This window comes from Dermatophilaceae bacterium Soc4.6 (assembly GCA_039889245.1).
Classification (GTDB): Bacteria; Actinomycetota; Actinomycetes; order Actinomycetales; family Dermatophilaceae; genus Lapillicoccus.
This window is the reverse complement of the sequence record JAZGVH010000003.1, coordinates 1-57,611: the sequence shown is the minus strand read 5'-3', so window position 1 is coordinate 57,611 and position 57,611 is coordinate 1. Positions and strand designations below refer to the sequence as shown.

The following is a 57,611-nucleotide window of genomic DNA, read 5'->3' as shown; positions in this document are numbered from 1 at the left end:
CCGTCCTCTCGCCTGTCGTCGGCCAGACTCATGGATCAGTGGCGAGGAGACGACCGGGAGGCGACCCGGGAGGCGACCCGGGAGGCGTTTGCTGGGCGCACCCCACGACGGCGACGGAGCGTTGATGGAGCACACGATGGAGCAGGACACCACGACACCACCCCGGTTCGAGCCGGGGAGGCTGCGGCTGGCCCGAGAGTTGCGACAACTCAGCCAGGTCCAGCTGGCAAACGATCTGGGACTCACCGGATCCGCGGTGAGTCAGTTCGAGTCCGGCGCGACGCGGCCATCACCGGAAACCCTGAACGCGATGAGCGTCGTCCTGCAAGTGTCCTCAGCGTTCTGGACCCAACCATTGAACGACACGCATGAAGGGTTCTTCCGGTCGCTGCGCCGCTCCTCTGTGGCACACCGGCGCCGGGCCCGCGCCCTCGGCCACCTAGCGCACGACCTAGCTACCCGCGACACGGGGCGACCCAACAACTTCGTCACCCCCCATGTTCCACATGTGGCCGGTATCGACCTGACGACCGCCGCTCCAGTGATCGAGGCCGCCGCGGCCTACGTCCGCTCCGCCTGGGGCGTGCCCCCTGGCCCGATCCCGAACGTGGTGCGTCTGCTCGAGCAGAACGGGATCATCGTGATCCGCCTTCCCCTAGACACCGCCGACGTCGACGCGTTCTCGCTCCCCTTTGACGACTGCCCCGTCATCGTCCTGGGTTCGGACAAGAACGACCGGGCCCGATCCCGGTTCGACGCGGCTCATGAGCTCGGCCACCTTGTCCTGCACGGTGAGCAGGTCTGGGGCGTCAAGGAAGTCGAACACCAAGCGAACACCTTCGCGGCCGCGTTCCTCATGCCGGAGAACGACATTCGAGCCCAGCTACCCACCCGAGCAGACTGGCCCGCTTTCTTCCGCCTCAAGCAGGAGTGGCAGGTCTCTCTCGCGGCCCTACTCATGCGGGCCCGCACCCTAAAGAGCATCAGCCCAGCTCAGTACATCGGAGCAATGAAGGCCATCTCCGCTCGAGGTTGGCGCCGAAGTGAACCTGTCCCTCTCGGCGCCCCTGAGACGCCCCACCTCCTGCAAGACCTCCTTCTCAACCACGACGCGATAGAAGAAGCCGACCTACCGACCGGCTTGCTCGATGTGCTTGGCCTGACACTCACCACGAAGTGAGCAGGTTCGAGAACATTCGGATGAGCGCAGGTCGCCGCGAGACCACCATGCCACCCACCACGCCAGCCACCCTCCTAAGCACGCCCTCTCGTGACGCCGCCGTCCCGCCGAGACACCGTCGTTGGCACCCGGGAGATGGTGTCCTCTTCACGCCGATCGAAGACGTCCCCCCCGACGTGCTCCTCGAGCAGGAGGTGGGAGTGTTAATGGTCGTAGCCTGCGGTGGTGTTGTTGCCGCGTCGGGCCCGCGAGCAGATGCGGGTGGACTCTGCCCGGTGGGTGGCGGCGCGTCGGGCTGGTCAGACCGTGGCGCAAGTCGCGGCGGCTGCGGGGGCGTCTGCGGCCACGGTCTCGAGGGCGACCTCGGCGCACGGCCCCTTTCCGGTGCTGCACCGGGTCAGCGAACAGGAGCGGGACGACTGGGTCGCGGCCCGTCGGGGCAGATCGACGCCGACGCAGATCGCGGCGCAGGCACCGGTGCGGGTCTCCGCGTGGGCGGTCGCGCAGGCGACCGCACCGTTGGGACCCTTCCCCACGCCGCCAGCGCCTCCGGCCCAGCCGCGGTGGCCCCCGCAAGACGCCGCCCGCTGGGCTGAGATGCGCCGCCGACGCATCCCGATCACCCGGATCGTCGACGACGAGAACAACACGAACAACGCCCGCGACCAGGAGAGTGACGACGGGCAGAGCCACTCCCCCTCCGCCGGGACCGGCCCGACCGGTGGCTCGGCCGGGGGGTGCGCCGCCCGCAGCGTGCTCCACTCCCCCAGGCGTCCCGTCGGATGAGGCTGGTGCGGTGGATCCGCGGGGTCTTCTCGGTCCGGTGGGTTCGGCGGCCGTGCCTGAGACTCCCCAATCGAGGGCCAACCAGTCGAGGGTGGGCCGGGTGACGGTCGGGATGGTCAAGGCCGCCACGAGGCCGGCGGGACCGTTCCCGGCCCCGTTGCTGGGGCCGCCGGGGCTGATCGGGGTGCGGGCGGTTGCGCAGCTGGCGCAGGTGAGCCAGCCGACGATCGCGCATCGTCTCGCGCGGGGCCAGCTGCCGGCGCCGCGGGTGGTGATGTCGTCGGGCCGGGCTGCAGAACCGGCGGCGGGCGGACCCGATGAGGGCACAGAACTGGACCTGGCAGCCCTCGCAGGTGGTGACGCGGCCGGTGCGCTGGCGTGGTCGGGCGGCAGCGAAACGCTGGTTTCGCTCCGCTGCCGCGGCCGGAGACATGGGCAGGCCCTTCTCGACCCGGGCACGGGCGGCCCAGGCGGTGTCCCGGGACGCGGCCAGCGCCCCGCTGGGTTGTCTCGCTGGCGGCGGCGTTCGCGACCTGTTTGGCGCGGATGTCTGCGCTGATCAGCCCGCGGCTGCGGGACAGGCCGTGCTCGAGCCGGTAGACCGCAGCGGTGCCTCCGTGGCCGCGGGCGATGTGCAGACCCAGGCGGGCGAAGGCGGACCCGCAGAGCACGCACAGCAACAGACGGTCGGATGTTTCCTCCAGGATCCCGTACCGGCCGAACCCGTCGACGTCACCGACCTGCATCCCCGCCTCCCGCTGATCGTGCTCACTCCCCGACCCCACTGGCCCGGGCGGGCTGGCCGGGCTGGTCGTGTTGCGGGTCAGCCCCGCTCACGGGCCGCCCTCACGGGCGCTGCTGGGGCCTCGAGTCGTCGCCGACCCAGCAGCCCAGCCGGGGACAGGATCAGTCTCTGCCGCCGTCTCGACGGACCGCCTCGTCTGCTGCGCGGTCTGAGTCCGTCGTGCTGGTGGTGCTGGTGCTGGTGTGGGGCACTGCCCAGCTGTGACGGACGTCGGTTTGTCTAGCTGTCCTCGTCCTTGCTGGCGGGCGGTGTCCTGAACGGCTGCCTCACGCCGCAACCGGTCCGGTCAAGAAGCACAGAAACGTCTAGGGACCGACCCGTTCCGTCCAGGACGCCCATGATGAGCTCCACCGTCATACCCCGAAGTCTGCCGCTCACGAGCACGGCCGGCACCCAAATCCCCGTGGTGCCTGGGGCTCTGCCGGGGTGGTTCGGGGTGTGGTGGGGTGTGGTGTCCCGGGTCAGCGGGGGTCAGCGGGGGTCAGCGGGGGTCAGCGTGGTCGATGCCGGGCGGGTGCCCGGGTCGATCGGGCTGCGGTGCGTGAGGGGCGGGACACGACAGTGGCGGCGGTGATGAAGGGCTCGAGCGCCTGCAGCATCTTCTGCTGGTTCCGGCTCGAGAGGTCGACGGTGTAGACGGTGTCCTTGAAGGAGAACACCACGGTCTGTGCGTCGTCGCTGCCGTCGAGGTCGTCGGTGATCGTGACGATGGTGCGGTGGGCCATGCCCCCATTGTGGCGGAGATGCCCCCCGGCGGGAGGTCCGCCGAGGTACGCCGAGGTACGGCGAGGTACGGCGAGGTACGGCGAGGTACGGCGAGCTACGCCAGGTAGTGGCGGAGGGCGGCAGCGCAGAGTGCGGATCGTGAGGGGGCGTCGTGGGTGGTGACGAGCTGGTCAATGACGTCGACGTTAGACCCCAGCATCCGCATCGAGACGGTGGCCATGGGCTCAGTGGAGGTGCGTGGTGTGGTGCGGCGCAGGAACAGACCGTCCGTGGAGGGTGCGGGGGTGCGGGCGGCGATGAGGTCACCCAGGTGGTCTTGTGTGGCGGCGAGGGCGTCGAGCAGGACCTCCGGCTGGGACAGACGCTCAGCGCGGGCGTGGGTCTTGAGCTGCACGACCAAAGCGGCTGGCAGGGAAAGGGTGATGGGCCGGGGAACATGGCCCCCGGTGTGGGTGGGCCGACGTCCGGGACGTGTCCCCCGATTCGTAGGGTCCACTCCCCCGCTGTGGCCGGCGCCGGCGCCCGCTCGGCCGACAGTGGCACGGGCCGGTGAGGCGGCCGGGACGGCGTCGTGGTGAGGGGGTGCACCGTCGGCATCATCAGGTGTGGGGTGGCTGGCGTTCGGCCTGAGTGCCAGGTTGGGGGCTGGGGCTGGCGATGGGCGGCGTACGGGCGGGCCGGGGAGTCGCGCGGTGCGCGGGGTCGCGGTGGTGGAGTCGACGCGGGCCAGGCCAGGCACGGGCGTCAGTGGTGGTCGGCGAGAGGGCGAGGGCGAAGGCGAGGGGGGTGACGCGGTCCGCGGTGGCTTCCCGCTCGGGTCGTGCGACCTCCCGGGGTGGTCTGGGTTGCTGGCGTGTGGAGGGGTGACAGCTGGTGTCGGGTGAGGAGTGTCGGGGGTGGTCATGCAGAGACCTCGGTGGTCTTCTCGTGCTGGTCGATGCTGGTGAGGATCTCCTGGGTGAGCAGGACGAAGTCTTCGGCGAGGGCAGGGGCGGAGCCGGGGACCCGGTCGGGGCGGCGGCCTTCCTTGAGGGCTTTCCAGTAGGGCTCGGCGTTGTCGACCTGTTCGGCGACCTCGTGGATGAGCAGGCCCTTCTCCTCGGACTCCACCACCGGGGACAGGGCGTGGCGGATGACCTGGCTGAAGACGGGGGCGGCTCCACCGAGGACGGTGGTGATGTCGTCGATGGCGTTGCGGCGGATGACGGTGGCGTTGGTCTCAACGTCGTACAACAGTGCCCCAAGCAGCTCGATGTCGGGATTGGTGCTGCGGACGGCAAGGACTTCGTTGGCGAGGGCACGCAGGCCCTCGATGCTGGTGCGTCCGGGCCGGGTAGGCACGATGATCCAGCGGGTGGCGCCGAGCGCGAGACGCAGCAGGAGCGGCCGCGTCGGCGGGGTGTCGATCACGATGAGGTCGTACTCGACGGCGATGGGTGCCAGGGCCTCGGCGAATAGCTGATGGATGGCGTGGCCGCGTTTGACTCGACCAGCGAGGAGGTCCTCTAGGGTATCTAAGGCCTCTCCCCCAGGCACGACGTCGAGGTTGTCGCGGACACCGGTCAGCAGCGGAGTCAGTGCTGCCCCACTCATCAGGGTGTCGACTAGGTGCTGTCCACCGTCCGACTGACCTTTCCAGCGGTAGCCGAGAATGTGCCCGGCGTTGCCCTGCGGGTCGAAATCGACGAGCAGGACCCGCCAGCCGGCGGTGGCCGCCAGGCCGGCGACGTTGGTCGCCGTCGTGCTCTTGCCCACTCCCCCTTTACCGTTCGCGATGGTAAGGACTCGGGTCAACGCATCATGCAGTGCCATAACGCATATCTTGGCGCATGCACCACCACGGCGCACTGCGACACGCCCTAGTTGTAAGCATTAGAAGCAGCGTTGCTGCATCTCACAAGCACAAAACTAACACGTGCATTAATGCAAGCATTACTGCGATGCGCCCGAGCAGAGTTCTCGGACCACAAGGGTCAGGCAAGTCGCCCGCTTAGAACGGTAGCTCGATCTCGTCGTTGTTGTCATCGAGTTCGAGGTCGTCGGTGAGGTGGGTATAGGGGGTGGGGGTGGGCCAGGCTCCGGGGCGGCAGTGGGTGCAGGGTGTGACGGCTTCGTGGAAGAGGTGCTGGCGGGGTGGGGGGGAGGGGATGAGGTAGGTGATCCAGCCGTGGTCGCAGGCGGGTTGGTGGCAGCGCAGGTGGGTGGGGTCGAGGTGGGCCAGGCGGGGATGGTCGGCGACGGGGTCGAGCTGGCGCAGGAACCCGGCAAGGACCACGGCGGGGCGGGTCCGGATCTGAGTGTCGGTGAGGGGAGTGATCAGGCCGCGGCGGGCGCGCAGGTCGGTGATCGCGTCGGCGAGGTCCTGTGCGGTCCAGACGGGGGTGGCGATGGTGGGGTCGACGAACCGGGTCAGGGCGGGTGCGAGGCGGCCGGGGCGTTCGGTCCGTAGCCAGGGCAGGAGCCCGATGAGCTGATGCGCCGCGTGTCGGGCGTGGGAGTTACCGCCGCCGCGGCGGCGGGCTGGGCTGCGGGCGGGAACCGGTGACGGTCCGGTGGGCTGTTGGGGCCCGGTGAGGGGCTGCTCGTGGCTGGGGGAGTCTCCTGGGGCCGGTGGTGGGGCACCGGGCAGGGTCGGGTCGAACTGGCCTGGTTGCGGCCACGGCGAAGCCGTGTCCGTTTGCTCGCCCATCAGGGCGCTTAGGGGGGTGATGTTGAGGTGAGCTTGGAGGGTGGCTGCCCTACCTCTGGTAGGGGTAACGGAAACTACCGACAAATAGAGAGCGCGTGGGATGGTCAGGGCGCACTCTGTGGATAACCCGCGTTGGCGGGAGCCTCGGCGACGAGCGGCGTAGCACTCGGTGGCGGTGAGCATCCGGCCAAGGAGGACCACGACCTGTAGGCCGAGGAGGCGCGCGATCCGGCGACAGTTGCGTACGGTGTTTGGGGTGCAGCCCATGACCGTCGCGACGGTCGCGGGCCGCACGATGCACCGCCGGCCGGTGCGTTGGTCCTGGGCGTACCCGGACTCGACCCGCGCCCACAGGCTGAACGTGACGGGGGACAGCTCGGCCCGCTTGAGCAAATCCCGGTGGCACGCGATCGCGGTCGGGATCACAAAGGCCAGCCAGTGCTGACGCCCGGACCAGACCTGGATTCCGGCGTAAGCACCATCAGCGGCACGAGAATGCACCCCTCGGTGGGCGTTGCGGTCGCCACGGTCTTCTTGGTGCCACCGGGGCAGTACCCCACGGTCGGACAGGCAGGCGACACGAACGAAGTGGGCGTGCTCGGGTGCGCACGCACGATGGGTGCGCACGGCTCGAGCCGCCTCGATCAGGACATGCGGACCGTCGATCTTCACAGGGCGTCGCCTAGTCGGCGTACCGGTCTCGTGAACGGGTAATTACGGCGGTTGCGGGCGCTGACGGCGACACGCGGGCCGAGTTTGGGCATGGACGCATAACGATGCGTCAGCCCACGGGGTACAGTGGGCACAACGAAGCGCCTCTCTGGCGAGAAGGTGATCGGTCCCGGGTAACCCGGGGAACTAGCTTCGGACGAGGCTCCCGCTGCATACGGGAGCCTTCGTCATGTCAGGGCCCTGCCCTGATCGTGGTCTAGGCGGTCAGGTCAAGCCGCTCTTCCTGGGGCTGGGGTCCGGACTTGCGCCGAGGCTTGGCCGCGCCGAAGACGCGGGCCTCGAGCAGCTGCTGGAGGGAGCTGAATCCCTCGGTCTCGGCCTCGCGCTCGAGGCACGCTCGTTCGGATGGGGTCATCCGGAAGGAGATCCCCACGGAGCGACTCGCACTGCGATAGTCCCTGGCCATGGGCTCCACCCTGTCAGCCACTGAATCCGGATTGGTGGAGGTTGGCTGCCTCGGCGTGTCGGTGAGGGGGTCGGCGCGTGATGTACATCGGCACCTCGGGGCCCCAACGGGTAGTTTGGGGGCGTTGGGACGCCGACGGGCGACCCTGGGAGTCACCTTCCCGCACCAGGCGGTGATCCCTACGATCGGTGCCTTACTTCAGCGAAGGACTTGCTATGCGTCGGTTTCTGGCTCTGCTCTGCATGGTCGTCGCCCTGGCGGCGGCTGCCCCCTCGAGCGCGACGGCTGCGGGGGCCAAGGTGGTGCATCCGATGAAGCACTGCGCCGTCTGCTAACCCCATCTGCTCTTGGTCGTCGTCAGTAGGGTCAGGAACTGTGTCGAGCGAGGACGAGCCATCAGACGAGTTGCGTGCCCTACGACGGTTGAGGGCTGTCGCTGCGGACCCCGTCCGGTTGGACCTCCTGGAGCTCCTGCGCTTGGAGGGTCCGATGACCTACGCCGAGCTCGGACGAAGGATCCCTTCTGCCCGCCGCGGGCTGCGCGCCCACTTGAGGGGCTTGCTCGAGGGGGAGTGGGTGCGTGTCGTCGACGGTGAGGGGCGGGACGCTGTTTGGGCGGCCGATGTGGTCAGCGTCCGGTGGGCCGAGACAGTCGGGGACGATCCCAATGTCGCGCAAGCGGTAGAGGACCTGTGGTGGGGAACGATGCAGCGCGTCATCGAACGGCTACAGGCTTGGTACGTCCAACGTGAGCGCGGTCAGTGGTCCTCCTCATGGGTCGAGGCCTCGATCCAGCGCGATTACTCGTTCTGGCTCACACCGACTGATTTGGACGACCTGGACGATGAGATGGCCGCGGTCTTGGAGCGGGCGCGGGCTCGCTCTGATGTCAACCGGGAGCAGCGGGACCAGATGGCCGGTGGCGACCTCGGCGCTGTCTTCGTGACCGTGGCTGGGTTTCCGTTGTGGCTCGGAGGTGAGCACCGTGGTGACGACGTCAACGGGTGATCCGGTGGTGAGGATCTACCTCGGTCTGATGACCGTTGACGAGGTGGCCGATGCGCTGTTCTATGTCGCATTGGGCTGGGTCGCCGCCAGGGCCGGCTCTCCCGCTCAGGCGGCCGTGATCTTCGCCTCAGGGACCCTGCCTCGTATTGCCTTGCTATTGCTGGGAGGTGTAGTCGGCGATCGACTCGGGGTCGCCAAGGTCGCAGTGTGGTCCTTGGCGGCCCGGCTTCTACTGATGGTCGTGTTCGCGGCACTGCTGATCGGTCAGACGCCAGGGGTTCTTCCCCTGTCGCTGCTGGCCGCCGCCGTGGGTGTGGCGGACGCCGTCCACATGCCAGCGATGCGCGGTGTTGCGGGGCTCTTGGCCGAGGCGGGGGAGCATAGCCGGGTCCAGACCCTGATGTCAGTGGCCTCAAACGGGGCAATCATCGCCGGCACTGTCGGCGGGGGCATCCTGCTGGGCCTCCTCCCGCAGTTAGTCGGCGTCATCGCAGCCGGCCTGCTGGTGAGCGCTCTCGTCTTCCTAGTGCTGCTCCGGCGGCGCGCTGGTGGCCGGCTTGGCGTGACCACGTCAGCAGGACTCTCGGCACGCCAGATGGTCCAGGAGACGGTCAGCACGCTGGTACGTGACCCGGTGAGCCGGTTCGCGCTGCTGTTGTTGTCTCTGTCGAACATGGCTGCTACCGCCCCGCTGTTCTTGGGGATCCCCTTGAAGTCGGTGGCCTACCACTGGTCGCCGATTGTCTACGGCTTGTCGTCGGTGGGCATCTCGGTGGGCTACATCGTGGGTGGCAGCTGGGCTGCCCGCCTGCGCTCTTCCCCAAGTGACGACGCGGCGAGTCCACTACGCCGTCCGGTGTTGCTGATGGTCCCGGCGACGGGAGCTCTGGTGGTGCTCGCCGTCTCGAACTCACCGTGGCTGGTGACTAGCGCCTGCTTCCTCGCGGGGCTGTTTTTCGCTCCCACAGCGGGGATGCTGCGCGGGGCCATTCACGAGCGCACACCGCCGGAGGCCATGGGCCGGGTCAACTCGGCCATTCAGCTCGCTATCTACTCGATGATCCCCGTCGGCGAACTGCTCTACGGAGTGATTGCCGGTGTATCCCTGACGATGGCGGGCCTTGTAATGACGGCCGCCTTGGTTGTTGTCCTCGCGTGGTCTGGCTTGGCCGTGAGGTCCGGAGCGGGCGCCCGAGTCCAGTCGGCTGGCTAGGAGCGCGGTTCGCGGGCAAACACGTCACGCAGCTGGCGCAGCTGAGCGTCGATGGCCAGGTCGACTGCTGCGCGGGTCGCGGGGACCCAGAAGTAGTCCGGCGTAATGGGGACCGGACTGTGCTCGCTGAGCACCCGTCCGATGGCCCACAGGATGCTGCCCCGTGGGTCGGGGTTGACTCCTTGACGGATGCGGTGGATCTGGACGTGTGATGTCGGCGCGCCACGGGCTGCGCTCACCGCGGCCGCCAAGTGGACGTTGTTGTTCCAGTCCCGCCACATTAAGCCCTGCTCGGTCGGCTGGAGCCACCGCAGCCTGCTCAGTAGCCGGTTCAATGCGGCTGGGACGTCGACTGCAACCCGATTGGCGTCGGAGGTCTGGGCGGTGACGCCGGGGGTGGCTGGCATGGCCCCACCCTAGGCTCAACTTTTCATTTCTGAAAAGTTCTTGACCAAGATTTTGCCAAATTTGCTCGCCGCAAACTCACAACGGACCGTCCGCCGGTCCTAACGTTCCTCATAGGTCAGGATCCCGCCATGGGTCCGGACCTAGAAAGGCCGGCCGAGAGCGGTAACTCTCGACCGGCCAGTGAACCCTCACTGCTCCCTAGTCAAGAGCGCGTCAGTCCGGCAAGCCGGATGCTGCACACGGAAGGTCCGTTGGAAATGCTACAGAGTCACCGCTGCCCGCGTGAACGTCTGGCGATACAGCCAGCACGTCATGCCGGTGATGCGTGCAGACGCATGGGGGGTGCCGGTGGCCCGCGGGTCGCCGTCGCTGGGCTGAGCGCCGGTCGGCCGTGTCCTCGTCGTCCCAGGGGATCGGTTGGTCGGGCAGCGCGTGGTGCCGACGGGCGCGCGCGCACCGACTGGGATTGCTGGGCTCTCCGGCGGTCCTGGTCGACGGGCGGGTCGTGTTGTGGAGACGTACGCCGTGAGTGCGTACCTCACCCCCACGGTCCCTCAAGGGTGGCGTCCATCGGGAAGTGCAGTTCTCGACGGACGCCACCTCCTGCCACGGCGCAGGTGGCGTCGGGATGACAGGCGGTGTGGAGGTGTCGGAAGATCTCGACGCCGCTGCGGCCGGCGTGCCCTCTTACCCGGTGGTCCGGTTGACCATCGAGACCATCCCCTCGGTGCTGAAATCTCAGCCACCCGAGGACGAGCCTGACGATGACGGGTGGGTGCAGGGCCTGGTAGATGGCCAGACGGTGTTTGCCGGCACCCGGACCGAGGTCATTGCTCACCTGGTGAGTCGAGCTGCCCACGTGGCGGCCGGGCGTCCCTGCGGTGCGGTACGGGCGATCCTGTCTGGCTTCGAGGACGGTCCGCAGGCTGAGCCGCACGTCGTCGCTGTGACCATCGACGGCGTCTTGCTCCCGTTAGACAAGTCGCCTCAGCGTCAACGAGGGGCGAGAGCGAGTCGTCGACAACTGCTGTCCCTGATGGGCATCGCGGCGCTGTCTGCTGGGGCCGTAGGGGGTCTGTCATGGGCGGCAACCCGCCGTGTTGGCTCAGCTGCGTCGGTAGGTGTGTCAGCACCGCTGCTGGCACGGGCCCGAGTGCAGCTGCCTGTTGCTCCCCCGGCTGGGTATTCCCGAGTGGCTCTGTGGTCGGTTCCGATGCCGCTGGGGTCTGCCCTGGTCGGCTCGAGGACGCCGGGAACTGCAGAGGTAGCGACCGGAGGCGGTCTGGTGTGGGTGCCGTCTGCAGACCGGAAGGTCGTGCAGGCTGTGGACGTCGCCACGGGCCGCGTGCGCTGGTCTCGTGCGGTGGGGGACACATTCACGGGTGGGCCGGTGGTCGTGGTTATCGGGGGACGGCGGCGAATGGTGGTGTGGACCTCATCGCAGGTGGTGGTCCTCGCGGCCTTGACGGGAGAGGTTTGTGCCCGGTGGGCGCTTCCAACGGTGGGGATGCTGGTGGTCGCTGTGGGAGGGGGTGCCGGGTCCGGGGTGGTCGCCATGGGCCCGGGTCAGCATCTGCAGGTCCTAACCGGCTCTGGCTGGATCTCTCGGGTCCTGCCCGCTGGCGCAGCCGTCGTCGGAGTGACGGCCAGCTTGGGGACGACCGGGACGACGTCGACGACGTCGTCGTCCGCTGAGGGGATGGTGCTGGCTGCGGGCGGGGGCCGGGTGTGGGTGGTGTCCTCGGCGTCGGTCGCGGGGGAAGGGACCCCGTTGCCCAGTCCGGCGGGGAGCGTGTGGTCGGGTCCAGTAGCGGTCGTCGACGACGTGCTCGTCGCCGCCTTCACCCCCCAGCGCACCAGAACTCTGGCTGGCGGTGCTGCTGGCCGGGTGGTGTTGCGGGCGTTCCGCGCTGGGGTGGCGTCTGCTGGTGAGGGAAGTGGGTCGGGTTCCTGGGTGCCGGTGTGGACCTCACCGGTGGTGCCGGTGTCGTCCGCGGGTGGGGTTGGTGGGGTGGGGTCACAGGGGTCGGGGGTCGTGACTGGTGCAGTCGCGGTGGCGCCGGACGGGGACTGGGGGATCTACGGGTCGAGCGTCCTTGACCTGCGCACGGGTGGGGTGCACCGGCTCCCGGGCGACTGGGTTACGTCCTGTGTGGGGCCGGGCGGGGCGTTCGGCACGACCGAGGGGTCGGTCGTCACGGTCGGGCCGGACGGTCGTCTTCGGTCCGGCACCCCGCGTGCTGGGGGGACCTTGGCGTCAGCGGTCCCGCCTGTCCCGCCGGTCGCGGTCGTGGCGTGGCCGCCGTCCCATCCGGCAGGTTCTGGACCAGTCCACCCATCGGGTGGGGTCGGGGTGGCGTTGGTGGTGGCACAGGACGGGCCGGCAACGTCGCTGTACGCGGTGCCAGCGCTGGATGTGGTGCCGGCGCTGGCTGCAGATACGGGCGGTGGTGGCGGACGGTGAAGTGGGGTGCGGGGGTGTTTGGTGTGCTGCTGCTGCTCATGCCGGTGCTGGCGGTCACGACCGGCGGGACGTCGCAGGTGGCGACGGCGGCGGCGCGCTCCGGCGGCGGACCTGGACCTGGTGGTGGGGGGCCGGGCGGGGACGAGCTGAACACAGCGGTGGTGCCGCCAGACTATGTGGCGTTGGTAGTGCAGGCGGGGTCGATGTGTGCGGGGGAGTCGGCGCCGTTGATCGCCGCGCAGGTCGAGCAGGAGTCGGGGTGGAACCCGCGCGCGGGCTCTCCGGCCGGTGCCCAGGGGATCGCGCAGTTCATGCCTGGCACGTGGTCGGCGTGGGGTGCGGACTTCACCGGTGACCAGGTCGCCGATGTCTGGAACCCGGGTGACGCGATCCCGTCACAGGGTCGGTTGATGTGCGCCTTGTTCGCCCAGGTGACCGACCTGATGACCGCGGGACGGATCGGTCGGGGGACGGCCGAGCAGAACGCGTTGGCGGCGTACAACGCCGGCCGTCGGCTTGCCGACCGCCACGTCACCGGGTTAGACCGCCCGGCACCCCCCCGCCAGGGCACGACACCAACCCAATCAGCAACAACAGCAACCGAAAGCACCCGGAAGGGGACCACGATGCGCAGTACGCGAGGACGGGCCGGACCGCCCGATGGTGCCGGCGCTGGTGCCGGTGCTGGGGGTGCCGGGTCGCGGGTGTCGCAGCTGGAGGGACGCCGACCAGGGCCCGGCGTAGGTGCACCCCGAAGCCAGACCGCGGGAAGTGCGTCGGTGGAGACTGCGCGGGGGGAGGTCGAAGTCGCGGTGGCGGTGCTGGCGGAGGCGTCCGCGGCCGCCCCGACCGGTGGGGTCCGCGTCGCGGCCGCCGCCGTGGTCGTGGCACGGGAGCGGGCGGAGCAGCTGTCCCGGGCCGTGGCCACCGCTCGCGACGCCGTCGACGACGCCGCGGACGAGCTCGAGGTCCTCACCACTGAGTCCGCAGTCGTCACCACGGCCAAAGCCGAGCCCGACGCGGACTCCGCGCGGCGGGGATCGCGGTCGTGGGCAAGGCGTCGCCGGCAGGAACGGGTCCTGGCCGCGGCCCGCGAGGAGCTGGTCGTCGCGGAGGAGACCCGGGCGGCTGCAGAGGTGGCGTTGGCCGCCGCGGAGGAGGCTCTCGCCGCGGCCAGACAAGCGCCGGCGCTGGAACCATCCATGGTGATCGCGGCCCGGGTGCGGCTGGCCGCAGCCCGGCAGGCCCTGGCCACCGCCGAGGATGACCCCGCGGCCCGGCTCAACGATGGGCAGCCATCCCACCTCGCCGGCGGGCCCGGCCGGTCCGCCGCGCAGGCGACGTCGGCGGGGTCGGCCTCGGCCGAGGCGGGGCCCACGGGCGAGGCGGTGGTGGTGGTGCCGTTCTTCTCCGGGGTGGAGGCGTTCGTCGAGGGGTTCGTGCTGCCGAACTGGCGGCACGGGTCGGGGGCGGGCGTGCGGTGGTGCCGGCAGTGGTGGAAGCACCCCGAAGCGGTCGGCCGACTCGAGGCGCTGTGGGAGGCGTTCGAGGCAATGCGGCTGCAGCCGGCCCCGGCGATCTCGTCGTGGTGGCTGCACCACTTCGACCCCCACCTACGGGCCTTGACCGCCGGCGATGGGGTGTTCGCCGGGTGCACCGCGACGGAGCGGGAGTCGGTGCACTCACCCCGCCCGGACTGGCCCGCGATGCCGCCGATCCCGGGACTGTTCGAGGCCGACCCCGACTCCCCCCGCCAGACCCGGCGCGTCACCCGCGACCTACCCGGGGCGTCTCGTGATCGCGTCACGACCATCCACACCCAGGCTGTTGAGGAAGGAGCACCGGCATGACGTCGGTCCCGCCCACCCCGCACATTCCCTATGAGGAGCTCGAGGTGGGTCACCACCTCGACCAGGCCGTCCGGGCGGCGGTGACCGTGGTCGGGCAGATGCTCGAGCGGGCCGCCCGCTCCACCGCCGACCGCGACCGGCAAGCCGCGCAGGCCCTGCGGGACGCCATGCTGCAGCAGCAGCTTCACACCCCCCAGTCCCGGCCCCAGACTCTTTCGTCGTCGCCCATGTCCGGGCCCGACGATCCCGCTGACCCCACGGACCTGGGGAGAAGTGCCAGTGGCCCAGACGAGTGGGCTGGGCTGGGGGTGCGCGCCAGTGGCTACCTTGACGCGGCCGGCGACTTCTTCGGCGACGCCCCCCATGCTGCCGGCGAGGTCGTGGGCTCTGGGGTTGAAGGGGTGGTGGACGAGGTCACCGGGGGTGTGCGCCCGGGGGCGCCGGCAGGGGAGGGGCAGGTGTCGGCGCGGCGGGTGGCGTGGGCGTGGTCGCTGGCCATGGCCGACATCGCCCGCGACCCCGCCGACGCCGACGCGGCCGCGGCGGCGGCCGAGCTGCACGACTACGCCCGGCTGCGCTTCGACGGGCTCGACCTGGCCGCCGCCGTCTCTCCGCCGACTGAGCGGACGACCCAGAGGACGCCAAAGCAGACGACAGAGCGGACGACCGGGCACCGGGACAACGGCCGCCCCTCACCGATCCACACCCCTACTCCCGCCGCCGCCGCACCAAAGGAAGCCACGGTGACGGGGGAGGTCTCACGGGTTGCGGTGCTGGTGCCGCCCGGTCGGGCCAACCCGGACCGGGGCGTCGCCCCGAGCAAGGCCGGCACCCCCGAGGAGGCGGCCCATCGGCGGCAGGCCTGGGCGCAGGCCCGAAAGGACTGGGAGACCTCCCGCCCCGACCTCGACACCCCGACCGCCCGCGACAGCGGATGGACGGTGCTGTCCATGCCGGACAAGACCCGCCGGTACTGGCAGGCCTACGACACCCCCACCACCCGCACCGTCACCACCACCACCGACCGCGCCGCCGAGCTCGGATGGGCCGCACCGACCTCGAGCACCGCGGCCGAGGCGACCGGGGCGTCGTCGGACTCGTCGGCGAGGACGGCTGGTGCCGGCGAGGGGTCAGACGGGGGCACCCCGCGGGGGGCGGTCGACCGGGGGATCGCGCCGTCGAAGGCGGCGACCCCGGCCGAGGCGGAACGGCGACGGCAGGCCTGGCGGGCTGCGGAGGACAGCTTCACCTCGACCCTGCCCGCCGGCACGGGGCCCACAGATGCTTCTGCCGCATGGGAGGGACTGTCCTGGCAGGACAAGGCCCCCCTCTACTGGAGAGCGTACGAACAGACGCCCACCGCAGCAGAAACTCCCGTCTCGGGGGTTGCCATCACGTCACCACCAGTCGCTGCTCCCGACTCTTCCTCACGTCTGACGGGGACCGCGGACGGCACCGGGCGGTCTACGGTCGCACCGGTTCGGTCTCTCTCGGCGCGTGGCGAGGTGGGCGGAGGAGCCGAGCCGGGTGAGGTATCCGGGGTGTCGCGGGCACGGGTCGTCGAGTTGAACGTTGCCGCGGCGGATTGGTTCGCCGCCCAGGCCGGGCCCGGCAGCCGCGGCCGTACGTACCTTCAGGACCGGGTCGGCGCCGACGTCACCGCGGCCAGCTTGCCCGTCGCTGCCACAGCGCCGCCGGGGATGGCGATCCCGGCAGCAGAACCGCAGTGGCGACTGGGGTACGCCCCGCCGGGATGGACCGGGCTGGTCGACCACCTCCGCCAGGCAGGGGCCCGCGACGAGGAGCTGCTTACCGCGGGACTGGCCCGGACCTCGTCCCGCGGCACCCTCATCGACGTCTTCCGGGACCGGGCCATGGTCGCGATCCGCGACCGCGACGGCGATGTCGTCGGGTTCGTCGGCCGCGACCTGTCCGGGCACGCTGCCGGAGTGAAGTACGTCAACACCGGCCAGACCCCGGCGTTCCGCAAAGGCGACCACCTCCTCGGCGCGTACGAAGCACTCCATGCACCAGCCGCGAGGGTCATGCGGACCGAGGGCCCCTTCGACGCGATCGCGGTCACCGCCGCCGGCGGTGGGCAGACCGTCGGGGTCACACCCCTCGGGACGGCGCTCACCCCCACCCAGGCCGAACTGCTGGCCAACCTCGCGAACAGCCGCGATGCCGCCTGCGGCCACGGGAGGGTGTGGATCGCGACGGACGCCGACCCCGCCGGCCGGGCGGCGGCCGCCCGAGACTTCTGGACCCTGCGCCAGTACGCCCAGTGCGTGGACGCCCGGCTGCTGCCGCTGCCCACCGGGACCGACCCAGCCCAGCTGTGGCAGGACGAGCCCGCCACGTTGCGCCTCCTGCTCCAGGTCGCGGACGATGCACCCCCGGCGGCCGTGGCCGCGCTCGATGACGCCATCACCCGGTTACGACCCAGCCTGGTCGCCGGCGACCCGGACGCACAGGAGCAGGTCGCCGCCGGGTTCGATCTGGCCATGGACGGGGCGACGGACGTGGACCGACGCCAGGTCGGGCAGTACCTGGACCGGCGCCTCGACCAGGAACGCCCTTCGGCGGCAGCTGAGGATCCGGACGGCCTGCTCTTCGATGCAGCGATCGAGGAGCCGGCGTGGCTGGCCGGTAGCCCTGTTGCGGAGCCATCCGGCTCGGCGGGTGAAGCACACGACAGACTCCCTCCTGTTGACGCAATGGACAACGCACCTGGGGACGCGCGCGTGAACAGCGTCGGCGCCCGCGACGGCGCCGCCACCGATGAGGGAGGCGCGGAACCGACCGTTGACGAGCTGGCCTCCCTACCGGCCGCGGAAGGCCCCGTGGTGTACGACCGTTCGAGGACGGCCTCACCGAGTGCTGATAGCCCCGAGGTCGAGTCGGGCGCACCGGCGGATCGAGCCGGTGCCGGCGAGGGTCTGTACGCGCGGCAGGTGTCGGCTACGGCGTTTAGCCGCACTACCCGTGACACGCTCGCCGCCGGCGGGCCTCCTGTTTTGGACCCTCGACTTCAGCCCGGTGTCTCACCCGACCGTGTTCGTGGTCGGGCTCACCGTCGCTGACCCGGGTCGGGTCAGCTCCGATCCCCTCGAGCATTCTCTTCGGGAGCGGCATCCGCTGGCGATCCTTCGGAAGGAGAACCGTGGGGGGTGCGGCCGTCTGCACACCCCCCGTCTTGGTGCCTGGTGACAACCCGGCCCCGCAGCGAATTCGCGCCGTTGTGTCGCCGGGGTTCTGCTCAGCAGGTGCCGTTCAACGGCGATAGGTAGCCGAGGATGTCCACCAATATGTCCGTGGGGGGGCCTTGGTTGGTGATGTCGATCGACCCCGCGGCGCTGAGCTTGGTGATGGCGAGGTTGCTCCGGGCGGCGGGCCCAGCGGGGTAGGTCACCGAGCTGGTGGAGACGGTGGTGCCTTGGGGGGCGACTTTGAGGTAGCCGCCGCCGCTTTGGTGGACGGCAGTCAGGTTGTAGACGGCGCCACAGACCCCGGAAGGGGGGATGACGGCCTGGCCGTTGGAGTCGGTGGCTCCGGTGATTTTCAGCGTGCGGGCAGCGGTGCCCAGCGGGGTGGCGCTCGTGCCGGACAGCGAGGGGTCGTCGGTGTAGAGGATCCGTGCGGGTGGGACGGGCACGTAGGTGCTGGTGTTTGTCGGGAGGGACGCGGTGGGGGTGCTGCTGGGCAGGTAGTAGCCCTGGATGTCGATGACGACATCCTGGGTGCCTGCGTTGGAGGACAGGCTCAGCTGTCCAGTGGCGTTGAGCTGGACCTGGGAGGTGGTGGAGGCTGTTTGCCCGGCGACGGCGAAGACGCTGGTGATGCCGGGGCGGGGTGTTCCGGCGGCCCAGGCGACGACGGAGGTGGTGGCGGTAGCCGAGACGATGGTGATGTTCGCGGTGACCGCGGTGGCCCCCAGGGGAACTCCCGCGGTGCCGGCGATGGTGACGGTCCGCGTGCCCGCCGCCGGGATGTCCCCGCAGCCGGGGGCGTTGCCGGTGCTCAGGCGACTGTCGCAGGCCCGGGCCCCGGCGAGGGGGACGAAGTAGCTGCCGCTGACCCCGGCGGTGTCGGCATCACTCTGGTCGGTGTAGTAGCCCACGACGTCGATCAGGACGTCGGCGGTGGTGCCGTTCCCGGTGACGGCGGAGATCCGGCCCTGGTCGTCGGGGACGAGGACGACGGAGTTGGAGACGGGCGTGCTGGCCGGGGTGTTGAGGGTGGAGGTGGCCGTGGCGGGGCCGTTGTCTCCGAACCGGACGTAGGTGCCCTCGGTCGACGCGTTCAGGGCAACGACGTTGATGGCGACGGCGGTGACGCCGGTGGCGGGGACGTTGGCCGTGCCAGTGACGAGCCAGGCGCGGCGGCTGCTGGTGAGGGTGCCGCCGCCGCCGCTGCGGGTGTCGACCAGGCGGGTCGGCGTAACCGGGACGTAGACGTTGCGGGTGTGCCTCACAGTTTGGTTCTCGACGGCGGCGACGGCGGGTCCGAACGTTGCGGTGCTGATGAGGGAGGCGGCCGAGGTCGGGGTCTCCCGCAGCTGGAGGGTGCCGGCTCCAGTGAGGGTGATGATGCTGGGCTGGAACGTGGTCGCGGTGGTGGTCGTGTTGTGCAGGTAGTCACCCCCGGTGAACACCACGGGCGTGCTGTCGCCGGTGTATCCGGTGGCCACGAGCGTGCCCGTGGTGGCGAGCCCGGCGGTCGTGCCGGTCCCGTTGAACTGGGTGATCGTGCCGGTGACCCGGTCACGGATCCACAGGTCAGGGCTGCTGCCGTTGTGGGCGGCATCGAAGGGGGCCAGCAGGTCAGCGTGGGCCGTGTCGACCGCCATGCCGGTCGGTCCTGTCAGGGACAGGGCCAGGGGGTTGTTGAACTGCTTGAAGGTGGTGCCGTGGTAGAGCCAGAGGCGGCCCCCTTCGATGGTGACGAGGTCGGGAAGCCCGTCGCCGGTGACGTCGCCTGGGGCGACCATCGCCGTCAGGGTTGCCCAGCTGGTCGGGTAGCCCGTGCAGGTGCCGGTACAGGCAGGGTGGGGGATGGTGGAGGAGTAGTCGCTGCTGAAGAAGCCGACAGCGCCGGTCGTGGTGTTCTGGGTGTTGCTGTAGAGGCGCAGGATGCCGTTCTTCCAGGCGACGAGGTCGTCTACGTAGGCGTTGCTGGTCAGGGACCCGCGGTGGGTCAGGATCGACCCGTTCCAGGTCGTCCCGTCGGGGGCCTGTTCGGGGGCGCTGGCGATGTAGGGCCCGGCCGCGGGGTCGGTGTTGGTGGTATCCAGCGCCCCCGGGTCCTTGGTGGCGGGGTACACCCGCAGCCGACCATCGGTGGTGGTGGTGATGAGGTCGACGACGTGGTCGCCGGTGATGTCGCCGAGGCTGGGGGTGGCGTCAGGGTCGGCGGGGGCGTAGAAGACGTACTGCTTGGTCTGGCTGGTGTTGCCGGCCCGGTCGACGACGCGGGCGAAGAGGATGTTGGTCCCCCACCGTCCGGGGCTGATGGTGGCGGTGGCGGTGCCGGTGGCGGAGCCGGTGAACGTCTTGGAGCCGGAGGTGGCCCCGGCCGCTGGGGCACCGGCGGACAGGGGTGTCAGCTGCCAGTCGATGCGGGCGATGCCGCTGTGGTCGTCGGTGGCGTTGATGGTGAACGCACCGGTGGTGTCGGCCGCGGGCGCACCGGCGTGCTTGGTGGTGGGGGTGGAGCTACCCGCGGCGGGATAGTCGCTCGAGGTGATTGAGACCAGGGCCGGCGGTGTGGTGTCGACACCGAACCCGCCACCGTTGGCGGCGGCCGAGTGCAGGATGCCGTCTGAGGTGTAGACGTACCAGGTGTAGTCGTGTCCGTTGGTCAGGGTGGGGGTATCGACGCTGACATAGCTACCGCTGGGCTGGCCCGGTGCTCCGCCCGTGGCGTTGTCGAGGGGTGTGGTCCCGGCGGTGGTGTCCCTGAGGGTGAACACCCCGTAGACGGTCTGCTGGGGCACTCCGGTGGTGACGCGGGCCTGGAGCGTGACCGGGGTGGCCGCGTTGGTGGCTCCGATCCATCCGTTGACCGGGGCGGGGGTCGTGCTGAGGTTGGTGGGGACGTTCGGGGGTCGGTCGTAGTGCACGAAGAGGGAGGGGTTGTCCCCGAAGCGCTTGAAGGCGTTCTGGTTGCCCTCGTTGGCGTCGGAGCTCAGCCGGTACGTGTTGCTGGGGTAGCCGTTGGCGGCGGCACGACGGACGGACTTGGTGACGTCGAAGTTGACGTTGGTCGCGCCGCCTTGGCCCTGACAGTGGGTGGCAGGGGCGCTGTCGGTGTCGTCGTTGGGCGCGGTGACGGCCCCGGGCTTGGTGTTCCAGTTGGTGACCGACGTGAAGCCGTAGCTGTAGTAGGCGTTGACGGTGACGGTGGTCGCGGGACAGAACTGCGCCGAGTACGTCACGGTGGTCTTCAGGGTGGCGTCGTTGATCGTGGCGCCGTCGAGGTCGCTGGTGTCGATCTGGTAGTAGGCACGTTCGACCCCGACGCAGCCCTGGAACCCGTTCAGACCGACGCCGGGGTCGTAGGCCTGGGAGTCGTAGTTGCTGCTGGTGGGGCACCCCGACTGGACCCAGGTGAAGTGTTGTCGGGACTCGGTATACGGGGCGAAGTAGGGGTCGACGTAGACGGGGTACACCGTGTCGGCGGCGGTGAGCATGTCCTGGTCCGGCTGCACGCTGAGGGTCTGGGTGGTGATGCCCCCGGCCTGCGTCTTCGCCCCGGGGTCGACGTCGATGGGGGTGGTCTGGGCTTGGTCACCGGGGGTGCTGCCGTCCGAGAGGTCGCCGGCGAGGTCGCCGGCGGGGTCACCGGTGGGCGCGCGGGGTGTCCGGGCCACGCTGGAGTCCCACATCAGCGGGGTCGGCGCCGTGAACCGGAGCTGGCCGGTGCCGTCGGTGCCCTGCAGGGCGCCGGTGGTGGCGTCGTGGGTGATGTTCAGCCCGGCGGCCGCCACGTGGAAGTCGATGCTGGCCAGGTCAGGGTTGGCGGCGGCGGCGCGGTCCTTGACCGCGAGGACCTCGCTGAATCCGCCGTCGTCGGTAGCGGTCACGACGAGGTCGACTCCGGGCATGACCTCGGGGTAGGTGGCGGTGTTGCCGTCAAGGACGGGGGCAGGCAGGGGGTCGGGATAGGAGATGGACAGTGGTTCGCCGGTGTCGCTGGTGACCTGCACCAAGGGTGCGGCGCCGCCCGGGGAGAACGTCACGTCGGTGGGCAGGGCGTGGGGGTGGACCCGGCCGTCGGGGCCCAGCTGCAAGGTGGGGTCGACCGGGACCCAGGCTCCGGACTGCTCGACCCGGGTGGGCAGCAGGGTCCGGACCAGGGTGAACGACCCGTCGGGGTTGGCTGTGGTCTCGGAGGTGGCGGTGGTCAGGTCATCGACGACCTGCGCCACGTGCGACGTCCGCGCCTCAGCCAGGGCGGCGGCCTCACTGCCCGGGGCAGGCGGCTCTTCCGTCCCCCCGGTGAGCATGGACCCCGCCGAGACCGCCGAGACCGCCGAGACCGCCGAGCCCGTCGCCGCGGAGGCTGCCGGGGCCCACAGGAGCGTTGAGCCGCCGATGGTGGTGCACAGCGCGATGATGGTGGTGAACGCTAGACGACGCTGACCGGTAGCACTGAACGTCATCTAGTGATCCCTTGAGAGAGCAAGCACGCGAGTTTGTGCTGAAGATAGCCGAAACTCTGTACGAAATCACAGGAATCCGCTAGATTCTGCGCAGATACGGCGGAAGAGCCCCAACAGGGGCAGACCGTGAGGATCTGCCCCCGTGGTGGAGCGACCTACCTTGCCTTCCCCTCACCCGTGTCCCGGCTCGTCGTGTCGTCACGTCCTGTGGTGTCGCCTCTGGTCGTCATGTCATGTCTTGTCGTCAGTACATCTCGTACAGGTGGGGATCCGTCTTGAAGTCTCGTTCTGCGTCCACAGCCCCGCTCCGTCGATCCATGTGGACCAGCTGGATGACCCGTCCGGTCCGCCGGGTCGTCGTCCCCGCGGGGACAGCCGTGGTCTTGACGGCCTCGCTCTTGGTGGTCTCACCCCTGACGGTGACCACCGCCGCCGCCACCGTCACCGGTAAGAACGGGCACCTGCCCGAGCAGACCGTGCAGTCCGCTCGAGCGCTCCCCCCAACCAAGTCCGTTCCCGGCCACGATGGCAGCGGCCTGCGCGGGGCAACCACCCCACCCTCGGCCACCCGCACCCATGCCAGCGCCGACAACCAGCTCCCCGCCGGAGCGACCGGCACGGCCCGTTTTCCCGCCCCCGCGAGCGGACCGTCCACCGCGGCATCCGCCCACCCTGCAGCCAGCCCGGGCATGGTCCGAGCAGGCGCCCTGCCCGTCCACATCGGTCTCGCTGCCCTCGCTCGTTCTACCGCTCGTCCCTCCGCTGCGTCTACGGCTCCGTCTTCCGTGACCGTCACCGTCGCGACAAGTCAGCAAGTCTCAGCAGCTGGGGTGAATGGGCTGATCCTGACTCTGCAGCCGACCGCGCCCACCACGCCACTCACCTCCGCACCCCAGAAGACAGACGCGTCGGCGTCCGTCTCGGACCCATTATCGGTGTCGGTGTCGCGGGAAGCGATCGCGTCCTCGCTCGGGGCCAACGCCGCTTCCCGGGCACGGTTGGTGCAGCTGCCCGCCTGCGTGCTGACCACTCCCGAGCTGGCTCAGTGCCGCGTTCAGAGCCCGATGCCCACCCTCACTACACCGGCCCCCGCGCGCCCGTCGGTGCTACCGACCACGCTGACGGGTGTTCTTGCCCCCACCACCAGCGCGGCAGAAGGGGGGACGCGCGCGTCGTCCGTTGTGGCGGTGACGGCCGGGTCCTCGGGGCCGCTGGGAGACTACGCGGCCACGTCCTTGGCCCCGTCGGGCAAGTGGTCGGCGGGGGGGACGAGCGGATCGTTCTCGTGGTCCTACCCGATCACCCTGCCAGCAGCTGTTGGCGGGCAGGGCCCACAGATGTCGTTGGACTACACCTCGGCCAGCCAGGACGGACGGACCTCCGCGGAGAACGGTCAGGCCTCGTGGGTGGGGGACGGGTGGGACTACAGCCCTGGTTACGTGGAACGGTCGTACAAGCCGTGCGCCAAGGACGGGGTCAGTGGAAGCGCCGACCTGTGCTGGGCCGGTCAGGACGTCGTCACCCTTTCTCTGGGGGGGATGTCATCCTCCTTGGTCCGCGACGGCAGTAGCAGCACCTGGCGTCTTGCCGACGACGACGGGTCCACCGTGGAGCTGCTCGCGGGCGCCGACAACGGCGACGGCGGCGGCACCGGCGGCACCGGCGGGACGGGCAAGGCCGGGGAGTACTGGAAGATCACGACCCCCGACGGCACCGCGTTCTACCTGGGCAGCAACCACCTGCCGACCGGAGACGGCACCGACGCGGCCACCAACAGTGCGTGGACCGTCCCCGTCTTCGGCGACGACGCCGGCGAGCCGTGCAAGCAGTCCACCTTCAACGCCTCGTCCTGTGCTCAGGCCTGGCGGTGGAACCTGGACTACGTCGTCGACCCCCACGGCAACCTCACCACGTACGCCTACACGCCCGAGACGAACGCGTACGCCCGTGGCCTGGACAACGTCACCACCGGCTACACCCGCGGCGGGGTCCTTAAGAGCGTCGCCTACGGGCAGCTGCTGGCGACCCAGGTCGCCGCCCACGGAACGGCCAAGGCGTCCGCGACCGTTACCTTCACCGCCGGTGACCGGTGCCTCAAGGGCAGCGTCTGCCGCGACAGCGGTACCGGCCGCCCCACCGGAAGCACGAACTGGCCCGACACCCCCATCGACCAGGCCTGCTACGGCACCGCGACCTGCGCCACCCACACCCCCACGTTCTGGTCCACCCAGCGGTTGACCTCGATCGCCACCGCTGTGCTGGTCGGCGCCTCCTACCGCACCGTCGACACCTACGACCTGGTCCAGACGTTTCCGGCCACCAACGACGGCAGCGACGCGACGCTGTGGCTGTCGACCATCACCCGTACCGGCACCAACGGCGGCACGGCCAAGACCCTGCCGTCGGTGACGTTCGATGGCACCCCTTTGCCCAACCGGGTTGACGGCACCGTTCCGGCCCAGGACTCGTTCAACCGGTTCCGGCTGACCAGCATCACCACCGAGACCGGCGGACGGACCACCGTCTCCTACTCGCTGTCGCCGAAGGCGGTCACCGCACCCAACCAGTCGGCGGACCCCTGCTCGCGCACCAATAGCCACATGCCGGCCTCAGCGGACAGCAACTCGCTGACCTGTTTCCCCGTGTACTGGACCCCGCAGAACGAGGCCGCGCCCGTCCTGGACTGGTTCAACAAGTACCTCGTCAAGCAGGTCACCGAGGTCGACACCACGACCTTGCACTCGTACACCCCGGACAAGGTCACCACGTACGAGTACCAGGGCGGCGCCGCCTGGCACCGCGACGACTCCGAGCTGACCGAGACCGCGTACCGCACCTGGGCCCAGTTCCGTGGGTACGCCACGGTCGTCACCCGCACCGGCGTGACCAGCGGTCTGCAGACCCAGAGCGCCACCACCTACTACCGTGGCATGGACCAGAACGTCAACGCCTCCGGCGCCGCCGTCGCGGCGGTCGTGACCGACAGCACCGGCGCCACCGACGTCGACGACGACTGGCTCGCCGGCACGGTGCGTGAGCAGGCGACCTACACCCAAAGCGGCGGCAGCATCGTCTCCACCACGATCACCGACCCGTGGGCCTCTGCGGTCACCGCCTCCCACGCCCGCAGCGGGCTGCCCGCCCTCAAAGCACGGATGACCAACACCAAGACGGTCCAGACCCGCGACAAGACCGCTGCCGGGACCTGGCGGGTCTCGCGCAAGGACTTCGCCTACGACAGCAACGGCCAAGTCATCAGCGTCGACGACCGCGGCGACGGCACCACCACCGCGCCCCGCCGCTGCACCACCACCTCGTACGCGACAGCGCCTGCGGGCTCCAACATGGTCAGCTACCCCTCCGAGGTGGTGGTCACGTTCAAGGGTGCCTGCACCAGCAGCCCCACCCCGGCCACCACCGTGACCGGCCTGCGAAGCCTCTACGACGGCTCGGCCACCGTCGGGACCGGCCTCACCGCAGGTGACGCCACCACCCAGCAGAGCCTGGACAGCTACAGCGCGGGGGTCGCGGCGTACACCACCGTCAGCACCTCCACCTATGACAGCTACGGGCGGACACTAACGTCCACCGACGGTGTCAACCAGACCGACACCACCACGTACACCCCGGCCGCGGGAGCGCTGCCGACGAGCGTCAAGACCAAGAACCCCAAGAACTGGGTGACGACCACCACCTACGACCCGGCCCGCAACCAACCCCTGGTCACCACCGACCCCAACGGGCGGGTCACCACCGTCGTCTACGACGTTCTCGGCCGGCTCACCTCCGTGTGGCTGCCCGGGCAGGACCAGGCCACGGAACCGGCCAGCCTCATCTACACCTACTCCGTCCCCGGTGGTACCACCCCGGTGACCATCACCTCCCAGACCCTGCGCGACGACGGCGTCGGGTACATCCCGGACGTCAAGATCTACGACGGGCTGTTCCGGCTACGTCAGGAACAGACCGACCCCGCCAACGCCGCCTCGGGCCGGATCATCACCGACACCTTCTACGACTCCCACGGCTGGGTCGTCAAGACCAACAACCCCTACTTCAACAACACGGTCACCGACCCCTCCACCAGCTACTGGGTCACCCCCGACAACCAGGTCCCCGGCCAGGTCGGCGTCTTCTACGACGGGATGGGCCGGACCACCACCACCACCTACTCAGCCCTAGCGATCGAGCAGTGGCGCACCACCACCGCCTACCCCGGCCTCGACCGGACCGACGTCACCCCACCCGCCGGCGGCACCGCCTCCTCCACCTTCTCCGACGGCCGCGGTCACGCCACCGCCCGCTGGACGTACAACACGGCCACCCCGACCGGTAGCGCCACCGACGCGTACGCCACCACCTACGCGTACGACGCCGGTGACCACCTGACCGGGATCACCGACGCCTCCACCAACACCTGGGCGTTCGACTTCGACTACCGGGGCCGGCAGACGTCCGCCACCGACCCCGACGCCGGAGCGAGCACCACCAGCTACGACAACAACGACCAGGTCACCTCCACCACCACCCCGGCCGGGACGCTCCGGTACACCTACGACGAGCTCGGCCGCAAAACCGGTCTGTACAAGAACACCGTCACCACGGCCAACCAGCTGACCGGCTGGGCCTACGACCTCGCGGCCTCAGCGAAGGGCTACCTGTCCTCGAGCAGCCGCTACGACCACGGCAGCACCTACACCCGCACCATCACCGGCTACTCCACCCGGTACCAGCCCACTGGGTCCACGGTCACCATCCCCGCTGCTGAGGGGGCCCTCGCCGGGAGCTATACCACCGCCAGCGTCTACACCGACACGTCGGAGCTGCTCGACCACACCACCTACCCCGCCGCCGGTGGCCTGCCCGCCGAGACCGTCGGGTACGCCTACAACCCGAACGGGCCCCTCAGCGCCGTCGGAGGTGACATCGGTGGTGTCGGTTCCTACTACCAAGGCGACATCCACACCACCCCCTTCGGTGAGGTCGACCGGCTCGTCATCGGCCCCAACCCCGCCACGGCCCAGATCATCAACACCTTCGACGACGGCACCCGGCGGCTGCTGTCGTCCTACCTCGACAAGCAGAGCGGCACCACCGCCGTCGACGGCTACACCTACACCTACAACGCCGCCGGCGACGTCACCTCCGTCACCGACCAGCGCGACACCACCACCACCAGCATCGACCGGCAGTGCTACACCTACGACGCGCAGCACCGCCTGACCCAAGCCTGGACCGACACCACAGGCACCACCACCGCGCCCGCACCGAAGATCCCCGGCCTCGGCGGCTGCACCGACACCACCCCCAGCGCCGGCACCGGCGGCAGTGTCGGTGGACCCTCGCCGTACTGGCTGACCTGGACCTACGACGCCGTCGGTAACCGCACCACACAGACCAACCACTCCACCACCACCCCCACCGGCGGCGGCACCACCACCTACACCCAACCCGCCGCCGGAACCAGCCGACCGCACTCGACCACCGGGGCCACCACCAACGTTCCGGCCAGCACCGCCAACTACGGCTACAACACCGCCGGACAGCTCACCAGCCGCCCCGGAGTCGGCGGCGGCACCCAAACCCTCAGCTACACCCCCGACGGTCACCTCGACACCCTCACCCAGGACACCGGCACCGGGGCCGGGACCACCACCTACCTCTACGACGCCGACGGCACCCAGCTCATCCGCCGCAGCCCCGGCCACACCACCCTCTTCCTCGGGTACGAAGACCTCGACTTGGCCACCACCGGTGCCAGCACCGGCACCATCACCGGCACCCGCTACTACCCCGGCCCGTCGTCCACCATCACCCGCACCAAGACGTCCACCGCCTCCGGGACCGGCACCCTGACGTACCAGTTCGCCACCGACGGACACGGCACCAACGGCGTATCCCTCACCGCCGGAACCCTCACCGTCACCCGCCGCGACCAAACCCCCTACGGCACCAGCCGCGGCACCGCCCCGCCACCCTTCGCCGGCACCAAGGGCTTCGTCGGCGGCACAACCGACACCACCACCAGCCTCACCCTGCTCGGCGCCCGCAACTACGACCCCACCCTCGGCTCGTTCACCACCACCGACCCCCTCCTCGACCCCACCATCCCGGCCCACCTCAACGCCTACAGCTACGCCTACGACAACCCCATCAGCAGCGCCGACCCCACCGGCCTAGCTCCCCCCGAACAAGGCGGAGACCGGTCATGGATGGGAAACAAACCATGCCCCGTCTGCGCGGCCCACGGGTCCGAAGCCGCCAACACCTCGAACCAAGGGAAGTCCTCAAGCACAAGCACAAGCACAGGCACCACCACCACCGCACCGAAGAGAGGCTTCGCGGAAGGAGCCCGAGACGGCGCCGGCCAAGGAGTCGCCGACGTCCTCAGCTCCTTCAACCCCGCCGACATCGTCAGAGGCGCATCTCAGCTCATTCACCACTTCTCCTTCACATCGTTTTTCTCCTCCATTGCCGAGGGAGTCACCCACTACAGCGACCTCAAAGCCATCTACAACGCCTGGCAGGCCGGGGACACCTACTCCGTCGGCTACTACGTCGCCAAGTACATCGTTCAGGTCGGGGCTGATGTCCTAGGTACGCTCCTAGGGGCCAGCGCAGCTAAAGCCATAGGCAACACGCTTAAAGGGATCTCAAACCTCAGAAGAGCCGCAAACGGCGCACCGGTCGCGGAGAGGCTCTTCACCAGCCCGGCGGTGGGTGTTGACTCGAGACTCCTCGGGCACAGCTACGCCCGGGGCGAGTCCGGGCTGCTGAACCAAACGGGCTCGCGGCTCAAGTTTGGCTGGACGAGTTCTGGCGAATTCGGAGGCGGGTGGCATCTACGTCTCGGCGTCGGGCGTAGCCCACTGAACCCGAATCAGGCCCGCTTCCACTGGGACTTCGGCTCGACTCATGTCCCTAACGACATGGCGAACGATCTGCTGCACGTCATCCGGGGAGTGAACGGCTTACAATGACCGATCACGAGTTAGCCCTGGCCGAACTGGGCATTGAAGCCCTCAACGCGTCGCTGGCCGGCCTCGGATATCCGCCGGTCGGCGTTAGTCCCGACGTGCGCATGGCCGATCCGATTGTCGGAGAAATCCCAAACGCGGTTGTAGAGAGGCTCGGGGTTGCCCCGCTTCGCTTGGTGTTCGGACGTGACCTCGATATCTGGGTTGGCCCTTACTCGGAGGTCGTTGGGGCCCCCGTCAGCGAGGAAACAAGGGTTCGCGTCGAAGGTCTAATCACCCGTGTGCTGAGGTCCGAGGTGCTGTGCCAGTATGGGAGGAAGTCCGTGGAGCTAATGCTCCGGCTGCCCGACCAGGATCCGTGGCTGAGGCTGAAGGTCCGTGGAGCTGGGCGCGAGCCAATGCTCGAGTCGCGGTATGAGCCGTACGCGCGCCGGTGATTTCCGCTCGGTGGAACGCGGGACGCTCACACCGGCTTCGCGCGTGCGTTACCGCACCGGATGACGGCGTGCTCGAGGGGGCTCGGACGGCCAGGCGCGACTTCATCCTGAAATCGATGGAGTACCTTACGATCCGACCCGACCAGGAGTTCTGACCGTGCACAGGTAGAGCTTCCCCTAGCGGTGGGGTGCTCGGCGATTCTAGCCAGCCACAGCTGGTTCGGCTCGGCGGCTATGAAGTCACGCGCGACGAGGTCGTCGTGCGCGGGCGGTCCGGGCTTGCGATTCCTCCCACGTTTCTTCCCGAACGTGCTCCACTAGCCGTTATCCGAGCAGATCCGCCACCGGTGCGGTCCGCCCGCCTGACCGGCGAGGCGGCCTCGACCGCGAGTAGGCGGTAGTCGAACTCCGGGTCGCCGCGGTGGGTGGTGAGGGGTGTGGCGGTGGCGGTGGCCCAGAGGTTGTCCCAGGCGCCGGCCCAAGGCCAGTTCCTTACGAACCCACGGTGGCGCCAGCTGGGGAACTGTTGTTAGGTGAATCCTCCGGCGCGTCCAAGCCGACGGTGCGTCTCCTTTCCACGTGGGCTGTCAGAAGCGTCGGCAGTGAGGCTTGCGCTGGGTCCGGAAGTGCTGACTGCGCTGATGCGGGTAGTTTCTCTGGAGGCGAGGACACGTCCCAGTTCGTCGGGGTCGTAGCCACCCCATGTGGCGTCACCATCGGTCGCAGCGGTATCGAGGCCACCGACAGCAGCAGCGAGCTGTCGAGCCCGGGCGAGTTCTCCTCGGGCTTGCTGAGCGTCTTGAATCGCGGCCACCACGGCGCGTATCTGCTGCAGCACACCCAGCCACCCGAGATGGCTGTCGGGGCTGCTCGCTCGGAGGGCACGCTGCACCTGAGCGGTCGCGCGATGCGCGTGCACAGATCCTGGTCCACGCTGGATGCCCAGCACGGAGTCCATGGTGTGGTGGCTGGGGGAGACAGCGAAACCGGGGAAGGGGACCCTAGGTGGGGTCGCGAGGGTCTGCCGGGTCAGGATCTGCCCGACGGTGGCGAGATCGCGTCCGGCCCGCCCGTCCGCGCGTCCTAGCGCAGACGCGACCGCGGCCGCGTCCCGCAGGGCCTGGTCCCAGGTGGTGGTGTCGTAGGGGTCGACGCCGGCCAGCTCCCGCGCCCACGCGGCCAGGTCCTCGCCCGCGGCGTCGAGGTGGGCGCTAACCGCGACCCCGCCGCCACCGCCCGCCAGGGTGGTGTCGGGCAGCTGGGTCTCTTCGCGCCACAGGGCGGCCGCGTGGGCGCGGCTGGTGTCGCTTTCGTGCGCCTGCCACGTCGGGCGCAGCTTCTGTAGGGTCAGGTCGGGGGCGAGGGAGGACGCGGAGAACCACGGCCCGTCCCCCAGACGCACCTTGTACCCGGTCACGACATCCCGCCCGCCCCAACCGGCCTCCTGCTCGCCAGAAGCCCCACCCGCGCGGCTCCGGACGTCACCGGCGGTCCGGTCCTCGCTCTCGAGGCCGACCTCGACACCCGGTGAGGTGCCGTCAGTGGGGGAGGGGTGGCTGGCCCATCGGGCGGCGGTGAGCTCGATGTCCGGGTGCGCGTCAAGGACGGCCGCGATCCACTGCGCCTCCGTCGACGCGACACCAGTCGCGGCGCGCAGGACCTGCTGCAGCACGGTCCGGTCCGGCAGCACCCGCCCGCCGGTGGCGGCACGCTCGAGCGACCGCCGGTGCTCGGCCATCGTGTACGCCGGCAACGTCCGGGCCGGTTCCTTCCCAACGTCATGCAGCGGCAGGGCGAAGTCCCGGGTGGCCTCGATGTGGTGCCGCACCGTCCTCGCTGTCACGAAGTCGTTGTGCGTCGACGCTCGCCGCCCGTCCTGCCGGACCAGGTTCACCACCACGTGCAGGTGGTCGTTCCCCCCCGCCGACAACCCGTGCCGCACAGCGACCCACCGGCAGCCGGCCTCGTCGTCGGGGCCGTCGCTGAATCCCATCCCGGTCACCACGTCCTGCGCGGCAGTGGCCCACTGCTCGTCGTCCCACCCCGCCCCGGGCGGCAGGGACACGATCAGGTGGTACGCGTACTCCTTCTCCGCCTCCGGCACCCCGGCCGGGCCGGCCTGGAACGGCATCACTGACCGCGGCACACCACCCAGCTGAGCCCCGCCACCCCCACCACCCGGGCTGCCGGTGGTGGCACCGACGAGGGCGAGCTGGTCGGCGTACTGGTGGCGCCACGACAGTTCGAGCGTGCGCCCCAACCCGGTCGCCTCCCGCGACGACAACCCGCCCGGGTACGCCATGGCCAACCCCATCGATCCCGCTACCGCGTGCTGGTCCGTGTGCTCGTCCGAGCGGCCCGGCCCGTACAGGTACCGCAACAACCCGGCCGCGTCCTTTCCGGCCTTCCCGCCCCCGGCCGGCTTCGCGATCTTCACCACGAACGTCGACGCGTTCGACGACTTCGACCCCACCGACGACGACCTAGCCATGACGGGGTTCAGCGGTCCCGGGTCGACAACGCCGTGGTGACGTCGTCCTTGTACAGATCCCCACCCGGGATCGACGCCACCAATTCATGCAACCGGGCCACCTGCCCGTCAAGGTGCGCCGCCGCCGCCAACACCTGCGCCGCCTGCACCTCACCGGTCGCGTTCGCGACCCGCGCCAGCTGGTTCACGTTCGACGCCGCCCCCGCCACCAGCCGCAGCAACAACGCCAGCTCACCCACGATCCGTGACAGCTGCGCCGCCTGCGCCACATCCCCGGCGTGCAACGCCTGCTCGTACAGCCGGGGCAACGACACCCCCTGCAGCTGCGCCAACGCACACACCCGCGCGTACTCATCGTCGTCGTGCTTGATCACCGTCCGATGCGCCCGGGCACCCCCCACCAGGCGCCGCCGATACCGGCCCGACCGGGCCTCCTCGTCAGCCACCACACCACCCCTCCTCGTCGACACTGGCACTGCTGCCCGCGCCTTCGCGGGCGAGGGTTCTGACCATGCAAGGGACCGTCTGGGGGTGCGCGCGGAGCCAGCACCACCAGGGGAACGTCCACGGGCGGGGAGGGTAGCGGAGCGGCCCGAACCCGCTAATGGGCACCTTAACCTATATCTTGCTCCCCGCACGATCAGGAAGCAGCGTCCGTGCACCTCAACGTAGGGGTGGGTGTCATCGGCCTGCGGCCGACCCGCCGTGAAGGCAACGGGAGCCCGGTGTCACCGGGCGTTCTGCGCTAGCGGTGAACGTGCGCGCCTCAGCACCTCGGTGCGCGACGAGACGACGAGTTCTGAGCCCGCGGTGGTGAGCCAGCGGTGGCGCCCGACCGTCTCCTACCGCGTCCGGTGAGGGTCATCGCTGGTCACCGCCCGGCCCGGCCCCGGCCACGGCGTGACCCGCTCAGCGGGCGCGTGGTCGGTGGGGGTCAGGTTCTGCCGGGTCGAGCGGGAAAACGCCGCCGCCGACACCAGGCGGGCCTCGGACGCCTCCGAGTCACGACCAGCCCCACCCCCCAGCAGACCCTTCGCCCGGTCGAACGCCTCGCCCAGCGGCGCGGGGGAGCGGGGCACCGCGGCCTCAGCGGTGGCCGCAGCCCGGCTGAACCGGCGGGCCGTCTCCGCGTTCCCGGTCAGGTCGGCCGCCAGAGGGCTGGACGCGGGCAGGGGCACCCACCGGCCACGACGGGCCGCCTCCGCCAACGACACCGACACCCGCGACCGGTCCCTGGTCACAGAAGAGGTCCCAGAAGAGGTCACAGGGGCCGTCGCGGCCGAGGTCTTGGTCGTGACGCCGGCAGTGACGCCGGCAGTGACGCTCGCCGGGGTGAGGCGGGCGGCGGCGGCCAGGGCCGCGTCCACCATCCGTCGCGCCGGGACGATCGCCGCGTCCTGATCTATCAGGGCAGCCACCGTGGTGACGTGCTCACCCGCGATCCGGGGCACCTGCGTCCGCACGAAATGCGCCAACGCGGCCGTGTCCTGCGGCCGGGCCCGGCCGGCACGGACCTCCCCACAGAAGTCGTTCAACGCCCGGGTCAGGTCGCTAGTCGCGCCCGCCAGGGTGGGGGAGGGCCGACCAGGGACCCGCACCGACGAGACCCAGCCGGTGGCCGCCGCGTCCCACCTCTGCGCCGCGCTCATGTGGACCCGGTTCAGGTCCAGGTGCCCGGCAGCGCCGGCGTCGACGGCCGCGGCCGCATGCACAAACATCAAGCCACGAGCAGTCAGTCGGACATCGCGGTCGGCCACCCCACCGACCTCGCCGCGGTGGACGCCCACCTGATCGACCGCGTTCCGCCACCGGTCCAACGCCCCCGCCAGCGACTCCTCAGCCGAGGCCGGGACCGGCCTGGTCGTCAGGTCCGTCCCGCGGGTGGTCCGGTCCGTGCTCTCCAACAGCGCATCCAGCTGCTCGACCAGCGACCGCCACCGCTGCGACCCCACCGGAGCCCACGTCCCGGGCTCGCGGGCCTGCTCGGCGTACACCGTCGTGAACCGTGCGAACGACACCACCACCGCGGCGACCTGCGCCACCGCCGCCCGCGCCGGCCCGTCCGCAGCCCCCACCGGAGCAGCCGTACTCCGCTCCACCCGCAGCGCCTCACCCGCCAGCGCCAGCAACCGGGCACCCTCCACCAGCCGCGGCTCCGCACCCCCAACCCCCGCACCAGCACCAGCACCAGCACCAGCACCAGCACCAGCACCAGCAAACGGTCCGGGACGGCCAGCACGACCGGTACCAGCACGACCGGCACCGGCCGGCACGCGCCCCCTGCCGTCCGCCGAGGCAGCGGACCCGTCGTCGCCGACCCCGTCGGGTGAGCCCTGGAAGGAGGAGATCTGTCCAGGGTGGCCGGCGTGACGTTCGATCCGCTCCAACGCGGCCAGTACCGGCGCCACCTCAGCTCGCACGCCAGCGTGGGCAGGGACCGACGAGAACGCGTACCGCGCGGCCGCGGCCAGCTGCGGCCACGCCACCTCGTGCGCCCGATACAGCTCCCACGCCACCCGCCCCCGCCCCGGCTGAGGCGGCCGTACCCGATCACGGGCCCATCCCTGCTGGCTGGGCTTCACCACGTGACTCCGCTGTCGTTGCCCGTGTCGCTGCCCCGGTAGACCGGTCGGCCTCGCCAGCGGCAACGACCGGTTCCCCGACAGGGCCAAGGCCTGCGCCTGGTCCAGCAGCTCAGCTGCCGTCACAGCCACGACACACACCCGCTACCCGCGCCCACGACAGCGCCCGAGACGGCCCGACGTGCTGTCGTCACGACGTCACGGTCCGCGGTCCAACGGGTCTCACTGGCCACGCCGGCCACGACGCCGCCGACGCCGCCGACGCTGCCAACGCTGACCCTGCTGACCGCGGCGACGTCGGTCACTCGAGGTTGTCCTCGGGCATCAAGCTCACGATGGCCCCGGCCAGCTCCGCGCGCGCCGACGGCAGCCGCAGCGGGACCGGCCCCGGCGGCACCCGGTCAAACTCTTGGTCCGCCGCCGCGAGCAGCTCCATCGGGTCACTCGCCCCGCCGGGGCCGACTCCGGCCAGCCCGTCCTCGAGCAGGTCCGCATCCGGCACCGCCCCGCACCCGTCCTCCAGCAGGGACAGGACTTGATCCAGACGCACCTGCGTCGAGCCTGCCCTCATCAACGCCACGGCGTCCTCGTCACCCGAGAGCCCGACACCCACCAGCCGTGCCCGCTCACTGAGCCGCACCGACGCCAACCGCACAAAACTCGCCGCCCGCCCCAGGCCTCGGGCCCACGCCGCGTCACCGATATGGTCCCCGGCACCGAACTGATCGTCCTGACCCGTCACAGACCCGACGATACCCACGCCGGACCATTCAGCTCGCGCTGTCCGTCCCACGACCACCACGTCTCCCCCTTGCCGCCGCCCTCTGAGGACCCACTGCGGACCCGGTCGACCAATGCCCCTACCTTGCCCGCGACCGGCGTGATCGTCGTGGGTCCGAGGACTGATGCTGTGGACGACCGCCCCACCACGGTGCCCTGTGGACACTGCGGGGCCTCTGCTTACCATGCTGCCGACGACATCATCGGGGGAGAGAAGAAGTCCAATGAGCAGGAGCCCAGCCAACGCCGAGCTTGACCCGCAGCAGCAGCGCCGACTGAAGGCCTACGTCCGCCTGATCCGGCTCGTCGCCGGGGCCGTCCTGCCGCTGTTCGTCGTCGCTGATGTCGTCGTGGTCCTAGCGCTCCGGACCGAAGCCAAGCCCGGACGGTACCCCGTGGCCGCGGTCGTGATCCTGATCCTGATCACGGTGGCGTCCGCGGGGCTGGTGGCCTTGATGCCGAAGATCGCCCTGCGCAACCAGCAGGTCCGGACGCTGGTGATGGTCGCTGACCGCCGCGACATCCGCCGGGTACGCCGCACCCTCACCAAGGGCGGCCACGTGGCCGACGCCGACCGCCCCACAGCCCAGGCCCTGGTCGACCTCAACGGGCGACGATCCCCCCGAACCCAGCTGCTGCTCATAACCTCGCTGGTCGTGATCGTCGCGGTCCTCGCCACGCTCACGCACCGCTGGCTGGTGTGGGTCTACCTCGCCGGTCTGCTCGTCGTCACCCCCTACGCCCTACACGCTCAACGTCGCATCCTCACCACCGCCGCTCGACAATCCATCGTGCCCCGCGGGCGTGCCCATCGTCAGTAGTCGCGACTAACGCCAAGGCTTAACCCACATCCGCGACCGCCCGGCTGGGTCAAGTCCGCTGGGGTGGCGTGCTCGGGGTCGAGGTCGTTGACCAGCGCGGTCAGTCGGGTCAGTCGGCAGCCGGCGGGTGTCGCGGCTGCTCAAGCTCTGGGCGCAGGTGAAGGCGGCGCGGCTTCGGCGGCGCACCCGACGCCGTGACGGTCGACCAGGGGCGGGGGTTACCGGGGGTTACCGGGGGTTACCACGGACAAGCGCCGGCGAGCCCATTGCGCAGATGCAGCGCGACCTGCAGGATTCGTGCACCGGGAAGGCGCGACCTGCCGTCCCGCCTTCAGCACGGGAAACAATCCCGAGCCTTCACCACCTCTACCACCTTTACCAGGGGAACGACAATGCTCTCACTCACCACCGCCACAACCGGGTACACCGCCAACCCCTTGATTGGCCTCGTCCTTGCCGTGGTCTTCGCCGTCGGGTGCTACCTGCTGGCCCAGCGCAAGGGGCGCCGCCCCGTGTTGTGGGCCGTTCTCGGGTTCTTCTTCTCGCTTATCGCGCTCATCGTCCTCGCCGTCCTGCCCTCCCACGCTGGGGCCTCCCACTCGGCGTCACGCTCCTAACTCCCAAACGGGGACGGCTAGCGCGTGCTGTCCCAAATTAGGGGCTCAATACGAGTCACCGCACGTGGGCACCTCGTGCCTCACTCACCGCGTAGAAGAACTAGCCAATTCTCATTCGCTGCGCGCACTATCCGCTATGCGTGTATTTCCTTCGGCGTCTCACTTCTTTGCCAAAACTTTAAAATTGGCCTACTACCGCTTCGGTGTGCGTGGGGTCACACTTCACAAACCGGACCAGGAGGTCCGTCAACGAGCAGGACCTTAGTGATGCGTACCGTTTGTTTGCCGGTCTCGGGGGTCCGTAGCTAGGGGTGTGGGCTGACGATGACGCAGGTTACGGGGCAGGGTGGAGCCGAAGTTCTGGTTCGTCAGATGACTGGTAGCGGGTTTCATGGTCGCGGCCGTGGTCGAGGTCGTGGTGGTGCGTTGGGTTTGGTGCGTCGTCTGGGAGTGCCGATGGCGGTCACGGTTGCGGCGGCCGTGGGGATGACGGTGGTTCAGTCGGTTCCGGCGTTCGCCGCGGACACCTCGACGTACCTGGTCGGGTTGCGGGCTAACGCGACCCGGGTCGACTTCCCCGTCGGTGACCGGATCGATGCGACGGTCGATGTCGGGACCGGGAACCTGTCTGTCCTGACGTCGGACCTGAAGCTGCCGGGGATCGCGCACGACCTGCAGCTGGGGCTCGCGTTCAACTCGCTCCTGGTCGGTGCGTCCGGCAGCCCGGCCGGGGTGGCGGGGGAGTGGACCGACCGGGTCGGGTACAGCACGTTCATCAACGCCAACACGGACGGGTCGGTGGCGTACTACGGCCCCGACGGGTTCCAGGGCACGTTCACCCCCAAGGCCGGGGGCGGGTACACCGCCCCGGTAGGCCTCAAGGCGACCCTGCTCGGCACGGCCAGCACCGGGTTCAGCGTCCGCGACCACACCAGCAACGAGACGTTGGCGTTCGCCAGCAGTGGGCGGCTGCTCACGATCACCGACCGCAACAGCCAGGCCACGACGTTCACGTGGACCGCAGGCCAGCTGGCCACGATCACCTCGACCCGGTCCGGGCCGGCCAGTGGGAGCTCGTCGCGGAAGGCGAAGTTCACCTACGACGCGAACGGCCGGCTGAAGACAATCACCCAGGACAACGACACGTCGGGGTCACGGGCGGTGACGTACTCCTACACCAGTGGGAACCTGACCGGCATCACGGACACCGGCGGCCGGTCGACCACGTTCGGGTACACCCCGGCCGCGGGCGGGGACGACCTGACCTCGATCACCAACCCCGGTGGGCAGTCCACCACCCTCACCTACGACGGCAGCCACCGCGTGATGTCGGTGCTGCGGACCAACGCTGGCGGGGCGAACGCGAAGACCCGGTTCACCTACCCCTCGTCCACCCAGACCCTGGTCGCGGACCCGACCACCAACGGTGCCGGGGCCGTCTCGTCGGTCCCGCACACCACGTACACCCTCGACGCGACGGAGCGGGTGGCCAGTGTCACCGACGCCCTCGGCCGGTCCCGGTCGGCCACGTACACCTCGTTCGGGGACGTGGCCACCTCCTCCAGCAGCGCGGTCACCGGGACCCAGAACACGACCACCTTCGGGCACACCTCGAGCGTGAACTCGGGGGAGTCCCTGACCTCCGTCGGAAGCGCCACCGGCGGCTCGTCGTCGCTGTCGTACGGCGGGACCGGCGCCAGCCAGTACCTGCCCTCCGGAGGCACCGACGCTCAGAGCAACGCCTCGACCCTGATGTACGACGGCTTCGGGAACTCCCTGTCGGGCGGGAACACCGCGTTGGCGGCGACCGCGTCGGTCACGTACAACGGTGACGGCACGCTGAAGTCGTCGACGTCGCCGGCGGGGAAGGTCACCACCTACACCGAGGACGCCCCCAGCCACCAGGTCACGGGGATCACGCCCCCGTCCGGGTCGGGCCTGGGCGCGACCGGGCTGACCTATGACGGGTACGGCCGGCTGGCCACCGTCACCGACGGTCGCGGCGCGGTCACCACATACAGCTACGACGACCTGGACCGGGTGACCTCGGTCGCCTACTCCGGTGGTGGGTCCGGCCTCGCGGGGGTGACCACGGTCGCCTACACCTACGACACTGCGGGGAACCTGAGCAAGCGGGTCGATGGCACCGGGACCACCACCACCGGCTATGACGGGCTGAACCGGCTGACCGCGCGCACCGACGGCGCCGGGGTCGTTGTGGGGTACGGCTTCGACGCCAACGGGAACCTGACCTCCGCCACGAACGGGTTCGGCACCACCACCTACACCTACGACGACGCGAACCAGCTGGCCTCGTACACCGGCCCCAGCAGCCTGCCCAGCTACTACTTCTACGACGGGGTCGGGAAACGGACCGACACGTACTGGCGGGCGGGCCCGCCCGCCTCGAGCGCGCCCTACCGGCCGACCGCGTTCACCGCGCACGCGCACACCGACTACGACCGGACCGGGCGGGTCGCCAAGACGTGGACCTCGAAGAACTCCAGCGACGCCACCACGGCGCGGGTGTTCGACACCGGCTACTGCTACGCCAAGTACGTTCCCGGGGTGGGCTGCCCCAACCAGGCCACGTCCGCACCGTCCGCCAGCGACACGGGCCTGGTGCAGTACACGTTCGACAACCGCACCCTCGAGCGGACGGTCTACACCTACGACGCGGGGAACCGGCTGATCGACGCCGCCCCCGACATGGGCGGCCACCACTACCAGTACGGGTACGACGTCAACGGCAACCGCACCAGCGTCAAGGTCGACGGGACCACCACCCAAACCCTGACGGTGAACACCGCCTCGAACCAGCTCACCACCACGGGGTACGGCTACGACGCCGCGGGGAACCTGACCTCCGACCCGTCCGCCGGGTCCCTGACGTACAACAAGGCTGGTCAGCTGGACACCCGCGGCTCCGGCACGACCTACGCCTACGCCGGGACCGGACAGTCCGAGCTGACCCACGAGGTCTCACCACCGATGGGGACCACCTGGGACTACTCCTACGGGCTCACCTCCCCCCAAGGGGTGCCCGTGCTGTCGTCGGTGACCAAGAACGGCGCCACCGCCTACCTGACCAACGACCCCACCACCGGCACCGCACAAGAGATGCACCTGGCCACCGGACAGGACGACTTCTACGCCACCGACGGCCACGGCTCCGTCGTCGCCCTACTCTCCCAAGACTCCGGCGGTACCCTGCTCGCGACCTACACCTACGACCCCTACGGAGCCACCACCGCCACCACCAACATCGCCGGCACCACCGCCACCACCGCCATCAACACCAACCCCTACGGGTACACCTTCGGCACCGTCGACCCCTCCACCAGCTGGGTCCACCACGGCGCCCGCTACCACGACACCACCACCGGCAGATGGACATCCATCGACCCCATTACCCGGCTAGCCAAACCCTCTAATGCCAACCCCTACGCATACACGGCCAACAATCCCGTCAACGCAATTGACCCAACCGGCGAAGACTGTATAGAGACCACGTTTTATTTCGTTGGTGCTGCGTTTCTTTTTGCAGGGGCCGTGCTTGCCTCACCTGAGACTTTCGGGGGCTCTCTGCTTGTGATAGGCGCAGGGGTCACGGCCTTAGGAACCAGTTATGCGGAATTGACGAATTGCTTCTAGGAGGTTCAAGAGTGGGTGCCGGTAAAATCTTTCTCATTATTAGCGGGTTTCTTGGAGCCGCCGGAGCCCTAGTTGGTTTGGTTCATGGGTCGAGCTGGGCGTCACTTTTGGGAATCTTCATTTTGATTTTCTCGATTACAACATGGGGCGCCTCCAGCAAAAGTAGGCCTAGCAGGGTTTCACCTTATAGAATAGTTCTGCTGGGTCTCCTATCACTACTTGTCGCCGCGACGGGAGCTATCGTGGCCTCTAGGTCGGACGGTCGTTCTGAGAACCTTACTGTAGGAATTATTCTTTTGACGTTGGGATGTGTTATTCCCGCAGGCGTTCTCGTGGCGAACAAGACTGGCAGGCTCTGACGACTCGTTTCTAGACAGTATGGAGGTGCCCGGTTCTTGGGCCGGGACCTTACTCGCAAGTTGTCGTGGGTTGCCGTCCCGGGTTGAGTCCGGTGGTAGAGCCAATAATTGCGGGAGGTTCCGGTGGAGATTGAGCGTACGTTCGTCGGCCTTGATGTGCACGCTCGGTGGTGGCGTGCGGTTTGGACGACAGGACGGCGAGCTGAGCAAGGCCCGGCTGGTGCCGGGCAACGAGACGGTCCTGGCCTGGCTGCAGGCCTTCCCGGGCCCCGGTGGCGGCGGTCTACGAGGCTGGCCCGACGGGCTACGGGCTGGCCCGGTTCCTGACCGGTAGGGGACCAGGTGCGTGGTCGCGGCGCCGTCGAAGATGCACCGCCCCTCGGGTGACCGGGTCAAGACGGCTCTTGGGACCTGAGGTGGGAGCCGGGGGGACACGCCAAGCGCTACGAAGGCCGTCAGAGTCCGCAAGGATCAGGGGCGACAACAAAACCTGCCGCCCCCAAGGACGTTCCGGGGACCTCGCCGATCACCGGGGACGGAGGTACTTGAGGGTCCAGTCGTAGTCACGGCGGACAGCGTCCATGACGCCGTCGACGACCAAGGCCTGCATCGCGCGGTCGCCGGCGTCGGCTTCGGCGCGGATGCCTTGGTGGCAGCGGTCCTGCCACCACAGCATGGCGCTGACGACTTCGTCTTGCGTTCCGGTCCATCCGTAGGCCTCTGTGCAGACGTGGAGCCGGTGCCTGACGAGGTCGGGATCCGCAGTGGGGTTGATCCCCGTGAAGGTCCAGCAGAGGTGAGCGAGATCGTGCACCCGCCTCCCGGGGCTGGCCAGGTCCCAGTCGATGAGCCCGACCGGAACCAAGAGGTTGTCGTTGCAGTCGTAGATCGTGTTGCGCGGATCGAGGTCGTTGTGGCAGGCGACCTCACCGCCCCTCGCAAGCCCGGTCCCGGCAGTGAGGTCGTGCAGCTCGCGCACGATCCGAGCGATCGAGGCCAGGGCCGCATCTTCGGATGCTGCGACGCGCTGCTCGGGGGTGATGGCCGCCGTGCCGTCCAGGTAGGCCAGCACGGAGGCTTGTGCCGTGTTGGAGATCAGGGCCGGGCTGTAGGGCCATTCGTGGGCCGTCAGGAAACCCAGCAGCTCGACCGCGTAAGGCGAGGTGGCCCCACGATGGACGAAGTCGCCGTGTCGCCGCGCCGCACTCCGATACCCCCCGTCAAGGTGATCAGACATCTCCTCAACGTACCGCCCTCACGACATCGCCGCCGTCGCAGCGACGCTGAATGCCGACCGTCAAGGTGATCAGACATCTCCTCAACGTACCGCCAGAGAACGTGTGTCGAGCTAAAGTCCAAACTCGGCCGGGCGGCGCATACAGGACGGCGTGGGCCTGGTCATCGTCCTCGGGGTTCAGATCCTGGTCACTCCCTACACCGAGAGTCTTGCCCTGCGCTCCGACGGGTGCCTCTCCCACCTCAGGTCCCAAGAGCCGTCAAGACCGACGCGCGGGATGCGCTGCTGCTGGCCCGGTTGCTGCGCTTGGGGAGATCACGGCGGTCACGGTCCCGTCGCTGGCCCAGGAAGCCGCCCGTGACCTGGTACGCGTGCGGGAGGACGTGCGCGCCGACCTGATGCGCGGCTGGCACCGCACCTCCAAGCGCCTGCTTCGCCAGGGCATCCTATGGTCGGGCGGGACAGCCTGGATCGGCGCCCACGAGCAGTGCTGGCCCAGCAGCGGTTCGAGCTGCCCGGGCTCCAGGCCGCGTACGACGCCACGCTGGACAACGTGCTGCTGGCGACCTCGCGGCGGGCCTGGCTCGACAAGACGATTTTCGAGATGGCCCACGCGGCTGATCGAGTCGGGCATGCTGTTCATGACCCTCTTATCACACGGGATAATGACCGGAATCCCGTGTGATAGCGCCTACGATGTGCCGGTGACCCACCCTGAGCCGGACGGCGCAGACGCCGCCGTCACGGGCGACCTGTTGGCTGGTGGGGCGTCGGGATCGGGCGGCATGGTCGGGCTCGAGGAGACGGACGCGGCCGCCTTGCTCGGCGAGGTCCCACTCAGCGAGGCGGAGGTCGGGTACGTCGAGGCAGCCCGAGCTGCGAACACCCTGCGCGGGTACCGCTCCGACTGGGCCGAGTTCACCACCTGGTGCACCGGGCATGACCGGGACCCGCTGCCCGCGGCGGCGTCGACGATCACCGGGTACCTGACGGCGCTAGCCGGAGCCGGCGCGAAGGTCGGGACGATGTCGCGGCGACTGTCGGCAATGAAGTTCGTCCACCAGCTGCGCGACCTGCCCGACCCGACCGCGAACGCCCGAGTCGTCGCCGTCTGGGAAGGGATCCGCCGCACCCACGGCGCCCCACCCGAGCAGTCCAGCCCCTTGATGCCGCCCGAGCTGTTCGACGTCCTGACCGCGTGCCCGACCACCCGGGTCTGGAAGACCCGTGGCCGCTCCCCTGAGCCCGACCTCGCCGGCGCCCGCGACCGGGCTCTGCTCCTGGTCGGGTTCGTCGCGGCGCTGCGGCGCAGCGAGCTCGCCGCGCTGAGGGTCGAGGACGTCACCGACCACCCCCACGGACTGGTCCTGGCCCTGCCCCGGTCGAAGACCAACCCCCACGGCACAGAGGCCGAACTAGCAGTCCTCCCGCGCAGCGGTAACCCTGACCGCTGCCCCGTCACCGCCCTGCAGACCTGGCTTCACCTCGCTGGCATCCACACCGGTCCGGTGTTCCAAGGGGTCGGCAGGGCCAACAAGGCCACCGGCCGGGCGCTGCACCCGGAGTCCATCAACACCCTCGTCCAGGCCGCGATCACCCGGGCCGGGCTCGACGCCACCGACTACAGCGCGCACAGCCTGCGCGCCGGATTCGTCACCTACGCGCACCTACGTGGATCCTCCGACCGCGCCATCGCCCACCAAACCCGACACCGCTCCCTCGCCACCATCGGCGGCTACGTCCGCATCCACAACGCCTGGACCGACAACGCCGCGACAGGCTTGGGCCTGTGACCGCTGCACGGCGTACTCCCGCAGCGGCGCCGTCGCCCGGATCGCGGAGGCCAACGCCATCATCCAGAGGGACACCGACAACGGTGACCACCACCACCGCCGAGCCCACCCGATCCTGCGGCTCGTCGGCCGGTACGCCCCATGGCTGGAGACGGTAGGGGCGGTCGCGTACGTGACCGTCTTCCTGAACGTGAGCGTCCTTCGACCGTGGGACGACATGCTGGGGTGGTCGTTCGCCCTCACCGTGGTCGTCGGGACCATCCTTCGCTGGCCTCACCGGCGCCCGCTATAGTTACGCGAATGGCAACCCCATCAGCCTGTCAGACCCAAGTGGCGCCATTTCGGTTGGAAACTGCGTGAACCTTAATCTGGGAGTTTTCGCGGGTTTTGACTACAGTTATTGTGGCGTGGTCGCCTTCGACCTGCAGACAGGCGACGTTGAACTGGGTACCGCTGAAACGTCAGCCGGGCCAGGCGATATGGTGCAGACGCCCACGTTTGGCGTCAGCCTGTCGCAGCAGCTCAGTAATGTTAACCAAATTTGTCAGTTGGGTGGTCCGTTCGCCTATGGTGGAGGCTCCGTTCCTGTGTATAGAGTGATATCGGCAGGAGCTCAACTGTTTGGGGGGTCGGCACAAGGCGCACCGAATAATTTTGCCTACGGCGCCGACTTTGGAGTTGGCGTCAGTATCGGGCCGCTGCCGGCGGAGATTCATGGAGGAATCAGTAACACAAAAACCGGGACCGATGTAAAATTCAACCTGTTCGATGCGGTCAAACAATACGTTCGAAGGCAGTTCGTGCGATGACCTCGGAATCTCCCAGAAACCAGCCAGCCCTCACGTTCGTGGGCAGCTGGTTCAAGCGAGGAATAAAATTCAGCGGGCCGCTTGTTCGTTTAACGGTTACGCGTGATCAACTTCAGTTTCGACCTGGTTTCGGCCTAGGGCTTATCTTTCGGGGAGCAGTTATCCATCGGGAAGACATTCGATCCATATCTTATGGCGGCGGTGGGTTTCTTATCTGGTCGGCAGGAATAGAAATTGTGACTCGTCGAGATGCTCGCCACTATTTTGCCGGGTTCAATAATGAATCCATTATTGAGGGACTGCGCTCTCAAGGCTATTCCGTGAATATCAGATAAACTTGATCCAACATTTACGCAGGCCTTGTCAGGGCGTTCAGTTTCGCCTCTTGTGCTAGTCGCGCCTGTCGGATCGACATCACTAAGTGCCATTACCGGAGCCGTATCGCGAACGCATCCAAAAATGACGGACCTCGTGGGTCATAGGCTGACGCTCGTCGAGCGTTAGCTGGGTGGAAACCTACTGAATTGTTGTCGAGCGGCCGAGTTGATCCGCGGTGGTGGTGAGGTGCCGGTAGATGGTCGGTCGGGACACTCCGAACGTGTCGGCGATCTGCTGGACGGTGTGCTCGCCGGCGTCGTACATCGCCCGGGCCTGCGCGATCCGGGTCGGGGTCATCTTGAACTTCGGGCCGCCCTTGCGGCCGCGGGCCCGGGCGGCGGCGAGCCCGTCGACGGTGCGTTCCACGATCAGGTCGTGCTCGAACTCCGCGATCGCTGCGAGCATGTGGAAGAACAGCCGGCCGCCCGGGGTGGCGGTGTCGATGCCCTGGCTCAGCGCCCTCAGCGCGACGTCGCGGGACTGCAGGTCATCAGCCACCTCCTTGAGGTTGCGCACCGACCGGCCCAGCCGGTCCAGCTTGGTGACCACCAGCGCGTCCCCGGAGCGCAGGTAGGCCAGCGCCTCATCCAGTGCCGGGCGGCGGGCCAGCGTGCCCGACGCGTGGTCGGTGAACGTCCGTCCGCACCCTGCCGCGCTTAAGGCGTCGAGCTGCGCCTCCGGATGCTGGTCGCGGGTGCTGACCCGGGCATATCCGACGAGTGCCACCCCCGGACCGTATCACAAACGTACCTCGCTTGACGTAGTTCACGGACACGGGTTGCGAGACGGTGGCTCATGCGTGGCTCCCGACATTCGCCTGGGTGTCTCGTAAACGATCGTTGGCGAAAGAGGCGAAAGCCCCACTGGCTCCGAAAGCCTTCCTCGCTTGAGTCGGTGGAATACAAGGGGTGCGGCTGCGCGGTGGTGTCCGGGATGGTCATCCTTCATCCGGCGCTGAACCCTGGGCCGCGCGCTGACGCCAGTTGACCAGTGCGTCGTCTTGAAGGGGTGCCGACTTCATGCCCTTGATGACTCGACCCTCGTTGATGCGGGTGGTGACCTCTCGAAGCTGCTCAGCATTGCTGGCCCGCCAGCCATGCCCAATGGCATGTGTGTGCACAGCGCTCGGATCGAGGACATAGCCGGCGTCGCGGAGCATGGCTAGGCCCTTTGCCATGGCTGCCCGGTACCGCTGATCGGCAGTCTTGTGCTGCCCCACGAGGATGCCGAGCCCGTCGACTGCCGCAGCCACCACGGGATCCAGAGGCGCTGTTGGACTGATGTCAGGGCTGGGACCGCCCAAGGGCTCCGCGTCTTTCGCGCGCGCCCACTCCAACGTCTCCCGCGCGTTCCACGTGACCGCCACCAGTGCCCGAGTCGAGCCGCTCTCATCGGCCGCAAGAAGATGCTTCTCGTCTGGCCAGAGTGCGACGACTACACCGCCGCCTGGGCTGGCGTTCCTCCATGTCGTGACCTGAACGCCGCGCTGTATCAGGGCGTGCACCGCTGGGTGCTCCTCAGCCACGCGCCGGAGATTTTGCTTCCCCGGCGCATAGAGCGACACCGTCGAGCCGAGCGCCTGGGCCTGCTTCAACGCCCACTGGACCCCCCGCGTACTGGCGTCCTTGTGTGCGATCCCAGGCACTGTGTAGGCCCGTGGGAAGTCTCGGTCGTGGTCGAACATCTATGGTCCTCCGGCCCGGTGAGCAGACCTGTCCCCGCTCTCGGTTTCGAGGGTAGAGGCCGCCACAGACAGTGTCCCGGAGCCAGACCACGACACCAAGTAGGACCAGGTTCTACGGTGCCTGCCAGGGCACCAGTGGCGCTGGCCCTGTGGATGACGGGATGGGGTGTCGCCACCGTGACCTAACCTGTGAAGTGAGCCCGACGTCGACGTTTGTGCAGGTCAGGGGGTTACGAAAAAAACTTCAGCAAGAGTTGGGGGGAAGCGGCCTCGGGACGCCCTACGAAGGAGCGTCCGGTTTTGTGGTTGAGGACGAGGAACGAGTCGGAGGCCACAGGGCCGAACACTCCATTGTTAGTGAGAGGCGCAGGAGATGAGCAGTAGTGAGGCCCCGGGGGCGCAGCCCCCGCCGCCTGGCGCTGCCTCACGCCTACAACCGGAGACGACGGCCGCCGTTTTCGACACGGTAGATAAGTTGCAGAAGGCTGAGCGTGTCGATCGGCTGCTGGCTGACGCCAACCTCGTGGCCGATCTGCAGGCTGCTGGCTACGGAGGGCGAGAGTGGCAGCTGACCGCCGAGGAGCTCGCTCGCTACGGGGTCGACGTCCTCTGCTCGTGGATACGCAAGGGCACCATCTACGACAAGTGCGCGCAGAAGAAGCGTCCGGTGAAGCGGGCACCCGAGGGGGCGCTCACTTCAGACGAGATCGAGTCGATCGCCGGTGAGACCGTCACCCGAGCTCTCGGGTACTTCCGAGATGAGGTCCTCCGGGCTGGCCGGTGGGATCCGGAGAAGGGGGCCTCACTGACTACGTTCTTCGTCGGCCAGTGCATCTTGCGGTTCCCTGACGTCTACCGGCCTTGGCTGACCAGTGTCGAGAGCCATCGGGGCAGCATCGATCTCGCTGAGGTGCAGCTGAGTCAGCGTCTCACCCCCGTCGAAGACGACGTGATGCTCTCCATGATGACTTCGAACGCCCTGCGCAACGTGCGCAGCGACAAGGCTCGCCGAGCCTTCGTGCTGTGCCACTACTACGGCTACACCCAGGTCGAAGCTGCCGACCAGTTGGGAACCACGCCCAAGGCAGTCGAGCGGGCGCTCGAGTACGCCCGTCGCACACTCGTCGAGGGTCGGAAGGAGAGCGCATGACCGACATCGAGAAGGCCATCGAGGCGTCATCCCTGGGCACCAGGGAGGCAAAGGCTCGTCGTCGACGAGTCCCCCGAGCGATGGCCGCCCGGATCGTGGCGGCCTCTGCCGCCCGAAGTGCGCCAAAAAATCCCAGGATGATTGGGGGGAAGGGCTGACGGCGACGCCTATACGCAGAGCGTGGGAGGTCATAACGACCGCTCATGTGGTGGGGCCCGATTGGCCTCGAACCCCACCACCAACCGACCTGTTCGATCAGCGCCTAGCGACGTTGAGCGTAGCTGGCCCAGCACCCTGCTGAGGTCAACAACAGGTCAAGATCACCTTGGAGGTGACCCATGGCCAGGTCCGTAAATCGCTCAGCCGCTACCGGTCGATTCGTCAGTCGAGCCACCGTCGCACGGTGGCCCGGCAAGACCACCACCGAGCGTGTGGGTTCGGGCACGTCGAACAGCCGGTCAGTGAACCGGTCCGCCTCGAGCGGCCGGTTCGTCACCGACGCCACGGTGCGACGCAACCCCGACGGGACCATCACCCAGCAGGTTTGAGGTACCTGAAGTGGCCCCGGAGCTTGGCTCTGGGGCCACTTCCGCCGTAGGTGTCGCTCAGTTGAGCAGCATGATGACGTCCCGTGGCCGCAATGAGCCAACCCGCTCCTGCAGGTAACAGTCGCTGATAGTGTTAACTCGAGGTAGTACCAGCGCGACGCTTGAGGAGGCAGCTTCCATGACTACAAAGTCGACCAGGACAGCTTCGAACGTTGCCGCCGGGACACGCGAGATCGCGGCGAGGAGTGCGAGCTCAGGCCAGTTCGTGACGAAGGAGGCCGCCCCGGCGAAGCGTGCGGCACAGGGAGGGGCTCGGTCGACAACGGGCAGGGCAGTGAGGAAGGCGGCCACGGCGAAGCGTGCAGCGCCTGCGATTGCGGTCGGCTCCGATGTGGGCGGGCATCGGGCGAGTGCGGATCTTGGCAAGGTGACGGCCGACTTCGTTGCTGCCCTCGCACCTGAGAACGTTGTTCAACCAGAAGCGGATTCGTCCGTCGCGCGACTGCTGGAGGCGGTGGAGCGATTGCGGCAACTGATGTCGGGGCGTCGCATCGACGTCGACCCCCCAGCCCTTCTCGCTGCAGCGCTGGAGCGGTTCGTTGACACCATTGAGTCGTCCTCCGGACCGGAGCCGAGCGGCCGGGAGCTGACCGAGGAGCAGCGAGCCGTTCTTGAGAGCGTGGGTTCCTACGTCGAGGACATGCCGCCGCTGGAGGAGCGGGCCTCCTATCGCGCCCGAGCGCGCTGGGAGCAGCTGCTCGAAGACAGCCTGGCCACAGCGCAGGTCGCCGAGCTGCTACAGGTGGGTGAGAGTCGTATCCGGCAGCGGGCAGCGGACAGGTCGCTGTACTCAGTCACGGTTGCCGGGAGGACCCGCTTCCCCGCGTTCCAGTTCACCGCGTCCAGACCCGGCGGCGCCAATCCCCGTGGGCCGGTCGCGGGGGCTGGCCTCAGTGGTGAGCCCCCGGGCTGGGGCGAAGTCGCCAAGGCCATCCCTGAACACGCCCACCCGCTAGCGGTCGCCTACGTGGTGACTCACCCCAGTGAAGAGCTGGGGCTCCAAGACGAGCTGGTCTCCCCGGTCGACTGGCTGGCCTCCGGCGGGTCCGCGGCCGTGGCCGCCGACGTCATTGCCTCCGCGCTCACGCTAGCCTGAGCCGAGCCAGGCCCGAGTGAGAAACGTGCTGCCCAGGTGAGCGAACGCCTCCCTGCCCCCAAGCCGGCCGACTTCCCTGACCTCCTCGACACCGACGTCTGGACGTTGCCCGTGGGTGCTCGACTCGGGCGCATCTACAGCGCCGGCGGGGACCACCCCACCGCATGGGACACCTTTCGGGCGTTCGGCCCGACTCGCTCCCGCTTCGACCCGCAGCCACCACCCAGGCGCGTCCACCCGACCCGCAGGGTCCTGTACGCGGCCGCCTACGTGGCATCTGCTCTCCCACCCCCGGCTCGGCGACTGCGCCCACCGCCGCTGCTGGAGACCGCCCTGGCCGAGTGCTTCCGAGACCGGGGTGTGGTGGACCGTACAGCCCAGAGCCCCTACTTCACCGTCTTCGACCTGATCAGTGAGGTGCGGCTACTCGACCTAGCCGAGAGCGACTGGGTGACCAGGGCCGGCGGCAACCTGGCTATCGCCAGCGGACTGCGGTCACGATCTCGAGAGTGGGCCCGGGCGATCTACCGCGTCTGCGGTCCCGGGAGCGACCGAACCGCGGCGGACCGCATCGACGGCGTCATCTACCCCTGCTCACACAACCCGGCAGCACGCTCAGTCGCTCTGTGGGAAGCCGCGATTGCGGCCATGCCGACCAGTCCAACGTTCAACGACCCCCTGACACTGCGCGGCTTCCAGCCGACCCTGGAAGCGGCCTGCTCCAGGCTCAGGCTCGACATCGTCTGAGTACACACCCAGCAAAGCCGGTCCCAGCCCGGAGTTCCACTAAGCCGCGCTGCGTCGGAGGTAGGCGGCCTGCAACGTGCGGTGCAGGTGGTGCTGGTCGCCCGAGCCGTCCTGGCCGTTCAGATCGAAGTCCAAGACACCGGTGTTGGCCACGAAGGCGCTGCTGACGGCGGCCGGCTCCACGATGCTGACGTTCACGCCATAGCGGGCTATGACCGGGGCCAGCGACTGCATCAGGCCCTCGACGGCGAACTTCGCTTCGCAGTAGGCGTCGGCGAAGGGTTGGCCGACCAGTCCCCCGACGCTGCTGACCGTGATGACCCGGCCCTCTCCGGCGGCCCGTATCGACAGCAGCACCGCCCGGTTCGACGACACCGGACACGGAACAAAGTGCCCTTGTTTTTCACTGAAACGGAGATTGAAAACACAGATTGAACCCGGTGCGTTGAGGTCGGGCCTGCTACTTTTGCCTCACTTTCCTGGCAGGGAAAATGACCGTTCGCTGGGCAGGGAGAGTGTGGGTATGCGACTTAATCGTGGGGACGCTAGGACGACGACTTTGAGAAATTCGGCGGCCCGCGCGGGTTTCCTGCGCATGGGAAGCCTCCTGAGTCGCCGCAGTGGTGGGCGCGGGAACCGGTTAACCCGCCTGGTCACCACCGGTGTCTCGGTCGCGGCCCTAACCGTGGCGACAGTTGCGACCGGCTCCCCCGCATATGCCGACGGGTTCGGCACCGCCCAGCTCGTCGTCGGTGACCCCGCCGCGCTGACCGCCGGAGACACCGCCGCCATGACCCTCCTGCAGAACCTCGGGTACACCGTCACCGCCGTCGACGATGACGCCGTCGTCACAGCGGCGGTCAACGTCACCGACGTGGTCCTCATCGCCCCTTCGACCCTGGGTACCGCCCTGGGGAACAAGTACGAGAGCGTCAGCGTCCCCCAGATCGTGTTCGCGTCGACTGCCTGGGACGACATGGGCCTAACCGATCAGGACGGCATCTTCGCCGACTCCACCACCTTGGTCTGGGCCGACACCACCGTTCCCGTCATGGCCTGGCTACCCGCCACCGCGGTCCAGGTCGTCCCCACCTCACGACCCATGCGCTCCATGGTCGTCGGCAACCTCGCCACCGGCGCCACCCCCGTCGCGGTGCGTCAAGAGAACACCTCTCAGAACGTCATCTTCACCTTCGAGACCGGCGCTGCCCTCACCGGCGGCGCCACCGCCCCGGCCCGCCGCGCCGTCATCGGCTTCTCCGACGGCGCCCTGACCAACCTCACCACCGACGGTACCCAGCTCGTCACGAACATGGTCGCTTGGGCCAGTCAAGGCGACGACGTCCTCACTACCGCTGCAGGACAACCACTCACCCCGGCACTCCTGGCCTCGACCGCCGCCACCACCTGCTCGGGAACCATCGTGTGCTGGAACCTCAACGACACCGGCACCACCATGCTCGACAGTGACAACCCCACCGGCCCAAACTCGATCACCCCCGCGACCTGCACGACCAGTAGGGTCTGCGCCCCACCGTGCACCATCGCCGGCAGCAACACCACTAACACGTGCGTGAAGCGCTCCAAGAACTACTACACGTTTCCGGGCTGGACCGGCCACACCGCCGCAGCCCCCGCGAACAAGCTCAAGACGGAGGTCAACCCGCTCGAGGCAGGCTATGGGCAGATCATCGATGACAAGAACGGTCAGCCAGACGTCTCCAGCAACGCCGCCCAGACCCTGAATCCCGGACTCGGGGGATGGCGGATCCACACCCGCCTACGGCCTACCCTGCTCGACTTCGGCACCGGCGGCTCCACCGACTTCCAGCTCCCAGCCGCGTCCACCTGTACGAACAGCTGCGACCAACTTCACCCGTCGTACAACGTCGTCGAGAAGGGACGCAACGGGGTCACGGGCGGGTTCTACAAGATCGAGATCATGGGCTACACCACCGGCAACTTCCAGAAGGGCTCGGTGCACTGCGTCTTTATGGACGACGACGCCAACAGCACCAACGGCACACTCGCCGAGGCTTACACCGGCAAGCCCAGCACGACCAACTCGGTCCTGCTCAACGTCGACGCCTACTACGACATCGACTGTCACCGCGCCACCGACCGTAACGGCAAGGCCAACATCTCCTTGTCCGTGTCCGGCAAGACACACGTGGGCACACAACTATTTAGTCGGTCGGAGACAGTCGAGGGAACCTTGACCAACACCGGCGCCAACACCAGCGGGCTGGACGAGGTCGCCCCCACCAACGACCACTCGCTGTCGGTCTACGGGTCGAAGTTCAGCATCGGCAAAAAGCCCGACTCCCAGAACACTGCGGACTCCTTCGCCGGCATCATCGACTTCGTCACTCTCAGCACCAGTTGAGCCCCGATCCCGGCGAACACCGACGATGGGATGCCAAAGCGTGCCACCCTCGGCTCAAACGGATCGAGGGAGGTGTTCTTGCTCATGCGTAACGCTCCGCGACGACTGCGACCTCGTCGCTTCATCCAGACGGCGGCGACCGCGGTGGTAGCCGTCGTACTGACCGTCCTCGGATCAGCCGGTGCGCCCGCCGCGACACCCGGCCCCGGTGTGTCGGCGCTCCAGGCGGGGCGACCGGGGCGAGCCAGCGCTCCCCACATTGACGGGGGTGGCGGCAGCTCTCCCCTGGTGTCTCGGGCCGCCTCCGGGCTTTTGGCAGGTTCGCCTCCACGCGTGGCCTCCACCCCCGTGCAGGCCGCGCCCAGCGGAACAGCTCAAGCCAGCGAGGAGACACCGGCCAGGCGGACGGGCTGGTTTGGGCCGCCGCAGTTCGTCACCCCAGACAACCTCGGCACTACGGCGGGGCCCTACCAGGCATCGGATCCGAACATCAGCGGCGACGGGTCGGTCGTGGTCTACGACTCGGACCGCACCGATCTGATCACCCCCGACCTGGTCGGCTGGGACGTGTTCTACGAGGTCGGCGGCCACCGCTACTTACCGTACGACCAGACCAACCTCATCGTGCGCGGCACGACCTACGACACCGGGTGCCCCAACGTCTCCCGTAACGGCCGCGTCATCCTGTTCTGCTCGGTCTCGCCCAGCATCGTTCGCGGCGACCGCAACCGCACCGAGGACCTGTTCGCCTACGATCGGGCCACGGGCACCACCCAACGCGTCAACCTCGCCGCCGACGGCAGCGAGTCGGTCAGCAGGTACGGCACCCGCAGCGCCGAGGCCGCGATCAGCGCTGACGGCCGGTACGTCGCATTCGTCAGTGCCGACCCCCTCGTGCCGAAGGACACCAACGGGGTCAACGACGTCTACGTGCGTGACCTCACCGCTCAGACCACCACCCGGGTCTCTGTGTCCACCGCCGGCCGGCAAGGCCCCTACAGCAGCGGGCAGGACGGGCAGTCCCTCGGCATCTCCGGCGACGGGCGCTACGTCACCTTCTCCTCCTTCTCAGACGCCCTCGTGCCAGGCGACCATAACCACATCGAGGACGTGCTCCTGCACGACCGCCTCACCGGCACCACTGAGCTGGTTTCCGTCGACGACGACGGCACCCAGCAGCACCGCAACCCCGTCTTCGGCCGGAACAGTTACACCGCCTCCGCGTACGTCAGCGACAACGGCCGCTACGTCACGTTCACCGCCCAAGCGGTCGGCCTCGACGGGCTGACCCGCCAGTTCGGGGAAGACGTCTACCTGCGCGACCGGATCCGGCACACCACCCGGCTAATCTCCCGCCACCACGGCACCCCCTCGGGCCTCGACCACGACAACGGCTCCGCCGCGGGCAGCATGACCCCCGACGGGCGCTACGTCACCTTCCTCAGCACCTCCCGCATCATGAACCCGCCCGTACGGGGCGAGCAGTACAACACCTACTCCCGCGCCTACTATGCGTTCATCTACGTCGTCGCCACCGGCCAGGTCATCCGCTTCCCCGACTACTCCGCTGGCGCCTACCTCAGCGCCGACGCCACCACAGTCATCTACCAGAAGGGCCGGATCCGCACCCCCGCCCAGTCCATCGCCACCCGAACCCTTCACCTCCCCGGCTAACGACGACGTCGTGCGGGTGGCCAGCAGCGTGAGCCGGGAGTGACCTTGCGACAGGTCGAGGCCCCGCCGCACCCGGTCCTAGGACCTCGTCAGGACCCCTCGGCGCGACTCCCCGGCCGGCCCCGGTGACCACCCCACCGGCCGTCCTCTCCTCCGCCTCCTGCTCGAGGTGATGCGACAACCGCCGGAATCCGCCATCTAGCTAGTGGCCTGCTTGTTTTCTCGGACTTTGGACTCACAAGCTTGCGGATCGTAGCCTCGTCCCGGTCGTGTTCCGGGCCGGACCTTCAGCGTCGATGTCGCCGATAACTGCAAGACTTACGCGCCCGGTCGTCCTGCGGGCGGGTGCAGCGTCAGGCCGTGCATGCCTCCCGCAAACCAGTCCCTCCACGGGGCCGCGGGTCTACGCGAAAAAGTGCCGTTGGATGCGCTGGGCCAGCTCGTTCGGTCCCTGCGCGTCGGCGTGCACCTCAAAGTCGTAGGAGATGCCGTCGTGGACCGCCATCGCTGGCTTGGCGGCCATCCCAACCGGGCGGTCACCACGAGAGCGTTCGCGCTCAGCGGCTCGGGCCGGGTCGCAGCGCACACCGACTCAGCCCACCGAGATCCCGTCTAGAGCCGCTCGCCAGCGCTCCGTCCACTTGGACCGGCGTTGGTAGCGCGCCGCGGCGCGGGCCGGGGGTTGTTGCGTCGTTCTGGCTCGCGGAACGGGTCCGGTAGTCGGGGTGCTGGGGGCGGGGGTGAAGGTTGCGGCGCTGGCGGGGGCGGCGTTTGCGGCATGGCAATCATCTCCTGGCCAGGGCGCCGGTGAGGGCGAGAACCTCGACCCCCGTGGCGCCGAGGCCTGTGCAGAACAGCGTGGTCAGGACGTTGATCTTCTTGCGGTTGGCGTCGTACTTCTCCCCCAGGTACAGCGCAAGGTTCTTGACTCCCTGCTCGGGGCTGGCGAGCTCGGCCCACTTCACCAGGACTGTCGGCTGGATCGAGGTGGACAGCCGGCGCGGCCACAGGACGGCAAAGGCCAGCAAGACCACGGTTAGGAACGCGACGAGACCGACTCCGCTCTCCCAGCGCAATGGTCGAGCTCCAGTGGCGGCGATACCCCCCAGCACGGACGCCGCGACCCCCGCGATCCCTACAAGCTGAATCGTGCGGGTCCGTAACGCGGACAGCTCGTCGTTCAGTGCGTCCCATGAGCGTCGGGCCTCCTCAAGAGCCAGCGTGTAGTCCGGCTCCCTACCCTCGCGCGGGTCTACGGCGGCGCCAGGTGTGTCGAGCATGTCTCGAACCTCTGGATCTCTGGACGTGGACGTTCGACGAAACGGGGACTACTTCCGGTCGCGCGGAGGATGGGGGTCGTGGCCCGGTGCGATGGTGTCGGAGTCGCGGATGCGTCCGTCTCGGCCGTGGATGACGACCTCTCCCCCGCCGGCGTTGTGGACGATCTCACGGGCCCGGTCGATGGCGTCGGCCTGGGTGTCGGTGTGCGCGCTGGCCCGGGACGCACCGGGTGCTTCGACGTCCCAGCCCCCCTGGTCGTTGGGGACAACGTGACGGCGGTTGTCATGGCTCATTTGATGCTCCTGATTGTGGTGAGGGTGGTGGGTGGTGAGGGTGTGAGGTCGGACGGTGGGCAGGGGTTGGTCTCTGCGGGTGCCAGGCCTCCCGCACGGCCCTCTATGACGGTCGCTCCTGTCTCAAGCGCTTCGCCTTTCCCTAGGCGGGTGCACCGTAGGGGGGCTGTCCGCCCGAGCTGTCTTGGTTGTCGCGGAACTCGACCTGGATCGAACGACAGGTCAGTGGCACGGTCTGGACGGCGGGGTCGGCGATAAGTGCACCCGCAGGCGCCTTGGTTTGGGTGACGGTCAGCGACGGGTCAAGCAGCAGCGGCCCTGAGATGGCGTGACCAGAGGCGTTGGTGACCAGGGTTTCCAAGACGGTGGCGACGGGGGACGAGCCGTCCGCCGTGGCCTCGATGGTCGCGGTGGCGATGTCGAAGGTGGCGCCCTGTAGGTCTGCGGTGGGGACAACCTGTCCAGCCGTGTTCTGGACGACGAGCTTGACGGCGATCCGCGCGTGGTGCCCGGGCTCGTTGAACAGTCCGGCACCGATGTAGGGGCCACCTGTGGGGACGGCGAAGTAGAACCCGCCCTTGACGATGGTGGCCAGCTTTGGTGCGTCGAACAGTTGGTCCACCCCGGGGGCAGCACCACCGACAGCCGTGGGGAAGTTCGGGTTGAGCATCCACCGGTTAAGGATGGTGTCGAAGTCGTCGAGGTTGGCCTGGTAGCTGACGAAGTGCAGGCCCTGCTCGAGCTGCCCTGTGAGTGCCCCGTCGGCGCCGATGGCATTCTCGATGTAGGGGGTGCCGCGACGGAAGATGCGCACACTGTCCTGCCCCTCTCCCCCGCGGGGGCCAGCCTTGCGCACGTGCGAGGTCACCCCCGGCACCGTGGTGTCCGCCGCGAACGCTCCCTCAGCGGGGACGCCGGTCCCAGCAGGCAGGTCGGCCCGGGTGCCATCGGCCTGACGCCCGATGACCTGCGCCTGCCGCTCTGGGGTCATCCCCGTCCAGGTGGTGACGTCCTGACGGATCTTCAGATAGGCCAGGTAGGAGCCACCTACGGCCCAGGCCGGCTCGGCCGGCTGGTCCTCCCCCACGAACGCCACCAGCGCCCGGTCAGCCGGCGCGATGTTGCGAACCCCGTCACGCTGGCCGAACGTCTCGTGCTTGTCGGCCCGCTGATAGCCGCGTTCGAACCGGATCTGCCCCCCCACACCCGCGCCAGCGAGGCTCACCTGCAGCTCACGCAGAAACTGAGCGACCGCGGCGTCTGAGGTCGACAGCACGTAGAACAGCACGTCGTGGTTCTCCAGAGTCCCGTCACCGATCGCCGGCAGCTGCAGCAGGCCGGTGGGCAATACCGACGACCGCCCCGCCTTCTCGATCAGGGTCCTGCCAAAAGCCGTAGTGCACGTCGCGACCGGCTGGATATCGCCGACACTGCCCTCGCCATCCGCGTCATCCGTCCCGTCCGAGCTCCCGGCCGTGAGCGTCTGCACCGCGGTGGTGACGGTCTGCAGCCACGCGGGCAGCAGGGTCGCGGACGCGGGCGAGTCGACCGTGAGGTCACAGAAGATCAACCACGAGCTGGCTCGTTCGTCGCGGCTGACGTGGTCGGGCAGAACTCCAGGGGCGTGTGTCGACATGGGTACCTCTCAGGGCTGACGGGCTGGGGTGGTTGTGGTGATGTGGCCAGTTGGCCGAGCGCGGGACGAGAGGTCCCCGGCTACAACATCCGGTTACTCATCGACTAACTCCACTTCACACTACAGTACGGCACTACATTTCAGCACACAAAATTCTGCTCAGATTGGGACGCTAGAGTCAGCGCGTCGCA

At 68.7% G+C, this 57,611-nt stretch carries 39 protein-coding genes and 3 pseudogenes; 22 read left to right on the top strand and 20 right to left on the bottom strand.

Features of this window, described 5'->3' with window-relative positions:
* Window positions 1-136 precede the first annotated feature (136 nt).
* A complete protein-coding gene (locus V3N99_22305; protein ID MEO3939448.1) occupies window positions 137-1,180 on the top strand; it encodes an XRE family transcriptional regulator in 1,044 nt (347 codons plus the stop codon).
* A gap of 225 nt (window positions 1,181-1,405) precedes the next feature.
* Complete coding sequence (locus tag V3N99_22300; GenBank protein ID MEO3939447.1) at window positions 1,406-1,966, top strand: hypothetical protein; 561 nt, start codon at window positions 1,406-1,408, stop codon at window positions 1,964-1,966.
* A 1,296-nt stretch (window positions 1,967-3,262) separates the two neighbouring features.
* Here the strand turns inward: V3N99_22300 and V3N99_22295 are convergent.
* The 5 genes from V3N99_22295 to V3N99_22275 all read right to left on the bottom strand — a co-directional run bounded on the left by V3N99_22295 (window position 3,263) and on the right by V3N99_22275 (window position 7,324).
* Window positions 3,263-3,496 carry a histone-like nucleoid-structuring protein Lsr2 gene (locus V3N99_22295; protein ID MEO3939446.1) on the bottom strand — a complete coding sequence of 78 codons (234 nt, stop codon included), beginning with the start codon at window positions 3,494-3,496 and terminating at the stop codon, window positions 3,263-3,265.
* 95 nt (window positions 3,497-3,591) lie between these two features.
* Complete coding sequence (locus V3N99_22290; GenBank protein MEO3939445.1) at window positions 3,592-3,891, bottom strand: hypothetical protein; 300 nt, start codon at window positions 3,889-3,891, stop codon at window positions 3,592-3,594.
* A gap of 506 nt (window positions 3,892-4,397) precedes the next feature.
* Window positions 4,398-5,309: a ParA family protein gene (locus V3N99_22285; GenBank protein ID MEO3939444.1), complete on the bottom strand. Its 912-nt coding sequence runs from the start codon at window positions 5,307-5,309 to the stop codon at window positions 4,398-4,400.
* A 178-nt stretch (window positions 5,310-5,487) separates the two neighbouring features.
* Complete coding sequence (locus tag V3N99_22280; GenBank protein MEO3939443.1) at window positions 5,488-6,186, bottom strand: hypothetical protein; 699 nt, start codon at window positions 6,184-6,186, stop codon at window positions 5,488-5,490.
* A gap of 928 nt (window positions 6,187-7,114) precedes the next feature.
* A complete protein-coding gene (locus V3N99_22275; GenBank protein ID MEO3939442.1) occupies window positions 7,115-7,324 on the bottom strand; it encodes a hypothetical protein in 210 nt (69 codons plus the stop codon).
* 375 nt (window positions 7,325-7,699) lie between these two features.
* Between V3N99_22275 and V3N99_22270 the strand changes: the two genes are divergently transcribed.
* Window positions 7,700-8,332 carry a helix-turn-helix domain-containing protein gene (locus V3N99_22270; protein ID MEO3939441.1) on the top strand — a complete coding sequence of 211 codons (633 nt, stop codon included), beginning with the start codon at window positions 7,700-7,702 and terminating at the stop codon, window positions 8,330-8,332.
* Window positions 8,301-9,545, top strand: coding sequence for an MFS transporter (locus V3N99_22265; protein MEO3939440.1), 1,245 nt, complete (start codon window positions 8,301-8,303; stop codon window positions 9,543-9,545). The genes V3N99_22270 and V3N99_22265 overlap by 32 nt, the downstream gene beginning before the upstream one ends.
* On the opposite strand, the gene V3N99_22260 is transcribed toward V3N99_22265, so the two are convergent.
* A complete protein-coding gene (locus V3N99_22260; protein ID MEO3939439.1) occupies window positions 9,542-9,952 on the bottom strand; it encodes a hypothetical protein in 411 nt (136 codons plus the stop codon). The genes V3N99_22265 and V3N99_22260 overlap by 4 nt on opposite strands.
* 2,503 nt (window positions 9,953-12,455) lie before the next feature.
* Here V3N99_22260 and V3N99_22255 point away from each other — a divergent pair.
* The 3 genes and pseudogenes from V3N99_22255 (at window position 12,456) to V3N99_22245 (ending at window position 17,350) form a co-directional block, all read left to right on the top strand.
* Window positions 12,456-12,920: pseudogene (locus V3N99_22255) on the top strand (lytic transglycosylase domain-containing protein).
* Window positions 12,921-13,196: 276 nt separating this feature from the next.
* Window positions 13,197-14,267: a DUF4913 domain-containing protein gene (locus tag V3N99_22250; protein ID MEO3939438.1), complete on the top strand. Its 1,071-nt coding sequence runs from the start codon at window positions 13,197-13,199 to the stop codon at window positions 14,265-14,267.
* Window positions 14,264-17,350: a toprim domain-containing protein gene (locus V3N99_22245; GenBank protein ID MEO3939437.1), complete on the top strand. Its 3,087-nt coding sequence runs from the start codon at window positions 14,264-14,266 to the stop codon at window positions 17,348-17,350. Before V3N99_22250 ends, V3N99_22245 begins: the two co-directional genes overlap by 4 nt.
* 176 nt (window positions 17,351-17,526) lie before the next feature.
* On the opposite strand, the gene V3N99_22240 is transcribed toward V3N99_22245, so the two are convergent.
* The gene (locus V3N99_22240) at window positions 17,527-21,930 is read right to left on the bottom strand and encodes a DNRLRE domain-containing protein (protein MEO3939436.1); all 4,404 of its coding nucleotides are present in this window, start codon (window positions 21,928-21,930) and stop codon (window positions 17,527-17,529) included.
* Window positions 21,931-23,267: 1,337 nt separating this feature from the next.
* Here V3N99_22240 and V3N99_22235 point away from each other — a divergent pair.
* Window positions 23,268-28,910 (top strand): RHS repeat-associated core domain-containing protein, encoded by a 5,643-nt coding sequence (locus V3N99_22235; GenBank protein ID MEO3939435.1) that lies wholly within the window; start codon window positions 23,268-23,270, stop codon window positions 28,908-28,910.
* Window positions 28,907-29,344: a hypothetical protein gene (locus V3N99_22230; GenBank protein MEO3939434.1), complete on the top strand. Its 438-nt coding sequence runs from the start codon at window positions 28,907-28,909 to the stop codon at window positions 29,342-29,344. The genes V3N99_22235 and V3N99_22230 overlap by 4 nt, the downstream gene beginning before the upstream one ends.
* A gap of 79 nt (window positions 29,345-29,423) precedes the next feature.
* Here V3N99_22230 and V3N99_22225 read toward each other — a convergent pair.
* A pseudogene (locus tag V3N99_22225) lies at window positions 29,424-29,700 on the bottom strand (IS3 family transposase).
* Between the two features lie 173 nt (window positions 29,701-29,873).
* Complete coding sequence (locus V3N99_22220) at window positions 29,874-31,604, bottom strand: hypothetical protein (GenBank protein MEO3939433.1); 1,731 nt, start codon at window positions 31,602-31,604, stop codon at window positions 29,874-29,876.
* On the opposite strand from V3N99_22220, the gene V3N99_22215 reads away from it, so the two are divergent.
* The gene (locus V3N99_22215; GenBank protein MEO3939432.1) at window positions 31,594-31,875 is read left to right on the top strand and encodes a hypothetical protein; all 282 of its coding nucleotides are present in this window, start codon (window positions 31,594-31,596) and stop codon (window positions 31,873-31,875) included. The two genes, V3N99_22220 and V3N99_22215, sit on opposite strands and share 11 nt — an antisense overlap.
* Here the strand turns inward: V3N99_22215 and mobC are convergent.
* The 3 genes from mobC to V3N99_22200 form a co-directional block, all read right to left on the bottom strand.
* Window positions 31,844-32,284 (bottom strand): plasmid mobilization relaxosome protein MobC, encoded by a 441-nt coding sequence (mobC, locus tag V3N99_22210; protein ID MEO3939431.1) that lies wholly within the window; start codon window positions 32,282-32,284, stop codon window positions 31,844-31,846. The genes V3N99_22215 and mobC overlap by 32 nt on opposite strands.
* 393 nt (window positions 32,285-32,677) lie before the next feature.
* Window positions 32,678-33,964, bottom strand: coding sequence for a hypothetical protein (locus tag V3N99_22205; protein MEO3939430.1), 1,287 nt, complete (start codon window positions 33,962-33,964; stop codon window positions 32,678-32,680).
* Window positions 33,965-34,718: 754 nt separating this feature from the next.
* Window positions 34,719-35,159, bottom strand: coding sequence for a hypothetical protein (locus tag V3N99_22200; GenBank protein MEO3939429.1), 441 nt, complete (start codon window positions 35,157-35,159; stop codon window positions 34,719-34,721).
* Window positions 35,160-35,421: 262 nt separating this feature from the next.
* Between V3N99_22200 and V3N99_22195 the strand changes: the two genes are divergently transcribed.
* The 4 genes and pseudogenes from V3N99_22195 to V3N99_22180 all read left to right on the top strand — a co-directional run bounded on the left by V3N99_22195 (window position 35,422) and on the right by V3N99_22180 (window position 41,048).
* A complete protein-coding gene (locus V3N99_22195) occupies window positions 35,422-36,018 on the top strand; it encodes a hypothetical protein (protein MEO3939428.1) in 597 nt (198 codons plus the stop codon).
* 392 nt (window positions 36,019-36,410) lie between these two features.
* Window positions 36,411-36,635 (top strand): hypothetical protein, encoded by a 225-nt coding sequence (locus tag V3N99_22190; GenBank protein ID MEO3939427.1) that lies wholly within the window; start codon window positions 36,411-36,413, stop codon window positions 36,633-36,635.
* 456 nt (window positions 36,636-37,091) lie between these two features.
* Window positions 37,092-40,289, top strand: a complete 3,198-nt coding sequence (locus V3N99_22185) for an RHS repeat-associated core domain-containing protein (protein MEO3939426.1) — start codon at window positions 37,092-37,094, stop codon at window positions 40,287-40,289.
* 616 nt (window positions 40,290-40,905) lie between these two features.
* Window positions 40,906-41,048, top strand: a pseudogene (locus V3N99_22180) (IS110 family transposase).
* A gap of 126 nt (window positions 41,049-41,174) precedes the next feature.
* Here the strand turns inward: V3N99_22180 and V3N99_22175 are convergent.
* Window positions 41,175-41,885: a phosphotransferase gene (locus tag V3N99_22175; GenBank protein ID MEO3939425.1), complete on the bottom strand. Its 711-nt coding sequence runs from the start codon at window positions 41,883-41,885 to the stop codon at window positions 41,175-41,177.
* 487 nt (window positions 41,886-42,372) lie between these two features.
* Between V3N99_22175 and V3N99_22170 the strand changes: the two genes are divergently transcribed.
* From V3N99_22170 to V3N99_22160, 3 genes are all read left to right on the top strand, one after another.
* Entirely contained in the window at window positions 42,373-42,570 is a 198-nt protein-coding gene (locus V3N99_22170) for a hypothetical protein (protein ID MEO3939424.1), read from the top strand.
* A gap of 19 nt (window positions 42,571-42,589) precedes the next feature.
* Window positions 42,590-43,678: a site-specific integrase gene (locus tag V3N99_22165; protein ID MEO3939423.1), complete on the top strand. Its 1,089-nt coding sequence runs from the start codon at window positions 42,590-42,592 to the stop codon at window positions 43,676-43,678.
* A 407-nt stretch (window positions 43,679-44,085) separates the two neighbouring features.
* Window positions 44,086-44,487, top strand: coding sequence for a hypothetical protein (locus V3N99_22160; GenBank protein ID MEO3939422.1), 402 nt, complete (start codon window positions 44,086-44,088; stop codon window positions 44,485-44,487).
* A 516-nt stretch (window positions 44,488-45,003) separates the two neighbouring features.
* On the opposite strand, the gene V3N99_22155 is transcribed toward V3N99_22160, so the two are convergent.
* Window positions 45,004-45,591, bottom strand: a complete 588-nt coding sequence (locus V3N99_22155; protein ID MEO3939421.1) for a recombinase family protein — start codon at window positions 45,589-45,591, stop codon at window positions 45,004-45,006.
* 211 nt (window positions 45,592-45,802) lie between these two features.
* A complete protein-coding gene (locus V3N99_22150; protein MEO3939420.1) occupies window positions 45,803-46,549 on the bottom strand; it encodes a hypothetical protein in 747 nt (248 codons plus the stop codon).
* Window positions 46,550-47,024: 475 nt separating this feature from the next.
* Between V3N99_22150 and V3N99_22145 the strand changes: the two genes are divergently transcribed.
* The 3 genes from V3N99_22145 to V3N99_22135 all read left to right on the top strand — a co-directional run bounded on the left by V3N99_22145 (window position 47,025) and on the right by V3N99_22135 (window position 50,150).
* Entirely contained in the window at window positions 47,025-47,699 is a 675-nt protein-coding gene (locus V3N99_22145; GenBank protein MEO3939419.1) for a sigma factor-like helix-turn-helix DNA-binding protein, read from the top strand.
* An 813-nt stretch (window positions 47,700-48,512) separates the two neighbouring features.
* A complete protein-coding gene (locus V3N99_22140; GenBank protein MEO3939418.1) occupies window positions 48,513-49,403 on the top strand; it encodes a hypothetical protein in 891 nt (296 codons plus the stop codon).
* Window positions 49,404-49,439: 36 nt separating this feature from the next.
* Window positions 49,440-50,150 (top strand): RES family NAD+ phosphorylase, encoded by a 711-nt coding sequence (locus V3N99_22135; protein ID MEO3939417.1) that lies wholly within the window; start codon window positions 49,440-49,442, stop codon window positions 50,148-50,150.
* Between the two features lie 39 nt (window positions 50,151-50,189).
* Here the strand turns inward: V3N99_22135 and V3N99_22130 are convergent, their stop codons facing one another.
* Window positions 50,190-50,525 carry an SDR family NAD(P)-dependent oxidoreductase gene (locus V3N99_22130; GenBank protein MEO3939416.1) on the bottom strand — a complete coding sequence of 112 codons (336 nt, stop codon included), beginning with the start codon at window positions 50,523-50,525 and terminating at the stop codon, window positions 50,190-50,192.
* A gap of 310 nt (window positions 50,526-50,835) precedes the next feature.
* On the opposite strand from V3N99_22130, the gene V3N99_22125 reads away from it, so the two are divergent.
* A complete protein-coding gene (locus V3N99_22125; protein ID MEO3939415.1) occupies window positions 50,836-52,536 on the top strand; it encodes a hypothetical protein in 1,701 nt (566 codons plus the stop codon).
* A 333-nt stretch (window positions 52,537-52,869) separates the two neighbouring features.
* The gene (locus V3N99_22120) at window positions 52,870-54,210 is read left to right on the top strand and encodes a hypothetical protein (GenBank protein MEO3939414.1); all 1,341 of its coding nucleotides are present in this window, start codon (window positions 52,870-52,872) and stop codon (window positions 54,208-54,210) included.
* Window positions 54,211-54,613: 403 nt separating this feature from the next.
* Here V3N99_22120 and V3N99_22115 read toward each other — a convergent pair whose 3' ends face one another.
* The 4 genes from V3N99_22115 to V3N99_22100 form a co-directional block, all read right to left on the bottom strand.
* On the bottom strand, window positions 54,614-54,796 hold the full coding sequence (locus V3N99_22115; protein MEO3939413.1) for a hypothetical protein: 183 nt from the start codon (window positions 54,794-54,796) through the stop codon (window positions 54,614-54,616).
* Between the two features lie 199 nt (window positions 54,797-54,995).
* On the bottom strand, window positions 54,996-55,490 hold the full coding sequence (locus tag V3N99_22110; GenBank protein ID MEO3939412.1) for a hypothetical protein: 495 nt from the start codon (window positions 55,488-55,490) through the stop codon (window positions 54,996-54,998).
* 48 nt (window positions 55,491-55,538) lie between these two features.
* Complete coding sequence (locus V3N99_22105) at window positions 55,539-55,784, bottom strand: DUF2188 domain-containing protein (GenBank protein MEO3939411.1); 246 nt, start codon at window positions 55,782-55,784, stop codon at window positions 55,539-55,541.
* Window positions 55,785-55,926: 142 nt separating this feature from the next.
* Window positions 55,927-57,420 (bottom strand): Dyp-type peroxidase, encoded by a 1,494-nt coding sequence (locus tag V3N99_22100; protein MEO3939410.1) that lies wholly within the window; start codon window positions 57,418-57,420, stop codon window positions 55,927-55,929.
* Window positions 57,421-57,611 lie beyond the last annotated feature (191 nt).

Excerpts from the sequence above, each read along its gene's own strand:
- V3N99_22305 (MEO3939448.1), top strand. The coding sequence starts at position 137 with ATGGAGCAGGACACCACGACACCACCCCGGTTCGAGCCGGGGAGGCTG.
- V3N99_22295 (MEO3939446.1), bottom strand. The coding sequence starts at position 3,496 with ATGGCCCACCGCACCATCGTCACGATCACCGACGACCTCGACGGCAGC.
- V3N99_22285 (MEO3939444.1), bottom strand. The coding sequence starts at position 5,309 with ATGGCACTGCATGATGCGTTGACCCGAGTCCTTACCATCGCGAACGGT.
- V3N99_22280 (MEO3939443.1), bottom strand. The coding sequence starts at position 6,186 with ATGGGCGAGCAAACGGACACGGCTTCGCCGTGGCCGCAACCAGGCCAG.
- V3N99_22275 (MEO3939442.1), bottom strand. The coding sequence starts at position 7,324 with ATGGCCAGGGACTATCGCAGTGCGAGTCGCTCCGTGGGGATCTCCTTC.
- V3N99_22260 (MEO3939439.1), bottom strand. The coding sequence starts at position 9,952 with ATGCCAGCCACCCCCGGCGTCACCGCCCAGACCTCCGACGCCAATCGG.
- V3N99_22245 (MEO3939437.1), top strand. The coding sequence starts at position 14,264 with ATGACGTCGGTCCCGCCCACCCCGCACATTCCCTATGAGGAGCTCGAG.
- V3N99_22240 (MEO3939436.1), bottom strand. The coding sequence starts at position 21,930 with ATGACGTTCAGTGCTACCGGTCAGCGTCGTCTAGCGTTCACCACCATC.
- V3N99_22235 (MEO3939435.1), top strand. The coding sequence starts at position 23,268 with ATGTCGTTGGACTACACCTCGGCCAGCCAGGACGGACGGACCTCCGCG.
- V3N99_22230 (MEO3939434.1), top strand. The coding sequence starts at position 28,907 with ATGACCGATCACGAGTTAGCCCTGGCCGAACTGGGCATTGAAGCCCTC.
- V3N99_22195 (MEO3939428.1), top strand. The coding sequence starts at position 35,422 with ATGAGCAGGAGCCCAGCCAACGCCGAGCTTGACCCGCAGCAGCAGCGC.
- V3N99_22190 (MEO3939427.1), top strand. The coding sequence starts at position 36,411 with ATGCTCTCACTCACCACCGCCACAACCGGGTACACCGCCAACCCCTTG.
- V3N99_22185 (MEO3939426.1), top strand. The coding sequence starts at position 37,092 with ATGGCGGTCACGGTTGCGGCGGCCGTGGGGATGACGGTGGTTCAGTCG.
- V3N99_22175 (MEO3939425.1), bottom strand. The coding sequence starts at position 41,885 with ATGTCTGATCACCTTGACGGGGGGTATCGGAGTGCGGCGCGGCGACAC.
- V3N99_22150 (MEO3939420.1), bottom strand. The coding sequence starts at position 46,549 with ATGTTCGACCACGACCGAGACTTCCCACGGGCCTACACAGTGCCTGGG.
- V3N99_22110 (MEO3939412.1), bottom strand. The coding sequence starts at position 55,490 with ATGCTCGACACACCTGGCGCCGCCGTAGACCCGCGCGAGGGTAGGGAG.
- V3N99_22105 (MEO3939411.1), bottom strand. The coding sequence starts at position 55,784 with ATGAGCCATGACAACCGCCGTCACGTTGTCCCCAACGACCAGGGGGGC.
- V3N99_22100 (MEO3939410.1), bottom strand. The coding sequence starts at position 57,420 with ATGTCGACACACGCCCCTGGAGTTCTGCCCGACCACGTCAGCCGCGAC.